The organism is Microbulbifer sp. YPW1 (genome assembly GCF_013367775.1).
GTDB lineage: Bacteria > Pseudomonadota > Gammaproteobacteria > Pseudomonadales > Cellvibrionaceae > Microbulbifer.
The window spans coordinates 1,749,359-1,807,029 of record NZ_CP055157.1; the positions used below are offsets into that span (position 1 = coordinate 1,749,359).

The 57,671-nt window shown below is 59.4% G+C and carries 55 protein-coding genes (2 of these 55 running past the window's edge); 19 read left to right on the forward strand and 36 right to left on the reverse strand.

The genetic code is table 11. The features are described 5' to 3' along the window. Nucleotides 1-304, reverse strand: the 5' portion of a protein-coding gene (gene thiI, locus HUW35_RS07445) for a tRNA uracil 4-sulfurtransferase ThiI (RefSeq protein WP_181254955.1). 1,163 nt of this gene lie to the left of the window's left edge; the window shows 304 of its 1,467 coding nt (coding positions 1-304); it begins with the start codon at nt 302-304; the stop codon falls past the left edge of the window. A 359-nt stretch (nt 305-663) separates the two neighbouring features. On the opposite strand from thiI, the gene glnA reads away from it, so the two are divergent. The 6 genes from glnA (at nt 664) to HUW35_RS07475 (ending at nt 7,323) form a co-directional block, all read left to right on the forward strand. Continuing rightward, nucleotides 664-2,070 (forward strand): glutamate--ammonia ligase, encoded by a 1,407-nt coding sequence (gene glnA, locus HUW35_RS07450; RefSeq protein ID WP_181254956.1) that lies wholly within the window; start codon nt 664-666, stop codon nt 2,068-2,070. A 183-nt stretch (nt 2,071-2,253) separates the two neighbouring features. Further along, nucleotides 2,254-2,946, forward strand: coding sequence for a DUF4124 domain-containing protein (locus HUW35_RS07455; protein ID WP_255463544.1), 693 nt, complete (start codon nt 2,254-2,256; stop codon nt 2,944-2,946). A 311-nt stretch (nt 2,947-3,257) separates the two neighbouring features. Beyond that, the gene (glnL, locus tag HUW35_RS07460; RefSeq protein WP_181254957.1) at nt 3,258-4,331 is read left to right on the forward strand and encodes a nitrogen regulation protein NR(II); all 1,074 of its coding nucleotides are present in this window, start codon (nt 3,258-3,260) and stop codon (nt 4,329-4,331) included. A gap of 57 nt (nt 4,332-4,388) precedes the next feature. After that, nucleotides 4,389-5,807 (forward strand): nitrogen regulation protein NR(I), encoded by a 1,419-nt coding sequence (gene glnG, locus HUW35_RS07465; protein ID WP_370464617.1) that lies wholly within the window; start codon nt 4,389-4,391, stop codon nt 5,805-5,807. A 259-nt stretch (nt 5,808-6,066) separates the two neighbouring features. Further along, entirely contained in the window at nt 6,067-6,408 is a 342-nt protein-coding gene (locus tag HUW35_RS07470) for a zinc ribbon domain-containing protein YjdM (RefSeq protein WP_181254959.1), read from the forward strand. Between the two features lie 96 nt (nt 6,409-6,504). Continuing rightward, entirely contained in the window at nt 6,505-7,323 is an 819-nt protein-coding gene (locus HUW35_RS07475) for a hypothetical protein (protein ID WP_181254960.1), read from the forward strand. Between the two features lie 52 nt (nt 7,324-7,375). On the opposite strand, the gene HUW35_RS07480 is transcribed toward HUW35_RS07475, so the two are convergent. The 11 genes from HUW35_RS07480 to HUW35_RS07530 form a co-directional block, all read right to left on the reverse strand. Continuing rightward, nucleotides 7,376-7,915, reverse strand: a complete 540-nt coding sequence (locus HUW35_RS07480) for a DUF3833 domain-containing protein (RefSeq protein WP_181254961.1) — start codon at nt 7,913-7,915, stop codon at nt 7,376-7,378. Nucleotides 7,916-8,038: 123 nt separating this feature from the next. Continuing rightward, nucleotides 8,039-9,172 carry an AI-2E family transporter gene (locus HUW35_RS07485; RefSeq protein WP_181254962.1) on the reverse strand — a complete coding sequence of 378 codons (1,134 nt, stop codon included), beginning with the start codon at nt 9,170-9,172 and terminating at the stop codon, nt 8,039-8,041. Between the two features lie 122 nt (nt 9,173-9,294). Beyond that, nucleotides 9,295-10,035, reverse strand: coding sequence for a D-Ala-D-Ala carboxypeptidase family metallohydrolase (locus HUW35_RS07490; RefSeq protein WP_181254963.1), 741 nt, complete (start codon nt 10,033-10,035; stop codon nt 9,295-9,297). Between the two features lie 42 nt (nt 10,036-10,077). Then, a complete protein-coding gene (locus HUW35_RS07495) occupies nt 10,078-10,758 on the reverse strand; it encodes a D-Ala-D-Ala carboxypeptidase family metallohydrolase (protein WP_181254964.1) in 681 nt (226 codons plus the stop codon). Nucleotides 10,759-10,948: 190 nt separating this feature from the next. Then, on the reverse strand, nt 10,949-12,496 hold the full coding sequence (locus HUW35_RS07500; protein WP_181254965.1) for a phosphoenolpyruvate carboxykinase: 1,548 nt from the start codon (nt 12,494-12,496) through the stop codon (nt 10,949-10,951). Nucleotides 12,497-12,893: 397 nt separating this feature from the next. Continuing rightward, nucleotides 12,894-13,772, reverse strand: a complete 879-nt coding sequence (gene hslO, locus HUW35_RS07505; RefSeq protein WP_181254966.1) for an Hsp33 family molecular chaperone HslO — start codon at nt 13,770-13,772, stop codon at nt 12,894-12,896. Between the two features lie 150 nt (nt 13,773-13,922). Beyond that, nucleotides 13,923-14,360 (reverse strand): DUF4124 domain-containing protein, encoded by a 438-nt coding sequence (locus tag HUW35_RS07510; RefSeq protein ID WP_181254967.1) that lies wholly within the window; start codon nt 14,358-14,360, stop codon nt 13,923-13,925. Between the two features lie 112 nt (nt 14,361-14,472). Then, a complete protein-coding gene (locus HUW35_RS07515; RefSeq protein WP_181254968.1) occupies nt 14,473-16,020 on the reverse strand; it encodes a serine protease in 1,548 nt (515 codons plus the stop codon). 252 nt (nt 16,021-16,272) lie between these two features. After that, complete coding sequence (locus HUW35_RS07520) at nt 16,273-16,653, reverse strand: RNA-binding S4 domain-containing protein (RefSeq protein ID WP_181254969.1); 381 nt, start codon at nt 16,651-16,653, stop codon at nt 16,273-16,275. Nucleotides 16,654-16,861: 208 nt separating this feature from the next. After that, on the reverse strand, nt 16,862-17,524 hold the full coding sequence (gene yrfG / locus HUW35_RS07525; RefSeq protein WP_181254970.1) for a GMP/IMP nucleotidase: 663 nt from the start codon (nt 17,522-17,524) through the stop codon (nt 16,862-16,864). A 60-nt stretch (nt 17,525-17,584) separates the two neighbouring features. Further along, nucleotides 17,585-18,274 (reverse strand): lysoplasmalogenase, encoded by a 690-nt coding sequence (locus HUW35_RS07530; protein ID WP_255463545.1) that lies wholly within the window; start codon nt 18,272-18,274, stop codon nt 17,585-17,587. Nucleotides 18,275-18,455: 181 nt separating this feature from the next. On the opposite strand from HUW35_RS07530, the gene cysK reads away from it, so the two are divergent. From cysK to HUW35_RS07555, 5 genes are all read left to right on the forward strand, one after another. Then, entirely contained in the window at nt 18,456-19,373 is a 918-nt protein-coding gene (gene cysK / locus HUW35_RS07535; RefSeq protein WP_181254971.1) for a cysteine synthase A, read from the forward strand. A gap of 186 nt (nt 19,374-19,559) precedes the next feature. Then, nucleotides 19,560-20,396: a 3'(2'),5'-bisphosphate nucleotidase CysQ gene (gene cysQ, locus HUW35_RS07540; protein ID WP_181254972.1), complete on the forward strand. Its 837-nt coding sequence runs from the start codon at nt 19,560-19,562 to the stop codon at nt 20,394-20,396. Between the two features lie 108 nt (nt 20,397-20,504). Further along, entirely contained in the window at nt 20,505-20,723 is a 219-nt protein-coding gene (locus HUW35_RS07545; RefSeq protein WP_181254973.1) for a hypothetical protein, read from the forward strand. A 257-nt stretch (nt 20,724-20,980) separates the two neighbouring features. Next, nucleotides 20,981-21,256, forward strand: a complete 276-nt coding sequence (locus HUW35_RS07550; protein WP_181254974.1) for a type II toxin-antitoxin system HicB family antitoxin — start codon at nt 20,981-20,983, stop codon at nt 21,254-21,256. A gap of 87 nt (nt 21,257-21,343) precedes the next feature. Then, entirely contained in the window at nt 21,344-21,928 is a 585-nt protein-coding gene (locus HUW35_RS07555) for an outer membrane protein (RefSeq protein ID WP_181254975.1), read from the forward strand. A 66-nt stretch (nt 21,929-21,994) separates the two neighbouring features. On the opposite strand, the gene HUW35_RS07560 is transcribed toward HUW35_RS07555, so the two are convergent. From HUW35_RS07560 to HUW35_RS07600, 9 genes are all read right to left on the reverse strand, one after another. Continuing rightward, the gene (locus HUW35_RS07560; RefSeq protein ID WP_181254976.1) at nt 21,995-23,059 is read right to left on the reverse strand and encodes a hypothetical protein; all 1,065 of its coding nucleotides are present in this window, start codon (nt 23,057-23,059) and stop codon (nt 21,995-21,997) included. A gap of 99 nt (nt 23,060-23,158) precedes the next feature. Beyond that, complete coding sequence (locus tag HUW35_RS07565; RefSeq protein WP_181254977.1) at nt 23,159-23,635, reverse strand: hypothetical protein; 477 nt, start codon at nt 23,633-23,635, stop codon at nt 23,159-23,161. A gap of 40 nt (nt 23,636-23,675) precedes the next feature. Next, nucleotides 23,676-25,004 (reverse strand): DUF58 domain-containing protein, encoded by a 1,329-nt coding sequence (locus HUW35_RS07570; protein ID WP_181254978.1) that lies wholly within the window; start codon nt 25,002-25,004, stop codon nt 23,676-23,678. Continuing rightward, nucleotides 25,001-26,032 carry a MoxR family ATPase gene (locus HUW35_RS07575; RefSeq protein ID WP_181254979.1) on the reverse strand — a complete coding sequence of 344 codons (1,032 nt, stop codon included), beginning with the start codon at nt 26,030-26,032 and terminating at the stop codon, nt 25,001-25,003. The genes HUW35_RS07570 and HUW35_RS07575 overlap by 4 nt, the downstream gene beginning before the upstream one ends. Then, entirely contained in the window at nt 26,029-27,366 is a 1,338-nt protein-coding gene (locus HUW35_RS07580; RefSeq protein ID WP_181254980.1) for a DUF4350 domain-containing protein, read from the reverse strand. Before HUW35_RS07580 ends, HUW35_RS07575 begins: the two co-directional genes overlap by 4 nt. Next, nucleotides 27,363-28,964: a hypothetical protein gene (locus HUW35_RS07585; protein WP_181254981.1), complete on the reverse strand. Its 1,602-nt coding sequence runs from the start codon at nt 28,962-28,964 to the stop codon at nt 27,363-27,365. The genes HUW35_RS07580 and HUW35_RS07585 overlap by 4 nt, the downstream gene beginning before the upstream one ends. Next, a complete protein-coding gene (locus HUW35_RS07590; protein WP_181254982.1) occupies nt 28,961-29,962 on the reverse strand; it encodes a stage II sporulation protein M in 1,002 nt (333 codons plus the stop codon). The genes HUW35_RS07585 and HUW35_RS07590 overlap by 4 nt, the downstream gene beginning before the upstream one ends. Next, nucleotides 29,959-30,750 carry an RDD family protein gene (locus HUW35_RS07595; protein ID WP_181254983.1) on the reverse strand — a complete coding sequence of 264 codons (792 nt, stop codon included), beginning with the start codon at nt 30,748-30,750 and terminating at the stop codon, nt 29,959-29,961. Before HUW35_RS07595 ends, HUW35_RS07590 begins: the two co-directional genes overlap by 4 nt. 71 nt (nt 30,751-30,821) lie before the next feature. Further along, nucleotides 30,822-31,565, reverse strand: a complete 744-nt coding sequence (locus tag HUW35_RS07600) for a hypothetical protein (protein ID WP_181254984.1) — start codon at nt 31,563-31,565, stop codon at nt 30,822-30,824. Between the two features lie 228 nt (nt 31,566-31,793). Here HUW35_RS07600 and HUW35_RS07605 point away from each other — a divergent pair, with 228 nt between their 5' ends. After that, a complete protein-coding gene (locus HUW35_RS07605; RefSeq protein ID WP_181254985.1) occupies nt 31,794-32,183 on the forward strand; it encodes a DUF2237 family protein in 390 nt (129 codons plus the stop codon). A 355-nt stretch (nt 32,184-32,538) separates the two neighbouring features. On the opposite strand, the gene HUW35_RS07610 is transcribed toward HUW35_RS07605, so the two are convergent. From HUW35_RS07610 to HUW35_RS07680, 15 genes are all read right to left on the reverse strand, one after another. Then, nucleotides 32,539-33,312 (reverse strand): LuxR C-terminal-related transcriptional regulator, encoded by a 774-nt coding sequence (locus HUW35_RS07610; protein ID WP_181254986.1) that lies wholly within the window; start codon nt 33,310-33,312, stop codon nt 32,539-32,541. A gap of 160 nt (nt 33,313-33,472) precedes the next feature. Then, the gene (locus HUW35_RS07615; RefSeq protein WP_181254987.1) at nt 33,473-34,270 is read right to left on the reverse strand and encodes a LuxR C-terminal-related transcriptional regulator; all 798 of its coding nucleotides are present in this window, start codon (nt 34,268-34,270) and stop codon (nt 33,473-33,475) included. Nucleotides 34,271-34,620: 350 nt separating this feature from the next. After that, nucleotides 34,621-35,655 (reverse strand): AgmX/PglI C-terminal domain-containing protein, encoded by a 1,035-nt coding sequence (locus HUW35_RS07620; RefSeq protein ID WP_181254988.1) that lies wholly within the window; start codon nt 35,653-35,655, stop codon nt 34,621-34,623. Nucleotides 35,656-35,672: 17 nt separating this feature from the next. Then, on the reverse strand, nt 35,673-36,194 hold the full coding sequence (locus HUW35_RS07625) for a biopolymer transporter ExbD (RefSeq protein ID WP_181254989.1): 522 nt from the start codon (nt 36,192-36,194) through the stop codon (nt 35,673-35,675). Nucleotide 36,195: 1 nt separating this feature from the next. After that, nucleotides 36,196-36,726: a biopolymer transporter ExbD gene (locus tag HUW35_RS07630; RefSeq protein WP_181254990.1), complete on the reverse strand. Its 531-nt coding sequence runs from the start codon at nt 36,724-36,726 to the stop codon at nt 36,196-36,198. A gap of 58 nt (nt 36,727-36,784) precedes the next feature. Beyond that, the gene (locus tag HUW35_RS07635; RefSeq protein ID WP_181254991.1) at nt 36,785-37,471 is read right to left on the reverse strand and encodes a MotA/TolQ/ExbB proton channel family protein; all 687 of its coding nucleotides are present in this window, start codon (nt 37,469-37,471) and stop codon (nt 36,785-36,787) included. 132 nt (nt 37,472-37,603) lie between these two features. Continuing rightward, nucleotides 37,604-37,873: a hypothetical protein gene (locus tag HUW35_RS07640; RefSeq protein WP_181254992.1), complete on the reverse strand. Its 270-nt coding sequence runs from the start codon at nt 37,871-37,873 to the stop codon at nt 37,604-37,606. A 3-nt stretch (nt 37,874-37,876) separates the two neighbouring features. Beyond that, on the reverse strand, nt 37,877-38,530 hold the full coding sequence (locus HUW35_RS07645) for a tetratricopeptide repeat protein (protein ID WP_181254993.1): 654 nt from the start codon (nt 38,528-38,530) through the stop codon (nt 37,877-37,879). Between the two features lies 1 nt (nt 38,531). After that, nucleotides 38,532-41,438: a tetratricopeptide repeat protein gene (locus HUW35_RS07650; RefSeq protein WP_181254994.1), complete on the reverse strand. Its 2,907-nt coding sequence runs from the start codon at nt 41,436-41,438 to the stop codon at nt 38,532-38,534. Beyond that, nucleotides 41,435-43,585 carry a hypothetical protein gene (locus tag HUW35_RS07655; RefSeq protein ID WP_181254995.1) on the reverse strand — a complete coding sequence of 717 codons (2,151 nt, stop codon included), beginning with the start codon at nt 43,583-43,585 and terminating at the stop codon, nt 41,435-41,437. Before HUW35_RS07655 ends, HUW35_RS07650 begins: the two co-directional genes overlap by 4 nt. 7 nt (nt 43,586-43,592) lie before the next feature. Beyond that, the gene (locus HUW35_RS07660; protein WP_181254996.1) at nt 43,593-44,123 is read right to left on the reverse strand and encodes an AraC family transcriptional regulator; all 531 of its coding nucleotides are present in this window, start codon (nt 44,121-44,123) and stop codon (nt 43,593-43,595) included. A gap of 79 nt (nt 44,124-44,202) precedes the next feature. Further along, entirely contained in the window at nt 44,203-45,222 is a 1,020-nt protein-coding gene (locus HUW35_RS07665; RefSeq protein ID WP_181254997.1) for an FAD:protein FMN transferase, read from the reverse strand. Nucleotides 45,223-45,247: 25 nt separating this feature from the next. Then, on the reverse strand, nt 45,248-46,819 hold the full coding sequence (locus HUW35_RS07670; protein ID WP_181254998.1) for a general secretion pathway protein GspF: 1,572 nt from the start codon (nt 46,817-46,819) through the stop codon (nt 45,248-45,250). A 175-nt stretch (nt 46,820-46,994) separates the two neighbouring features. Next, on the reverse strand, nt 46,995-49,568 hold the full coding sequence (locus HUW35_RS07675) for a LamG domain-containing protein (protein ID WP_181254999.1): 2,574 nt from the start codon (nt 49,566-49,568) through the stop codon (nt 46,995-46,997). A 4-nt stretch (nt 49,569-49,572) separates the two neighbouring features. Further along, nucleotides 49,573-50,793, reverse strand: coding sequence for a hypothetical protein (locus HUW35_RS07680; RefSeq protein WP_255463546.1), 1,221 nt, complete (start codon nt 50,791-50,793; stop codon nt 49,573-49,575). A 310-nt stretch (nt 50,794-51,103) separates the two neighbouring features. On the opposite strand from HUW35_RS07680, the gene HUW35_RS07685 reads away from it, so the two are divergent. The 7 genes from HUW35_RS07685 to HUW35_RS07715 all read left to right on the forward strand — a co-directional run. Further along, nucleotides 51,104-53,785, forward strand: coding sequence for a hypothetical protein (locus HUW35_RS07685; protein WP_255463547.1), 2,682 nt, complete (start codon nt 51,104-51,106; stop codon nt 53,783-53,785). Between the two features lie 36 nt (nt 53,786-53,821). Further along, the gene (locus tag HUW35_RS07690) at nt 53,822-54,640 is read left to right on the forward strand and encodes an SH3 domain-containing protein (protein ID WP_255463548.1); all 819 of its coding nucleotides are present in this window, start codon (nt 53,822-53,824) and stop codon (nt 54,638-54,640) included. Next, entirely contained in the window at nt 54,610-55,272 is a 663-nt protein-coding gene (locus HUW35_RS07695; protein ID WP_181255000.1) for an outer membrane beta-barrel domain-containing protein, read from the forward strand. The genes HUW35_RS07690 and HUW35_RS07695 overlap by 31 nt, the downstream gene beginning before the upstream one ends. Before the next feature lie 48 nt (nt 55,273-55,320). Continuing rightward, nucleotides 55,321-55,806 (forward strand): TlpA disulfide reductase family protein, encoded by a 486-nt coding sequence (locus HUW35_RS07700; protein ID WP_181255001.1) that lies wholly within the window; start codon nt 55,321-55,323, stop codon nt 55,804-55,806. A 3-nt stretch (nt 55,807-55,809) separates the two neighbouring features. After that, nucleotides 55,810-56,037: a DUF4266 domain-containing protein gene (locus HUW35_RS07705; protein WP_181255002.1), complete on the forward strand. Its 228-nt coding sequence runs from the start codon at nt 55,810-55,812 to the stop codon at nt 56,035-56,037. Next, nucleotides 56,024-57,181 carry a DUF3570 domain-containing protein gene (locus tag HUW35_RS07710; RefSeq protein ID WP_255463549.1) on the forward strand — a complete coding sequence of 386 codons (1,158 nt, stop codon included), beginning with the start codon at nt 56,024-56,026 and terminating at the stop codon, nt 57,179-57,181. The genes HUW35_RS07705 and HUW35_RS07710 overlap by 14 nt, the downstream gene beginning before the upstream one ends. Nucleotides 57,182-57,551: 370 nt before the next feature. Next, a protein-coding gene (locus HUW35_RS07715) for a VWA domain-containing protein (protein WP_181255004.1) crosses the window boundary here: on the forward strand, nt 57,552-57,671 show its 5' portion. Its footprint extends 2,868 nt past the window's final position; only the first 120 of its 2,988 coding nucleotides appear in the window; it begins with the start codon at nt 57,552-57,554; the stop codon falls past the right edge of the window.

Consider the following 57,671-nt stretch of genomic DNA (forward strand, 5'->3'; position numbering starts at 1 on the left):
GCCCCCAGATTGGCAGGGTCTTCTGGTAGATATCGTCCAGGTCACCCAGGGGGAACTGCTGTACCCGGGCAAAATTGGCAATGCCGGGAGTGTGCGCCAGTACCTCTTCAATGCGTTCGGAAAGGTGGGATACTGCATCGGGTGCGATCACGTCGATCTTTTCCCAGTCTTTCTGCACCTTGATCCGGTCGTCCAGCTGTCGCATCAGCTTGCGCAGGTTGTCTGCAAGCTGGCGCGACATACGCTTGCGCACCGGATTGCTCTTGATGGTGATCTCTGGGAAAAACTTGACGACGAAATGCATGTGAATGTGCCGGAACCGCAGTTGAATTTGAGGCCGGGTTGCGCTGAGTCGCTTCCCGGCAAAGGTGGCGAATTATAAACTCGCTATCGGGAATTTGCTTGTAGCACCGTTTTGGTGCTCGGCGTGACCGCGCAGCCCCAAAATGGTGCAAATTGTGGTTTTGGGGCACCAACTTTGGGACTACCTTGAGGGGGCGGCGATGGCTCGCGGCAGAAAACAGGCCGTTATCGCTGGATTCTGCCCTCCCGACACCGCTCGCAACCGGTTTGCCCCAATTTGGCACATTCCTTGCTTTGACTGTTGCCACAAGATAAAGCGAATTGGCGCGACACATAACTTATCATTCTTGGAGGACTGCAATGTCAGCGAAAACGCTCGGACTCATCAAAGAGAGCGAAGCCAAATGGGTAGACCTGCGCTTCACCGATACCAAAGGTAAAGAACAACACGTTTCCATTCCTTCTAAGGAAGTTGACGGCGAGTTCTTCGAAGAAGGCAAGATGTTCGACGGTTCCTCCATCGCTGGTTGGAAGGGCATCAACGAATCCGACATGATCCTGATGCCGGACGACGAAACTTCTTTCCTCGACCCCTTCACCGACGAAGCGACCGTTATCATTCGCTGCAACATCGTCGACCCGATCACCGGCCAGGGCTACGAGCGCGACCCGCGTTCCATCGCACTGCGCGCCGAGGAATACCTGAAGTCTACTGGCTACGGTGACACCGCGCTGTTCGGCCCGGAGCCCGAGTTCTTCGTATTCGACGACATCACCTGGGGTGCCGAAATGGGCGGCGCCTTCTACAAAATCAACTCTGAAGAAGCTGCCTGGTCCTCTGGCGCATCTTTCGCCGAAGGCAACATGGGCCACCGCCCGGGCGTGAAAGGCGGTTACTTCCCGGTTCCGCCAGTCGACTCCCTGCACGACGTGCGCGCCGCCATGTGTTCCGCCATGGAAGCCATGGGCCTGGAAATCGAAGTGCACCACCACGAAGTGGGTACTGCGGGCCAGTGCGAGATCGGTGTTGGCGCCAACACCCTGACCAAGAAAGCGGACGAAGTTCAGATCCTGAAGTACGCGGTACACAACGTAGCCCACGCTTACGGCAAAACCGCTACCTTCATGCCCAAGCCGCTGGTAGGTGACAACGGCTCCGGTATGCACGTGCACCAGTCCTTCAGCAAGGACGGCGTAAACCAGTTCGCGGGCGACGCCTACGCTGGCCTGTCTGAAACTGCCCTGTTCTACGTTGGCGGTATCATCAAGCACGCGCGCGCCCTGAACGCGATCTGTAACTCTTCCACCAACTCCTACAAGCGTCTGGTTCCGGGCTTCGAAGCGCCGGTTATCCTGGCCTACTCCGCGCGCAACCGCTCTGCGTCTATCCGCATTCCGTTTGTGCCGAGCCCGAAAGGCAAGCGCATCGAGACCCGCTTCCCGGATCCGACCGCCAACCCGTACCTGGCCTTCGCAGCCCTGCTGATGGCTGGCCTCGACGGCGTGAAGAACAAGATCCACCCCGGCGACGCGGCCGACAAAGACCTGTACGACCTGCCGGCGGAAGAACTGGCCGAGTACCCGACCGTTGCTTCCAGCCTGGAACAGGCCCTGGACGCACTGGACGAGGACCGCGCGTTCCTGACCGAAGGTGGTGTATTCACCGACGACGCCATCGACGCCTTCATCTCTCTGAAGCGCGAAGAAGTACAGCGTGTGAACATGACCACTCACCCGGTCGAGTTTGAACTGTACTACTCCTGCTAAGTAGCAGGTATCATCAGCGCGCCGCCGCCGGTTTCTCTCGCAAGGGAGATCTGGTGAGAACGGCGCAAAGATGACGAGAAAGCCCGCACTCTGGTGTGGGCTTTTTTATGCGCGTCTGATTTTCGCGATACACTAGCCTTAAAACAGGCTCCCTGAAATACATAGTGAGAGGCAGGAACGCCCATGAGCAGGTGGATTGCACTTACCGCAGCGCTGCTGGCCGCAGCGGCGATGGCACAACAGGACTCGGCAGACAAAGATCGCGCCGCAGACGGCAAGGGTGCAGACAGTGCGTCCGGTAGCAGCGTGTACCGTATCGTCGGGCCCGATGGGAGGGTGACATTCAGCGACTCCCCGCCCGCTGGGCAGAAAGCCGAGAAGATCAGGATCGGGCCCACCAATGTGCAGCCCATAGCGCCCCCCCTGCCGCTGCCCACACGCAAACTGTCGCCACGGGATCAAGACGACCGGGAGCGCCGCGGAAACGATCAGGGGCCGGTGAACTTCTCTATCGTTAGCCCTGCCAACGACGCCACCATTCCTCCGGGACAGCGATTTATCGTGTTACAGGTGGCGCTCAATCCCGTGCCGCGCGATGGCTACGCTTTCTATGCGGTGATCGATGGGCAGCGCTGGTCCGGTATGTCTTCCGGCACCAGCTTGGATATTTCCGCGCTGGAACGTGGTACACACACCGTGCAGGCGGTATTGCTTGGCGCCGGTGGGCAGCCACTGGCGCAGTCCCAAGCGATCCAGATCCATGTGAAGCGTCCAGGTGGGCAGGTACCCGATTACCCCGCCCAGCAGGCGCCGCAGATGCCGAAACTGCCGCAGGCGCCGGGTGTGGCCAAGCCGCCCAAGCCGAAGCCCCGTTGAGCTGATCTCCTTCTCACCGCCCTCGCCCCCGTTGCGCCAAACTTGCGCACCGGGGCGCCTTCTCTCTCCTGGCCCTGAAGCCCCCTGTCGCTTCTCGTGCACGCCTGGCCGCCGAATTCTTCCCGTGCTCCGTTGTGAGCAGCAAAGTTGATCGTTTTTTGCTCTATGCACACATTTGGTGCATTATGGTGTGCAGTCGCGCGCCGACACCCCTGAAACCTTCCCTCGTGCCCGGGTTTTTGCGCCATTTTGGTTTGCTTCTTGCACTGCCATTAAGCGAACCGGAGATATGAACAGAATCGGACCCCCGAATGCTCAAGGACCGTCAGTTACGCCTGCTTTTGGACAACCTCACCTCGGCCGTTTTGGTGCTCGATGAGAACCTGTCCCTGTGCTACCTCAACTCCGCCGCGGAAGATCTGGTGGCGGCGTCCAGTGCCCGCTCTATCGGGTTGCCCCTGGAAGAGGTAGTGCGCGAGTCCCGCGCTGCCCAGCAGGCCCTGCGCTCGGCGCTGGCGACCGGGGAAAAGTACACCGTGCGCCGCGCCCTGTGGCTGCTGCACAACCTGGAAGAATGCACCGTCGATTACTCGGTGACCCCGCTCACCGATCTCGGGCTGTTGTTGCTGGAAGTGCAGTCCATGGATCGCCTGTTGCGCATCGCCCGCGAGGACGCGCTGATCTCCGCCCAGGAGACTACCCGCAACCTGGTTCGGGGCATGGCACACGAAGTGAAAAATCCACTGGGCGGAATTCGCGGAGCGGCACAGTTGCTGCAAAGGGAACTGGTAGATCTGAACGACGAGGGTCTCGGTGAGTACACCCAGATCATCATTGAAGAAGCGGATCGCCTGCGCAATCTGGTGGACCGGATGCTGGGGCCGCGCCAGCCGGTGAAGCTGCTGCCGGTAAACGTGCACTCGATTACCGAGCGCGCCGCCCAGTTGATCGAAGCGGAGTGCGACGGAGCGCTGATCATCAAGCGGGATTACGACCCGTCGATACCGGATATTCCCGCAGACAGCGAGCAGTTGATCCAGGCGGTATTGAATATCGCGCGCAATGCGATGCAGGCCATCGCCGAAAGTATCGGGCTGGAAGCCGGCAGCCTGACGATCCGTACCCGGGTGCAGCGTCAGTTCACCATCGGCCGCAGGCACTGTCCGCTGGTTTGTCGAATCGACATCCTGGACAACGGCCCGGGGATTCCGGAGGACATTCGCGAGCGTATTTTCTACCCGATGATTTCCGGGCGCGCCGAGGGTTCCGGGCTGGGCTTGTCCATTTCCCAGCACATCATCAATCAGCACCGGGGGCTGATTAAATGCGAGAGCGAGCCGGGACAGACCGAATTCCAGATTTATTTGCCGCTGGCGAGTGAATAGCCGCAGCGGAATTGAAGACATTACAAATTATTCGAAAGTAAAAACGCAGGCCGGAAAATTATTATGAACAATCGCGTTTGGATCATTGATGACGACCGCTCCATCCGCTGGGTACTGGAGCGCGCCCTCTCCCGTGCCGGGATTGACACCACCTGTTACGAAAATGGCGATCGCGCCCTGGACGACTTTTACAGTGAGTCCCCGGATGTGGTGATCAGCGATATTCGCATGCCGGGCTCCGACGGTTTCAAATTGCTGCAGCGATTCCAGTCCGAGCGCCCGGAACTGCCGATTATCATCATGACCGCGCACTCGGATCTCGACAGCGCGGTAGCCGCTTACCAGGGCGGTGCCTTTGAATACCTGCCCAAGCCATTCGACGTGGATGAGGCCGTAGCGGTGACCCGTCGCGCCCTGGCACACGCCAACGAGCAGCAACCGGAAGAGCCGGTCATTATCGATAATGGCATCGGCAACAAGGAAATCATCGGCGAGGCGCCGGCGATGCAGGAGGTGTTCCGTGCAATCGGTCGCCTGTCCCATTCCAATATCACCGTACTGATCAACGGCGAATCCGGTACCGGTAAGGAACTGGTGGCGGCGGCGCTACACAATCACAGCCCGCGCAAGAACCAGCCGTTTATCGCCCTCAACATGGCGGCGATCCCCAAGGACCTGATGGAATCGGAGCTGTTCGGCCACGAGAAAGGCGCGTTTACCGGCGCAAGTGCCCAGCGTGCCGGTCGCTTTGAGCAGGCCAATGGCGGCACCCTGTTTCTCGACGAGATCGGGGATATGCCCGCGGAGACGCAGACCCGTCTGCTGCGGGTGCTGGCAGACGGGGAGTTTTATCGGGTGGGCGGCCACACCCCGGTAAAAGTCGATGTCCGCATTATCGCCGCAACCCACCAGGACCTGGAACGTCTGGTAGAGCAGCACAAGTTCCGAGAAGACCTCTTCCACCGCCTCAACGTCATCCGTATCCATATCCCGCGTCTCGCCGATCGTCGCGAAGATATCCCCCGCCTGGTGCGTCACTTCTTCAACAGCGCCGCCAAGGATCTCGGGGTAGAACCGAAAATCCTGCTCAAGGAAACCGAGGAGTACCTCTCCGGACTGGACTGGCCGGGTAACGTGCGCCAGCTGGAAAATACCTGTCGCTGGATCACCGTCATGGCATCCGGCCGCGAGGTGCTGGTGGATGACCTGCCGCCGGAACTCCACCAGCAGGGCGCTACCAGCGAGGCGCCGCAGGACTGGCAAAAAGCCCTGCGCCTGTGGGCCGACCAGGCTCTGGCTACCGGCCAGCGGGAAATTCTCAGCGAAGCGGTACCGGCGTTCGAGCGCGCCCTGATCGAGATCGCACTCAAGCACACCGCGGGCAGAAAACGCGATGCCGCGGAGCTGCTCGGCTGGGGCCGCAATACCCTCACCCGCAAACTGAAGGAACTGGGGATGAGCGGCGGCGACGACTGAACGCGCACCCTCTCCACCTTCCCTGGTTTTTACTACCCACAACACCCGGCAATGCCGGGTGTTGTCGTTTTAGATTTCCCATATCAGCAGGAACCGGTCGAAATAAGGCAAATATCTGCCGGAAGGGTACTGCCAGAAAAAGACCGGAAATTTGCGTCGGCGCGCGCCATGCTCTCTAATGCGCGCTTCTAAAATTACCTCAGTAATTCCTGAGTATTCCCGATGGCACTGCTGTCATCGTTTCCATAAGGGTTTTTCAATGAGCGATCTCCCCAATTGTCCCCAGTGCCAGTCCAGTTACACCTACGAGGACCGCGACCTGTTTGTCTGTCCGGAATGTGGCCACGAGTGGTCTGCGGGGGAAACCGAGGCGGCATCCGATGGCGCACTGAAAATCAGCGACGCCAACGGCAACCCGCTGGCGGATGGCGATACGGTAACCGTGATCAAGGACCTCAAGGTGAAAGGCTCGTCCTCGGTAGTGAAGGTCGGGACCAAGGTGAAGAATATTCGCCTGGTAGAGGGCGATCACGATATCGACTGCAAGATCGACGGTATCGGCCCGATGAAACTCAAGTCCGAGTTCGTGAAAAAGGCCTGATCGATCTGCAATTGACGCCGGAGGCATCCAGCCCCAGCTGCGTGGTCCAGTCGCGAAATCTGAGCCAAACTTGGGGGAAAGATTTCGAGGCTGGGCATGATTGCTGACGAGCTGTTTCACTCCATTCCACTGGCGGCGATTTACATTTTTACCGTGCTACTGGTACTGGCCACCATGGGGCTGGGGTTTCACCTGGGGCACCGCTATATCCGCACGCGGGGTACCGAAAAGGAACCCTCCATTGGCAGTGCGGTTACCGCCACCCTCGGCCTGTTGGCATTCCTGCTGGCGTTCACCTTCAATATGACCGCAAGTCGTTACAACGACCGCAAGGCGTTGCTACTCGACGAAGTGAATGCCATTCACACGGCCTACCTGCACGCGGATTTTCTCCAGCCAAAGTCGGCACGCAAGGCGCAGGTGCTGCTCGCCGACTATGCGGAGTTGCGTGATTTTAATCCGCGGGTGGATGAAGTCACTCCGGAGGGGCTGGCGCAGAGTGTCGCCATCCAGGATCAGTTGTGGGCGCTGATCGATGAGCATATCGCGCAGGACCACAATGCCGGTTACCTGCGCCACTTTGTCGAGCCGGTGACCAACCTCATCAATTCCCACAACTCGCGCATCGTGGTCGGTCTCGAATACCGTATACCCGGCCCGATATGGATTGCTCTGTATATCCTTACCGGGCTGGCGATGCTGGCCATTGGATTCCAGTTCGGGGTCAGCCGCGGCGGCTCGATACAACTTGCCGTGACCCTCGGGCTCACCTTTGCCACGGTGATTCTGTTGATTGCGGACCTGGACCGGGCCACGGAAGGGGTGATCATTGTCGATCAGCGGCCGATGGCGGAGATGAGCCTGATCCTGGAAGCGTCGGAAGCCCGCCGCGCTAACTCGCCGGATCCACCGTAAAGCCGCTGAGCAAGAGGGGCAAGGATGTTTATCGCCGAGGGCTCAGGCAGGATTATTTGACGATAGTGAGCTGAATTTCGCCCACATTGAAGCCCCATTTGCTGAGCTTGGACTCTGCAACAAGCACGTTGGGTGCAACCAGGAACATCTGGTCGTCTACATTCACATTGATGGTGCGCCCCTTGTAGGGCACTTGCAGGATATATCGCATAAATACGGCGTTGCCAGCGACCGACATGATTGATGTACCAACGACGTCGCCGGCGGTGGCCGCATATTTGCGTATTGACTGTGTGTCAGAGTCTGCCGGTACCAGCTGCCAGGTTCGGTACTGGACTTCTCCGTCGTCAAACTCGAATTTTTCGCGCAACTGGCCGCGACCACTTTCCCAGCTACCGTCGATCTCGGCGACAAACCGCCGAGTCACATTGCCGCCGCGGTCTTTTACCAGTCCGTAGGCCTTCATGGGCCCGGAGAAAAACTCCTCGGCGACGAAGCGCGGGGTGTTGTCGGCGTAATCCTCAACGCCTGGAGCGCTGCATGCGGAACAGAGAAACGCGACTACCAGTAACAGCAATAGGTTTTTTTTCATGTTTCTTCCTGGCTAACCGGGTAAAGCAGAGTGTGTATTCTGTATTACGAGGTTTCACCGGGATTGGATGAATTCTCGTTGACGCGTTCTTCAAATAAGGCGAATACAGGCGGACACTCGAATTTATCTCTGTGAGTCAGAAGCGCCTGCTGCGTCCGCGTCGTCGAGCGATTCGTTCAAGGGCGAATCCAACCGCGACGGCACCAGCGGTTCATCGCCGCTGATAAATTCGCGCATGAAAATTTCCCAGAAGGCCATGAACAGGGCGGCCAACAGGGGGCCGATGGCGAAGCCGCTGATGCCGAACATCAACAGGCCGCCGACGGTGGAAAACAGCACGATATAGTCCGGCAGTTTGGTGTCGCGACCCACCAGAATCGGCCGCAGGATATTGTCCACCAGGCTGATCACCAGAACCCCGTAGACCATCAGCACCGTGGCCTTCACCGCATCGCCAGTGGCATAGAGGTAGAGACCGGCGGGGAACCAGATAATCGCAGCGCCCACCGCGGGCAGCAGCGACAGTACCGTCATGACCACGCCCCACAGCAGCGGTGCAGGCAGATCCAGCACCCAGAAGATCAATCCACCGAGTGTGCCCTGGGTGACCGCCACCACCAGATTGCCTTTGATGGTTGCGCGGGTCACCTCAGCAAATTTTGCCAGCAGCAGTTTTTCCCGCTCGTCGCCCAGGGGCAGCGCGCGAATCAGCAGTGCGATCAGCGAGTTGCCATCGCGGATCAGGAAAAAGGTCAGGTATAGCATCAGGCCGAGGCTGACAAAAAAGTTCAGCGTATTCTGGCCGAGCGCCAGGGCATTCTTGGCGATCAGGCTACCGGCGGTCATCAGTCCGCCGAGGAGTCGCTCCTTGATGCCGTCGAAGTCCATCCCGATCCGTTCCAGCGCCGCGTTGATACCGGGGAAGGCCGCGCGTATCTGCTCTACCTTGGCGCCGAGATTGATCTCGCCGGACTGCACTTTCTGGTACAGGTTGGCCACTTCACTGATAAACGAGCTGGCCACCAGCAGCACCGGGATCACCACCACCACGATACACAGCAGCAGCGTGGTCAGCGCGGTGAGGTTGGGCCATTTCGGAAAACGTTTCAGCAGGTAGCGGTACAGGGGGTGGAAAATCAGGGCCACCGCACAGGCCCAGAAAATGGCGGTGAAAAATGGCTTGAGCAGGAAACCAAAGGCAATGGTTACCAGCAGCAGCGTAAATATAAACGAGCGTCTTTCCAGTCTTTCCTGCACCGGTCATCCCTGGCTGTAGTTATTCGATTTTAGTTATTCGGTTGTCTGCTGCACTTTAGTGCACAGACGAGGGCCGCGGGGCGGCCGGGGTCAGCAGGTATGAAAACAGATAGGCGGGGGCTTTACCAGCGGCGGTAACCGCAAGTGTCTACATGAAAGCGGATACCGCTGTAGATTCCCAGGCCCATGTTCCACTTGCGCCCGAATTTCCTGTGGATACGGCGCAACTTGGGCAGCAGCTGTTTGCGCGTATATTCGTCCTCGGGAATCATGTCGAGGCCGCAGAAGTGCATATGTTTACTGGTGCGCGCGCCGCCGGCCTTGGCGTTGTAGCTGGAGGTGCGCCAGCCGGATAGCACGTGTACCGGGCCGATGGCGGGAATGATGTAATCCCGGAGTACCTTGAGGGTATCCACCATGGTTTCCCAGTTTTCCTCCGGAGGGATGGCAAACGGCGGCTCGCCGATTTTCTGCCAGTCGGTACCCTGGCGCATGAGCTCGTACGGCGGCACCACCTCTGCCACTTCGTTGATCTCCAGGAAGTGTTCCAGTTTTTCGAAATGCGCGCGGTGGTCGCCCTCATCGAGGAACTTTTCGAAGGCGATGGCGGTGGCCGCGGTGTAGCCCTTGATCTTGTATATTAGGGGCACGTCCGGATCGAGTACGTCTGGAACCGGCTCCGGTACCGGCTCGATATACTCCACCGGGCTGACAATACGCTCCGCCAGCTCGCGTACCTTTTCCACCGTCAGCACAATCAGTACCAGGCTGAATACCAGTACCAGGGCAATAATCCAGATGACGCGACGGCGCTCGATATGGATGTCGATAAATTCGTGATCGGGGGTTTCCTTGATATCCATCGTGTACTGCTCAATCAACTCCGGATAAATAATCGGCGCGGGTTACCAGCGGCGAAACCCGCAGGTGTCCACATGGAAGCGCACACCGCTATATATTCCCAGGCCCATATGGCTGTCGGGGCCCAGGCGTGCGTGCAGGTTGCGCAACTCTTCGATCAGTTCCTTGCGACTGATGTTGGAGCGCGGTACCAGATCCAGGCCGCAAAAGGTCTTGTGCTTGCTCTTCTTGGAGCCGCCCGCCTTGCGGTTGTAGCCGTCGGTGCGGAAGGCAGAAACCACATCTACCGGGCCGATCGTCGGTACCAGCTCGTCGCGAATCAGTTTCAGGGTCGCGATCATGTTCGGCCAGTAATCCCGGGGCGGTATGGCAAACGGGGGCTCATTGATATCCAGCCAGTCGGAGCCCTGGCGCAGCAGGTTTTCCGGCGCGGTGGCATCGGCTACGCCGGCGTCCTGTAGAAAGCTGGTCAGTTGCCCAAATTCACGGCGGTTGCCGCGCTCACGCAGGAACTCGGTGAGGCTGGCATGGGTCGCCACCCGATAGCCCTTGAGCTCGATATAGGGCTTTTCCAGGGTTTTCACATACAGATACAACCACAGGATGAACAGCAGCAAGAGCAGCAGGAGCGCGACACCCGCCACCACCCACCAGTTTGTCTGCTGGTTCTGGGGCAGATGGTCGTAGCGGCGTTTGAAGATGGAAAAAGGATTTCCCGACGGCATGTCCGCAGCCTGTGTACCCTTGAGTCGTTGAGATGCTGTGCCGCGTGTGAAAACGCGGGCCCTCTAAAGACTATAGCTGTCTGGCGCTGTCTGGCTGTGGGCGCTCGTGGGGACGGACTTCAGATACAAAAAAGGCGGCCCGAAGGCCGCCTCTGTGCGGTGGGGGTGCCACCACTGGGGAGTCAATGCATCAGGCCTTGGGGCCCGCTGCCTTGATTTCGTCGCTGACTGCGAACTTCTCGATATTGTCGGCGAACAGTGCGGCCAGCTTGCTGGCAGCGGCGTCGTAGGCAGCGGAGTCGGCCCAGGCGTTGCGCGGGTTCAGGTAAGACTTGTCCACACCCGGTACTTCCAGCGGAATTTCCAGGTTCATGGTGTCCAGGTGCTCGGTACCGGCGTTCTCGAGGGCGCCGCTCTGGATCGCCGCGACCACCGCGCGGGTGACCGGGATCGGGAAACGCTTGCCTTTCTCACCGGAGCCGCCGGTCCAGCCGGTGTTGACCAGGTAGACCTTGGAGTCGAAGTCCTCGATACGCTTCATCAGCAGGTCCGCGTACTCGCGCGGAGCACGCGGCATGAACGGGGCACCGAAACAGGTGGAGAAGGTGGGGTGAATGCCCGCTTCTGCACCCAGCTCGGTGGAGCCCACGCGTGCGGTGTAACCGGACAGGAAGTGGTATGCGGCCGCTTCTTTGGACAGTACGGATACCGGGGGCAGTACGCCGGTCACATCACAGGTCAGGAAGATCACGTTCTTCGGCTCGCCGGCGCGGTTCTCCAGCTGGCGCATTTCCACGTGTTCCAGCGGGTAGGAACAGCGGCCGTTTTCGGTCAGGCTGGTGTCGTCGTAGTCGGGTACACCGGCTTCGTCGGTCACCACGTTCTCGACGATGGCGCCGAAGCGGATCGCGTCCCAGATCACCGGCTCGTTTTTCTGGCTCAGGTTGATGGTTTTGGCGTAGCAGCCGCCTTCCATATTGAACACGCCGCCCTTGGCCCAGCCGTGCTCATCATCGCCGATAAGGTAGCGCTCCGGGTCTGCGGACAGGGTGGTTTTACCGGTGCCGGACAGGCCGAAGAACAGGCATACATCGCCGTCTTTGCCCACGTTGGCGGCACAGTGCATCGGCATCACGTCTTTTTCCGGCAGCAGGAAGTTCTGCACGGAGAACATGGCCTTTTTCATCTCACCGGCGTAACGCATACCCGCCAGCAGCACTTTGCGCTGGGCGAAGTTGATGATCACACAGCCTTCTGAGTTGGTGCCGTCGCGGGACGGGTCGCACTCGAAGTTGGCCGCGTGCAGGATGCGCCACTCTTCCTTGCCTTTCGGGTTGTACTTTTCGGCGCGGATAAACATGTTGCGGCCGAACAGGTTGTGCCACGCAGTCTGCGTGGTGACTTTCACGGGAATATAGTGGTCTTCGTCCTGACCTACGTGCAGCTGCTGAACAAAGCTGTCGTGGCTCGCCACATAATCTTCAACACGATTCCACAGCGCATCGAACTTTTCCGCGGGGAAAGGACGGTTCACGCTGCCCCACTCGATGCTGTCGGCGGTAGAGGGCTCTTCCACCACAAAACGGTCAGCCGGGGAGCGGCCAGTGCGCGCGCCGGTCACGGCCAGCAGGGCTCCGGTGTGAGTGAGGTGGCCCTCACCGCGTTGCAGAGCTTGCTCTACCAGTTGAGCGGGCGCCAGGTTGGACAATACCTGCACTGTGTCGTCTTGCTGTGCCATTCGTTTATTACCCATGAAAGTTGTATCACTGAAATAAATAGTAGGGGGTGCCACCTGGGATTGCGATAAATGTTCGCGACTGATTACCGCGCCAGGCGGGCTGGCGGGCGCATTATGGCAAACTTCAAATTCTGATCACAGGAAAATCTGTATAAATAGTGATCAAAAACAGCGTTATCAGGGAAAAAAATCGCATTTTTTTATTTAAATTTATGATGTAGTTTTTTTACTTCATAATTTTGGGGAATATTGGGTGTTCTGTAGTTTTTACTACAGCCCCGCGCCCCGGGGAGACTGGGCCTGGGCGGCTTCCCCCCGCGGGGAGTGGCTGGGCAGGAAAGTTGGGGTGGCTGATACGAAAAACGCGCCAGATGGCGCGTTTTTATTTATTTCGGGGTCAGTGCAGGGTGTGCGGCGGAGCGTTGAACAGCTCCTCGATCTTGTCGCGGTCAAAACGGTAGGTCTTGTTGCAGAACTGGCAGTCCGCGGTGATCTCACCGCCCTGCTCTTCAAGCAGCTGGTACACGTCCTCCGGGCCCATGGCGATCAGCGCGCGGGCGCTGCGCTCCGCGGAGCAGCTGCATTTGAAGCGGATATTTGCCGTGCCCAGGCTGGCCGGTTCCAGCTGGTGGAACAGGCGCACCAGCAGCTCGTCGTGGGGCAGGTTGTGCAGCTCCTCAGCGGTGACCGTGGACGCCAGGTGTACCCCGGTCTCCCACGCATCCTCGTTCTCCGCGGGGCTCGCCGCGTTGTTGCCCGGCAGTACCTGCAGCATGATGCCACCCACGGTGTCTTTACTGGATTCGATCCAGAAGCGGGTCTGCAGCTGTTCCGACTGGGTGAAGTAATCTTCCAGGCACTCCGCCAGGGTGTCTTTCTCCAGGGGTACGATACCCTGGTAGCGCTCGCCCTCCTGCGGGTCCACGGTAATAACCAGCGCGCCGCGGTTGCCCACCAGCTCGCGCAGGGTCGCGTTTTCCGGAATCTCTGCGCCTTCCGCTATCCGCGCCAGGCCGCGCACATCACTGTGGTGGGTGCACTCGGCTACCAGCAGCGGCACATCACCTTCCCCGCGTGCCTGCAGCATCAGGATGCCCTCGAACTTGAGGGTGGTGGAGAGCAGGCAGGCGGCGGCGAGGAATTCGCCGAGCAACCTCTGTACCGGTAGCGGCAGCTGGTTGTGCTCCAGTACCTCGCGATACGCATCGGTAAGCGTGACCAGCTGGCCGCGAATATCGTGCTTGGAGAAGATGAAGCGTTCCAACTGGTCCGACATGATTGAGTGCCTCGCTGAAAATCTGGGGTGGCGATTTTAGAGGCTCGCGCGCCCAAATACGATGGCCCAGTGCATTAGTGGGCGCAATTGTGGGTAGGATAGTGGTGGCCCAGTGGTCATGGTTCTCGGTGGCGGCCGCGCGCGGCATGCCTAGCCGCTGCAGAGCTCGCGAATGCGTTGCTCGAGCGCGCGCGCCTGGGCTTCGCGCTGACGCTCACTGATGGTGGATTCGTTGCCTTCGCGGTCCACAAAGTACACCGGCCCCTTGAGAATTTTCAGCTGCTTGCGCGCGCGGGCACAGGCGGCCTGTTGCTGGCGCTGGGCGTTGGCCTTGCGCGGCTGTTTGCGCGCTGCGTATTCGCGTTCGATCTGTTCGGCGCGGCGGGTATCGGGGAAATCCTGCCGGCGGGTGGGGTCGGCACTGTTGACTGGCTTCAGCTGGCCGTCCAGGGATTCCGCTTCTGCTTCCGTTGGTGGCCGGTCACCAAAGTGCACCTTGCCGTCTGCATCCACCCACCGGTAAAGCTCCCCGGCGCCTGCGTTTAGTGCCAGCAGCGTAGAGCCGATAGCAATCAGCCTGCGAAACATCCTTGTTCCCCCATTTTTTAATGTGTTTTTACTGTTTTTTATGCGCCGCTTACGCGAGCGCGGCTCTCGTTGTGTGTGCAGTCGTTGGTTGCCCGGTGCACTTTACTGCGCGCTACTGGAGCGGTACGGATTCAGCTTGCTGCACCTGCCCCAGTTCCGGGTCTGCGCTCTCGCCTTCTGCCAGGGTGCTGAACAGTCCCAGGGAGTGACGCTCGGGAATCTGGTAGGTCTGCAGGATAAATGGCTGCTGTTCGCGGGCGGCAGCCGTATCCAGCACCATGCGATAGCCAGCGCCGTCTTTCAGTTCGACGAACTCCTCCTGGGAGGACTCCATCAGCTCTGAGAACTGCTGGAAATCGCGAATCTGCTCGCCGTTGACCGATTCGATGATCCAGTTTTTCCAGTCGTGATAGCCGAGGTTGACCGGAGCCGGCAGCACCTTGAGGGCCACCACCAGCTCCTGTTGCTCGGGGCTGGACCACTGGTTGCGCGCGTACAGGTATTCGATGGGAGCCTTGGAGTGCCAGTTGTTACCCCAGCGCTTGATCAGGTTCATATTCAGCGGCACAAACACCACACCGCCGTAGATGTAGTAGCGCGGGCGCTGGTCGAACTTCTCTCCCTGCACCAGTGAACGCGAAGGTGGGGTGGCAGCGAGGGTGATCTCGGCATCGAGGATCTCGCCGTTGCGGGAGATGCGCAGCGGCAGCTTGTCGCCCACGTGGTACTGGTCCACGGCGTAGTGGTAATTGGTGCGCTGGTTCTCGCGCCATTCGATGGTGCGATCCGCGGCGATGTCGAAGCCGTCCACCTGCAGCAGCACATCGCCGGGTTGCAGCGCCTGTGCTGCGGGTGCGTTTTCGAATACCCGCACCACCAGTGCGCCTTCCTGATCTTCTGTCAGGCCGGCAGCGGCTTTCATGGAGGGGCTCTCGAGGCTCTGGGTCACGGCGCCCAGTTCGGGGAAGCCCTGGTGGATGCCGTCTCTGGCATCTTCGAGCACATGGCTGATCACGCTCGGCGGCACAAAATAGCCGAGGTTTTCTGCGCCCTGACTGTGGTTGGTCTGCATGGCGACGCCGACAATACGGCCATCGGAGATGACCGGTCCTCCGCTGTTCCCCGGGTTGATGGCGGCGTCGATCTGGCCGGCCATGAGGTAGCTCTCGGCATGTGCGTAGTACTGGTGCTCGACCCGGGAGAGCACGCCGCGGGTGATGGAGAGGGATTTGCCGCCGATCGGGTAGCCGTAAACGGTCACCTCTTCCTGCAGGTCGGGCAGCTTGCCGAGGGACAGGGGGCGGGTGTCGTCGAAAAAGCTTTCGTCTTCGACGGTGAGCAGGGCGAGGTCGGCGTCGTGGGAGACAAATTTGACCCGCGCGCGGAATTTCTGCGCATCTCCGTGGCGCTGCACCTGGATGAAGCTGCCGTTGGCAATGACGTGGGCGTTGGTGAGTATTTGCTGACCTTTGATGACGGCGCCGGAGCCCGACAGCTGCTGGGCGTTGAGCAGTGCCCAGGGGTTGAAGAAGTCGGGGGCGGCGGCGGTGGTGTAGATCTTGATGATCGAGCGCTTGAGCTGTTCCCGCTCGCGGTTGTCGGCACTGGCAGACTGGGAGAAACAGAGGATCAGCAGGCACAGAGTCAGCAGGTGTTTCATTGCGGCTTCTTGGTTATTCGTTGGTTTCGGGCAGTTTAGCACTTTGGCGGGTTTGCGCTCTGTTCGTGGCATTCAGCCCTGAACAACTTTCTGGGCGCCCGGTCACTGGGTGGCGCTTTTCAGGACCACTGTGAACCCATCCCTGGGCGTTGCGGCGCAAACCTCCTGTTTGCGACGCTCCTGAAAAGCGCCACCCAGCGCCCGGCCTTCGCGTTCAAGTCATGCACTTCGTGGCCAGAGGTGCGAACAGAATTAATCCTGAGACTCGCGAAGAAACCGGTGAATCTGGCGGCGCTGCTTTTTGTTGGGGCGTTCATGGGAAATGTTGGCGTTGTTGGCTTTGCGCTCGGCCGCAAACTGCTCGCGCTTGGCGATGCTGTCCTCGGTTTCCCGGTACAGCGTCTGCGCAATGTCCGCACCGCGACGCTGGTCGGAGAGCGTGATCACTTCCACCACTTTTTCATCCCAGCCCTGGCGAATGGTCAGCAGGGTGCCGGTAGTGATTTCCTTGCTGGCTTTTACCCGCTGGCCTTCAGCGTGCACCTTGCCGCCTTCGATGGCCTGTTTGGCAAGGCTGCGGGTTTTGAAGAAGCGGGCGGCCCAGAGCCATTTGTCGATACGTACTTTTTCCATCAAAAACTAATTAACTCTAAATAATCCGGGCGATATGCCTCTGATTCGAAGTGCAAAACGCAATGTGCAGGTGGGGTGGTGGGTGCGGGTTTTCAGGAGCGTCGCAAACAGGGATGTTTGCGACGCAGCGTACATGGATGTACTCGCAGCGGTCCTGAAAACCCGCGCCCAGCACACCGCCGCCACGGAATTTCAATCGAAGCGCAGGCTACGAGCTGCGGACCCCCAAAATCTCGTCAAAATCAAAAATTGCTGGGAATTCGGTAATCTCACGTGCGGGGTTCTTGCTGTCGGGCTGGCGGATGCACAGCAGGTGTTCGATACCGTATTCCCGCGCGGCGCCCAGCACGTGAAGGTTGTCATCCACAAACAGGGTGCGCGACGGGTCGAACGGCTGGCGCTCCTGTAGGGAGTGCCAGAACAGGGTGCTTTCTTTCGCGTGCCCCAGGTCGTGGGAAGAGATGATCTCGTCCAGCCACTGGTCAATACCGGTTCTCTCCAGCTTATGGCTCAGACCGTCCGGGTGGGCATTGGTCACCAGCAGCGCGCGCTTGTTCATCTCCCGCAGGCTGCGCAGGAAATTGTCCGTGTGCGGGCGCAGCGCAATGCGGTCCTCGATTTCCCGATAGATCGCCAGCACATCCAGCTTCAGCACATCCGACCAGTACTGTAGGCAGTACCAGTCCAGGGTGCCGCGCAACTCATCGGTCATCTGGATCACCAGTGCCTGCGCCTCGGTTACCGGAATACCGTTGGCTTCCGCGTAACGCTGGGGCAGATGCTCCATCCAGAAATGGTTGTCGTAATGCAGATCCAACAGGGTGCCGTCCATATCCAGCAGCACCGTATCGATCCGGTTCCAATCCAGCATATTCAGTCCACTTACTGCCCCGCTCGGCAGCTGTACAAAAAAACGCCGGACATTATGCCCCTAAGCCCGGCGAGCCGGCAAATTTGCCCGGATCAGCCCCAGTACCAGCAGCGCCTGGGCCAGATAGTAGGTCAGCATGATCCAGGTGCCGGCCATGGCAACCGGCGCCACAAAACGATTGAGCGCGATCAGCGCATCGGAAACCATAAACGTCACCGCGCCGGCAAACAGCAGCGAGGATCCGCTGCGGTGGGCCGCCGCCGACAGCGCCATGGTCACAATTGCCACGATATAAAATACCACCGGCAGGGCCATCTCACCGGCAGCAGGCAATACCTGGCGCGCCAGCAGCAATGCTGCCAGCACCACTGCGGCCCCGCGCAGGGCAAAGTGGCGGCTGCTCGCCTGGGCGCCGCGCAGAAAATTGCCGGCGTAGGTCAGCTGGGCCAGCAGAAACGCCCCCAGGCCGAACAGGAAATGATTCGGGAACGTCACCGCCAGCAATACATCTCCCGTGGCGGAAAAGGCCAGTGCCGCCAGTGCCAGTGCGCGGTCTAGGCCGCGCAGGTGGCGCGCTGCCAGCCCCGCCAGCAAGGCAATCGGCACTATCTTCAGCCCGGCCATCCACAGCGCCTCTACCCCGGAAGCGTCCAGTGCCATATACACGGCGCCGCTCAGCACAAACAGGGCGACGGGAACAAAATTCTGCAAGGGTATTTCTGGCCGGGCGGTCATTGTGTTATCGGACATGATGGCTTCAGTTTCCTTTCTAATATTTTTGCTTTGTTACTTTTTTTATCTTTACAGTGCTAGCGAGTATTCTTGCCCGAGTATTCGTCAAAGTGCGTGGCGGTTCAATCGACCAGCTCGCGAACTACGACGGGACGCGCAACAATTCACAGAACCAGACCATCACCTCACGGAGTGACAGATGAAGGCCAATAATATTCTCGAAACCATCGGCAACACCCCGCACGTGCGACTCAACCACCTGTTTCGGGACGATATCGAAGTGTGGATGAAGGTGGAGCGCTTCAATCCCGGCAGCAGTATCAAGGACCGGATTGCCCTGGGAATGATCGAGGATGCCGAGGCCAGCGGCGCGCTGAAGCCCGGTGGCGTGATCGTCGAACCCACCTCCGGCAATACCGGCATTGGCCTCGCCATGGTGGCAGCGGTGAAGGGGTACCGCCTGATACTGACCATGCCGGAATCCATGTCGGTGGAGCGCCGCAAGATTATGAAGACGCTGGGCGCGGAGCTGGTACTTACCCCCAAGGAAAACGGCATGCCGGGGGCAATTGCCAAGGCCGAGGAGATACTCGCCGAGCACGACAACAGTTGGATGCCCCAGCAGTTCACCAACCCGGCCAATGTGACCGCGCACAAAAATACCACCGCCAGGGAAATCCTTGCCGACTTCCCGGAAGGCCTCGACTACCTGATTACCGGCGTTGGCACCGGCGGCCATATTACCGGCTGCGGTGAAGTAATGAAGGAATCCATGCCGGATCTGAAGGTGCTGGCCGTGGAGCCGGAAAAGTCCCAGGTGATCGCCGGCAAGGAAAAGGGAATGCACCGGCTGCAGGGGATCGGCGCGGGGTTTGTGCCGGAGGTACTGAACAAGGAGATACTCGATGGCACCATCCCGGTGAGCGAGGAAGACAGTTTCGAAATGGCCCGTCAGTGTGCACTGAAAGAGGGGATTTTTGTGGGCATCTCTTCGGGCGCCTCCCTCGCCGCGCTCAAGCAGCGGGAGCAGGACCTGGCCCCGGGCAGCCGCGTGCTGGTATTCAGCTACGATACCGGCGAACGCTACCTCTCCATCGAAGACCTGTTCAGCGCCTGAACTGCCCAGCGCAGGGAAAGACATTCAAATACGATTGCGGGCGGGCCCTGAGGTCCGCCAGCTCTGGATTATTCCCGCCGATTCCTTCCCCTTTTTGCGGCGAGACGGCCGCAAGCCCCCTAAGCCCCCGCGAGACGCGTATAATCCCCGGTTTCCGTATTTAAAGTATCAGTTTTTGGGGGAATCATGGGTAACGTAGTGAGCAGGGAACTGCTGGATCAGGTCATCGCCATCTCAGTCGCGGCCGGAGAGGCCATTCTCGAGGTGTACAACGCCACTGGCGAGATTGAAGTCGACACCAAGTCCGATGATTCTCCGGTTACCGCTGCTGACCTCGCCGCCCACAAGATTCTCGCCCCTGCCCTGGAAAAGCTGCTGAAAGATGTGCCGGTGCTGTCCGAAGAGGGCGAAATGCCGACTTTCGAACAGCGCAGCCAGTGGGACCGCTACTGGATCATCGATCCGCTGGACGGCACCAAGGAATTCATCCGCCGCAATGGCGAGTTCACCGTCAATGTCGCGCTGATCGAAAACGGCGAGCCGGTGCTGGGGGTGGTGCATGTACCGGTGCTGGATATCACCTACGCCGGCGCAAAATCCCTGGGTGCTTTCAAGCGCGACAGCGGCGGTGAAACCCCGATTTCCGTGCGCGCCATGGGGCCGCGCCTGGAAGCCAAACAGGCCATCGAGGTGGTCGCCAGCCGCAGTCACGGTGCCGGTGCAGTGGACGCCCTGCTGTCCCGTATCGAGGGCAGCCTGGGTGAGACCGCCCTCAAGAATATGGGCAGCTCCCTGAAGCTGTGCCTGGTGGCAGAAGGTGCCGCAGATCTTTACCCGCGTCTGGCGCCCACCTGTGAGTGGGACACTGCTGCCGCACAGGCGGTGGTCGAGGCCGCAGGCGGTATCGTGGTGGACGACAAGTTTGCGCTGCTGCGCTACAACCAGAAGGAAGAATTGCTGAACCCGTTCTTCTATGTGATCGGTGACCGCGACTTCGACTGGAAGTCCCTGTTGCTCGGTTGAGTCGCCGAAAACTTTTCCGTTGAACTGTTAAAACTGGTCTAGGCTTTAGCGTATACCCCGGCCGTTGGGTGGTTTTTGACGACGGCCGTCAACCGCGAGGTAATGCCTGTGACCAGTCACCGCACGGCTAGTGTGTGTTCGCATGTAAACATCAGTGAAGAGGAAACCCGCCACCTGCGTTATCGCCTGCAAAACGAGATTACCTGGCTTTCCCGTCAGGTACAGGACCTGCAGGGCGCGGCGGAATCCCTCGATATTTCACTGATGCAGACCTACCGGGAGATGCTCTATTCCCGCCGCGCCCTGCTCGGGCGTATTCCCCGCTGAAAGATCACAAACCGTTACTGTTCCCCACCGGATCGGACGGCTTTCAAATAACCCGTGGATAAAAATTTACGTCGCACTCGCCGCTACGGTGAGTGCGAAGTTGCACGTGGCGTTTTAATTTGGGAATTTTTTCATCTTTTACCTGGGCGGGGATGATAGCGTCGCGTAAATATTTCCCTGCTTGAGAATTTTGTTCAACTTCCGGTAATTGGGTCTACGCTTGGTGGGATAAAAGCTAACTTAAAAGAGAATTCCCCATGCGCTACCCGGTTGTGGTCCACAACATTGAATTTGCCGGCTACGGAGCCATCGCCCCCGACCTTCCCCACTGCCATTGCCATGGCGAAACTCTCGAAGATGCGCTGCAAAAAATGGCGGAAACGATAGTCGAGCGCCTGGACGAACTGCAGGCCGTGGGCGATCCACCACCGCAACCCGGCGAGCTCGATCTGTTGCGTAAAAACCCTGCTTTTGTCGGTGGAGTGTGGGCCATTATCGATATCGAACAGAATGCATTGACTCCGAGATCCTGAGCGGATTTAAGCGAACTGTGTCGCTCCGGTAGTGCGTCAATAAGTACAGCAATTTCAGAACCAGTTTATTTACCAAGGATGGTGACAATGAAAGGTCTGGTATTCCTTCTGGCCCTGTTCGCTTCCAGCGCGGCACTGGCGCAGTGGAACAACCCCATCGACGGCTATTGCAACGGCGAATATCACATCGTGGGCACCGTGGGACTCGGTGCGGGCGAACTGCAGATCAATGACGAACGGGATTTCGCCGGCTACGGCAGTATTGGCGTGACCCCGGATGCGGGAGTCTGGCAGGTAGAGTTGCGCTACACGGGTTTTGATGACGGCAGTGTTTCCGTTGACCAGTGGGGTATCGGTGCCAAGGTCGACTTCACCATGACCTGTGACGTGCAGTGTCTGTACTGGATGGTGGGCTGGAACTACGGGAAGTTTGATGTGGACGACATCGCAAGACGCGAAGGAATCTACACGGTGAATGATGAAACCGAAGACAATTACTGGAACGCCGGCGTCGGCTATCGCTATAAGTGGACGGAAAACTTCAACACCTCCATCGAGTACAACTACAACGATGTGGATGCGCGAGTGCGCTATGTGGACGACGTGACGGAAGAGCGTTTCAAGCTCGGTCACCTGCGCACCCTGACGGTGAATTTCAGTTTCGAGTTTTGAAGGTGTCCCTATTGTGGGCACCCCGGCCCGATGTAATGCCCGGGGTGCCCGAACGACCGCGCGGGTTTAGAGTGCGTAGGACAGACTCAGATTAAGCCCGTCATCCCTTCCCAGCTGGTAGCCCTTGAAGTGTGCGGAAACCGAGCTGCTCCACTCCAGCCCCAGGCGCACACCAGCCAGGCGACCGCGCTGCGCTACCAGGTTGGCGCCCAGCGCTACATCCACAAACTCGCCACCGTAATTGGCTTGTAAATCCGCAGGGCTGGCGTGATTGTGCGGGCCGTTATAGTGCCCGTTGATATCGTGCTGCTTGGTGTAACCCAGGCGCATGGAAAAGCTCACCCAGTCCTGCAGCCGGTAGGCGCCCCAGGCGGTGGCCGCGTAGCGCTCGCCAAACTGGAAGCCGGACGCGTTCTCCTCCTCCATCGGCAGCCGGGCACTGGCCTGGGCGCCCCAGCTGATACGCTCGCGGGCGCCGCTGTACGTTATGGCCGGCATCAGATCCCAGGTACCACTGCCCAGTTGCATGCCGTAGTGCACATAGGTGCCGTTGCTATTTTTTTTGTCCACATCCCCGGTGGGTGCGCTGATCCCGAAAGTGCCGTGTAACTTGTGGCTGGGCCCGTCGGACAGGCGAAACAGGCCGGCGACGATGGTGTCGCCAACCCCGCTGGTGCCGTGACTGTGGGTGCCGTGCATCGGCATCTGCGTGTCCATTTCCATACCCATCTGCATGTCGCCATGGCCGCCGCCAGACGTCGCCATGGTCATATCCATGGACATGGTCTGGGGCATCAGCATCAGGGTCAGGCTGTCATTGACCGCGTACATGATGTCCAGCATGTGCATATCCATGGTCATCGCCGTGGGCACCATGGAGTAACCATCTGCGGCCGCCGCGGCAGCGGTGGTTTTGCCGGAGCCGTAATACAGGCCCGAGAACTCCTGGCGCATATAGCGGTAACCCATCATCCACTCTCCCTGTTTGTGCAGGTGATCTGCCATGACCCCGGCGGGGGCGTGGCTTTCTGGCAGATAGGTTGGTGATACGTTGTCGTGGGACAGCGCCGGCAGGCTGGTGAGGGCTAGCGGGGCTGCAATGGTCAGCAGCTTGCGGGTGAATTTTTTCATGGCTATTTCCTGAATTTTTTCCACGGGCACGCGCGCTCGGCATACGTGCGCACATGCTTGCAAAGTTGAATCGCAAAGTTGAATCGGTAGTAAATGTGTTCAGGAATAGCGGGGCGGCGCCCGCCCCGGCGGGGTCAGGAATGCGGGTTCGGGTGTGGAATTCGGGTAGGCGTACCAGCGGGCCGGTAGGACGATTTTCTCCGCGCCAGTGTAAATTTCCAGGCCGCCAACAGCGGCGATGCCGGCGCTGGAAAATGCACAGTGATTGTCAGAAAAGTGCTTGGCGGTCGCGTCGTCGTGGTGATGGCCGGCGGACGGCAAAGCCGGCAGCGGGGATTGCCCGTGGTGGCCGTGGTGATGGTGCGCCGGCGGCGCTATACCGGCGAGTAACAGCGCACTGCGCGCGTCGCCGTGACACAACTGGTACAGGGAGCCCGAGGAAACCGCAGACGGCATAAAGCCGTTGGGTACCAGTCCGCGCACCGCCAGAAAAACGGCCAGCAGCGATACCGCGAGCCATGCAGGTAGCTGCGGACGGTAGCATGTCGCGGTTTTCGGGTTTCGATTCACGGTCAAGCGTTACGGTTTTTACCGTCGGCAGATTTGCTGGATTGGCTCAGAGTCTACCACTGCGTTTGAGTTGCCAGTAGGTTTCCACCAGCGACATGTGCATTGCCGACGGCAGCGCATCCGCAAGAATGGTATTGCGTGCGCGCAATTGCTGAAGCAGCCTGTTCCGGCGCTGCACAAAATCTCTCCCCGCCCCATGCATTAGCGCGTCGTCAAAATCCGCTACCGGTTTTTCCAGCAGTTCATCCAGTGCCCGTTCCCGCAGACAGGCGACCATCACCAGGTGGTGACGGGAAAGCTGCTGTACCGCGGCGGTCAGGTCTTCGCTGTCTTCGTCGCGTACGTTGGTCAACAGGATGACCAGCGCGCGTCGCTGCTGACGCGCCAGCAGCTGTTCCGCGGCGGCGGTGTAATCGCTGTGGGAAGTGCCCGAGTGCAGGTCGTACACGTGATTGAGCAACAGGTTGATCGCGCCTTCTCCCTTCACCGGCGGCAGGCGGCTGTGATCGCCGGCAAAGCACTGCAGGCCCACCGCATCGCCCTGGCGAATCGCCACATAGGCCGATAGCAGCAGTGCGTTCAGGGCGTGATCGAAATGGCTCAGGTCGCCGTCGCGGGTGCGCATCCGCCGGCCGCAATCCAGCAGGAAAATGATTTCCTGGTCCCGTTCATCCTGATACTCCCGGCTGATCAGCTTTTGCATGCGCGCGCTGGCCCGCCAGTCCACCTGTCGCTGGCTGTCACCGCGGCGGTATTCCCGCAGCTGACGGAAGTCCAGACCCTCACCGCGACGCTGTTGCTGGTGGACGCCCATATAGCGCAGGGACTGTTCCGTAGACAGTGCCTGCAGGGATGAGATACCGAGAAAGTTCGGGTACACCTTTACTTCCTGGGCCTCCCCAAACAGCACCCGGCGTTGCCACAGATGCCACGGTGAGCTCACCAGGGCTTCCAGGCGGCCAAAGGCGGCCAGGCCGCGACGTATTGGCGTGGCGCGGTAGGGGGCGCGGATTTCCTGTCCGGGGGTGAGGTGTATCTGCAGTGGCAGGTCGCGCCCGCGCAGCTCCGCGGGGATCTGGTCGGTAAGCAGCAGGGAAAGGGTGCGCGGTCCCCGGTTTTCCAGGTCGAGCTGGATTTCCTGCTCGACTCCCAGCGCCAGGTTACCAGGCAGGCGGCGCTGGCCACTGAGGCCTTGGCAGTGACGCCCGGTGGCGAAGTCGAGGGCGCTGGCCAGGGCCAGTGCGCCCATACCCAGCCACCACGCGCTGGTGAGCAGTCCGGCCGCTGACGGCCACCAGATACGCGCGGCGCTGACCGCCAGCGCACACAGCGCAGCGATCAGCAGTAACCGGATCAGAAGCGGCGATGGCTTCACAGCCGCGGCGCCTCCACGGATTCGATGATCTGTGCCAGCACCGAGTCGGCGGTCTCGCCGTCGATTTCCATATCCGGCGATACCGCCACGCGGTGGCGCATCACCGGAATGGCCATGGACTTGATATCGTCCGGCAGCACGAATTCGCGCCCCTCCAGCAGGGCGTGGGCGCGCGCTGCGAGAATCAGGCCGATGCTGGCGCGGGGGCCGGCACTGCGGCGCAGCTGGGAAGATTCGCGGGTGGCGCGCACCAGACGCACGGCGTAGCTCAGTACCTGCTGATCCACCTGAATCTGGGGAACCAGAGCCTGCAGCTGTTGCAGCTGCTGGGCGTCAAATACTGCCTCGATACCGCGGCGCAGTTTCTCTTCGATTTGTCCGCCGCTGGCCGCAGCCGCCAGCGCCTCTTCGGCCTGCTGGCTGGGGAAGTCGATCAGTACCTTGAGCAGGAATCGGTCGAGCTCCGCTTCCGGCAGCGGGTAGGTGCCTTCCTGTTCCACCGGGTTCTGTGTGGCCAGTACCATGAACGGGCGCGGTGTGGCGAGGGTCTCGCCGTCGATGGTCACCTGGTGTTCCTGCATCACCTCCAGCAGCGACGCCTGGGTTTTGGCCGGCGCGCGGTTGATTTCATCCGCCAGCAGCAGGTTGGTAAACACCGGGCCGCGACGCACCTCGAAGCGGCTTTCCGCCATATGGTAGATGGCGTGGCCGGTGACATCTGCGGGCATCAGGTCGGGGGTGAACTGGATACGGCGGAAGTCACCGCCAAAACCCTTTGCCAGGCTGCGCACCAGCAGGGTCTTGCCGAGCCCGGGTACACCTTCCAGTAACACGTGTCCGCCCGCCAGCAGGGCGATAAGCACCTGGTCCACCACCGCCGGCTGACCGATAACCACCTGGTTGATCTGCGTGCGCAGCTGGTTCACCTGCGCACTCGCCTGCTGGTAGGGCGTGTGCGGCTGGCCCTGGGGGGCGCTTTCGGTTTGTGCGGGATTGACCGGATTCTGGTCCAGGGTGGATTCGCTCATAGGGCGGCCTCGATGATCTGGATACTGCGCACACGCGCGGTGAAGTCGTCTTCGCTGCGGGGCGCCGGGCCCCACAGAGTGTCAAAAATTTCGCGGGCGGCGAGCCCGGTGGTCGCGGCCACCGATTCGGCGAGCTGCTGTTGCCGCTCGGCGGCGAGTGATCCGCGTACACCGAGTTTGTGCAGCAGCGGCGCGCGCGCCTGTTCAAACAGGTTTTCCGCACGCCGCTGGCGCCAGTAAAAGTTGCCACAGGCGCGGATATGCTCCAGTAGCGAGCGGCGCTCGCTGGCCGGTGCCGGTAGTACCGGGCCGAAGCGACGGCTGCGGTTGGCAATCCACGCCGCCAGTGCCAGCAAGCCGGCGACCAACAGTTCCAGGGCGTAGCGTTGAATCAATACACTGAGGGTATCGAAGCGCGGCCGGGTGATCATCACCAGGTTGCGCTCGCCCACCAGGTGGGCAAGAAAATAGGCGTGATCAAACTCGCCGATGCGGTCGTTGTGCCACAGGGCGCCGTCGGTCATCAGGGTGAGTCGACCGCGGCCGCGCTCGTGATACACCAGTGGCGACTGGGTGGGGAAATTCTGGAAGGTTACCCAGCGCAACAGGTAGCCGTCGAGATCGGTATCCGCACTCTGGCCCATCATTTCGTGACTGAGCACCCTGCGCGGATTGAAATACAGCGCGTAGCTGGCACCGCTATCACTGGTGAGGTTGACCAGTTTTTCCGGATCGACGTCCGGGTTGCGGGGTTGCCCGGATATATTCTCTTGCGCGCTGTGGTCCTCGGGTTCGGAGGTGTTTTTATTTTCCTGCTCTGCGAGCTTGCGGTTGTGTTCCCGCATCATTTTGCTGGCCGATGGATTTTCCTTCAGCTCGTCGGCGTCCTCGCCGAATATTTCCCTGATCTGTGCGTTGAAGTAAAAGTCCAGGTCACCGCTGGTGACTTCCAGCCCTAGCGCGTTCAGCAGCAGGTCCTGTTCGTGTTCACCGTCGCCACCGCGATGGGCGATGACGATGGCATGGCCACCGGCTTCCACCCAGTCGAGCAACTCGCGCAGTCTGTCGTCGTTGTAGATCTGGCTGGAGCTGGCCAGGAACAGGGCATCGTCTTTTTTCAGCGTGGATAGCACCGCGATATTGTCCGCGCGCCGGTGGGGGATATCGAGCCGATCGAGGAACCGCTCCGCAGCCAGGAACGGATTGCGCCGCGCCTCGGGACCGGGGCCCAGGTCCACCTCTTCGGTGTGTCGCTCGAAAAAGTACAGGAACAGCGCAGCCGCCGCAGCGAGCAGCAACAGGGTCAGGGCAATGGCAACACGGCTGAATCTCACGGCAGCTTCTCCCCTGTTCCGCGCTCGTGAAACACCTGTTGCCACTGGCGGCACAGGGTTTCCAGTTGCGCGTTTGCCGGCGGCCGGTGGGCGTAGGCCTGACGCTGCCAGGTGGAGGTAAGCAGGCCGAAGAACTGCACCAGAGCCGGTTGCAGGCGGGGATCCTGTGCGGCTTCTTCGCGTACCAGCTGGGCGCACTCCGCCTCGGTATGGTGATCCTCGAAAGCGCAGTCGAAGCGCGAAATCAGATTGGCCAGGCTGGCGCGGTACAGCAGGCCCATGGCATCTCGCTGGGCACCGCTGTGCCACAGGCGCAGCACTTCGGCAGTGACATCGTCGGGCAGGCTTTCACTGCGCACATCGAGGCCGAACAGGGTGTCCGGACGCTGGGCCGCGACGGTTTTGCGCTGCGGGCGGTAGCCGGCGAGGCTGCGCAGGTGATGGCGGAAATACCACAGCAGAAAAATGATCAGCGCCGCGGCCGTTATCCACAACAGCAGTTCGATGATGCCCGCCACCAGCGGCCATATTTCCCCCGGGTTTTCTTCTATCTCGTCGCCATCGTCCCTGCCGAGCTCTTCCAGCCACTCCATCAAGCTGATCAGCCATTGAGGAAATGCCCGCTCGCGGGATTTGAATTCTTTCAGGCGCCAGCGGCTTTGCAGCTCGCGCCGATGGAAATCGTCCTCGGCGAGTACCTCGTCGATCAGCTCTTCAGACTGGGCCGGCGTCGCTACATCCGCCTGTGCCACTGGCGGCGCGGCAAAGGTGGCGCACAGTATCAGGCCGACTGCGCACACCAGCGCACTGACGGTGTTGGTGCGCACGCCGGTGGTGGGACGGCGGGTTGGTTTTTGTTCGGCTTCGAAGCGCGCGCGCATTTTGCGAAAGTGAATTTCCAGATCCCAGGCTTCCAGCTCCACCCTGCGGCCGATGTAGAGCATAAACCCGGCGTACACGTAAAACGGGGCGACCGCCGCCATGACCAGCAGTGAGACACTGTTGGTGATCCAGGATATGAGTACGGTGTTGTTGTTTAGTAGCGGCAGCCAGTCGATCTCCAGCTGTTCCGGTAACAGCGTGTACACCAGCGCCATCACGCCCAGGCTGAGGATCATCTCCACGTGCACGCCGACGATGTGCAGCCAGCTCGCGGTACTGGCGGCCTTGCGATGCAGTAGCGACAGGCGTGTCGCGCGCGCCTTGCCGCTGGCGTTTTCCAGAACCGTGAGCGGCATATCGAACGCGCGGGTAAAGCTCAGGCGACGCCAGCTGATCCAGGCCAGCCAGTCGCGACCATTGGCGCGGCGGAAGTAGGACAGCGCTTCGCGATTGTCCATGTGTTCGCCGAACAGCTGTCGACTGGCCACCAGCAGCGGCAGCCGTTCGAACACCGGCTTGAGCCACCAGATGGCAAAAATCACCCAGCCGGGGCTGTCGGGAAAAATCAGTCCCAGCAGCAGAAACAGTAGTGCCGCCGGAAACAGCCACAGGGCGGTCATTTGCAGCCAGTGGCGGCGAGCGAGCAGAATGCCCAGGTCCACGGACTCCCAGCTGGAGCGCGGGCGGGCGCTAACGGCGAGGCGATCCAGGTTCACAGGCGGCTCCCGGCAGGTGCAGCCACTGGCAGGCGGCGGCCGGCAAATACGCAGTAACTTATGACGAGAAGCCAGAAGAATCCGCCTACGGCGTACTTGATCCCGATACTGACCTCGGTGCTGGATGACCAGAAGGCCTCGAGGAACGCGGCAATCACCAGCATCAGGAAAGTGCCGTACATGATTTTCATGGCTTCCCTGCCCGCCTCGCGCAGGGACTGGCGGCGGTTCAGGTTGCCGGGATTGATCAGGGAGTGCCCCAGGCGCAGGCCCGCGGCACCGGCAAAGACGATGGCGGTGAGTTCAAAGGCGCCGTGGCCGATGACAAACGGATAGAAGGTGCTGACAAAACCCACACGGGTGATATGGCCGAAAACCGCGCCGAGAAAAACGCCGTTCAATACGAGAAAAAAGATCGAGCCCAAACCGAACAGGATGCCGGTGGCAAACGTCCGGAAGGCGATCCCGATATTGTTCTTGATATAAAACCCGAACATCAGCAGATCCGAGTCGGACCCGCGCTCACGGCCCAGCACCCGGTTGGCGGGGTCGTACATGGATTCAATCTGCAGTACCTGCTCGGGCGACATCACCGCGTAGATCAGCGCATCGTTCCAGTAGCAGCCCAGCCCCATCACCAGTGCCGGGGCGAGAAACAGGCCGCAGGCCAACCACACAAAACGTGCCTGCTCGCGCAGCGCGCGGGGAAAGCCGGCAAAGATGAACTCCAGCCAGCGGTGGCTGGATACATGTTTCTGCCGATAGAGGCGCTGATGGCATTGCATCACCAGCTGGTTCAGTCGTGCGATCAGGTTACTTGTGTACTGGCGCTCCTTGGCCACGGCCAGGTGCTGGCACAGCCGGCGATAGTTTTGCGGGAGGTCGTCAGTGCCGTTTGACTCCGGACCCGCGCCGGTATTCTTGCGGTATGCGCTCAGCCAGTTTTCTATCAGTTGCCACTGGCCTTCATATCGGCGCTCAAAATCCCGCTGCTTCACTGCGCCGCCTCCGCATGTTCCGGTGTGTCTGTTGTCGCCGTGGCTTTACTTTGTTTTGGCTTACGTGCGCCAAGCAGCCAACGGCCGATCCCGTGCAGGCGGCGCAGACCGTCATCGCCGGATAAGCCGGTGACTGGCTGTAGCAGATCCGCAAGCTCCCGCTGGCGTGCGCGGCTCAGCACATTGCTGCGTTCGGCCAGACTGACGATGGCCTGCTGGTCTGCGAGTTGCAGGCCGCGCGGTGGCGGTGTGGGGGTGGCATCGGGCAGTTCACCGGTTTTTGCTACCGGCTCCCGGTACACCACCACGGTGCCCGCAGCGTAGTCTCCGAGCCGCTGAAAATTCCGGCTGCAGGACATACTCAGAATGCCGGCGAAATACCCGAAGGGCAGGAAGTCCGCGAAGCGCAGTAGATTGCGCATGATTGACGGTCCCCAGCCGATGGGGGTCAGGTTGTCGTTCACCACCGCGAGTGAAAAAGCCTGCTTGCCCGGAGTCTGGCCACGGCGCAGGACTTCAAACAGCACAGGGTAAAACCATTCCAGCAGAAAGGAGCACAGCAGCCACAGCCCGATTCCGGTATTGCCGGCCACCCTGAGTGCGATGCCAAGCGCCAGTAGAATCATGCTGCGGTAAAACAGATCCACGGAGTAGGCGAGTATGCGCGGTACCGGGCCCGCCACCTGGGCGGTCAGGTCGATCCCCTCAGGTGTTTCGATCTGGTACAGGGTATCCAGATCTGTCTCATCGGGGTTCCGTGGCGGTGTGCTGGCGGAGGTATTGTGCATCTGCGGTTGCTATTGTTGGGGCGGGGAGACTATCAGCGACGCCCGTGGCGGCGCCGCTGCAAGTGCGGAAATCAGATTTCCGGATTGGTCTCGTGGCCGCCGAACATGTTGCGGTAAAGAATGCCGTAGGCAATGCTGAGGGTCGGAATCGCCCAGATCAGGCCGATGAGCAGTGCCAGAAAGCCGGCAACGTACAGCAGCATCATCACGATCATAAAGCCGAATATCGGGAACCAGTGCTTGGTTACCGCCTTGCGGGAAACTTCCAATGCCTGCCAGGGCCCCAGGTTCTTGTCCACGATCAGCGGCAGCATCATGATGTAGCCGATTGCCAGATAGATACCGGGGAGGATCAGCAGGATAAAGCCCAGGGTGACGAGCAGATACATCAGGATCATGCCCGCGGCCAGTGGCAGGATCTTGTCGAAATGGGCAAAGACCTCGGTGCCGGATACCTCTTCATTGCGCGCGATCTTGATACCGATCATGATCATGCCCGCGCTGAGCGGCGCGCTAGCCAGCAGGATGAGCAGGTTGGCAAGGAGTGCGCCCACACCCTGGTTGGCTTCGGGATCAGTAAAGGAGCCCCCGGTAAGCAGTGTCGCCACCAGGGTGATTGCCATATAGGCAACCAGGTACAACAGTACACCCAGCCACACGGTACCTTTTTTCCCCTTGCTGAGGTTCCAGGCTTCGCTGAGGGTATCGCCAATGGCGACCTGATAGTCCCCCTCCAGTGCCTTGGGAATAGAGCCCGCACCGCTGCTGTGTTCACTGGCCAGATCGGCCTGGGGCGCGTTGTAAATATCACTCATGGTCGAAATTCCTTGATCGAACTCTTTTTGTTATTGCTGCCCGCCGATTGCCAATCACCGTTTTTCCAACAACGGTGCTGCAGCGGCAACAGGACCCGCAACGATAACACAGGTCTGCACCCGGTTGGCGCGTGATTCCCGCCGGTGTAAGCGCCTGTAATTGGTGTGCGGAGAGCGCTACTATGGCTGGCGATATACCTGACTGATGAAACATAGGGAAACTTGAAGATGGCCGTCACACAGGAAATGCACGATTCGAAAAATGTATTCGGTGAACCTCTTATTGCCTGTAGCACTCGACCGCTTACGGGGTTTTTCCGCGATGGCTGTTGCAATACCAATGATCAGGATTATGGTTCTCATACGGTCTGTGTCGAAGTGACCGATGCCTTTCTCAAGTTCTCCCGCGAGCGCGGCAATGATTTGAGTACCCCGGTGGAAGAGTTCGGTTTTCCCGGTCTTAATCCGGGTGATCGCTGGTGCCTGTGTGCGGCGCGCTGGCTGGAGGCCCATGAGGCGGATATGGCGCCGCGGGTTTACCTGCAGCGCACCCACGTGCGAGCGCTGGAAACGGTTTCCCTGGAAATTTTGCGGCAGTACGCGGTGGACCTGAACTGAAGAGTTCTCATTGCACCGCTAGATAAAGAAAGGCAAAGAAAAGGAAGGGTGATCACAAATAAAAATGCTCTGTGGCAAGCGTCCCGGCTTGCCCAGAGCGGACCTTACGGCCTAAACCAACTCACAGGATGAAAATTTGTTGGTGAGCTCGGTATCCATACCTGCCGGTTGGGCTCTACAGAAACGAGGCCGGCATGCTCAGGAGTTAGCTTGCGCTCACTTCCGCTTTTCAACAATAGCCATTTCGAGCTCAAATGCGTGAATGGTGTCACGCCATTCCACTCTTCCTTGCCGCTTGGCAATGACCGTTGATAAACACCGGTCATTCTCTTCGGCTGGGTCATCTGACGGACGATCAGATCAACCCCTCACTGATACATTTTGAAATCAGCTGACCGGTAGTCTTGCACTCGGCCTTCTTGAGAATATTTTTCCGGTGATTCTTAACAGTATTGGGGGATATTTTCAGGATGTCTGCAATTGCGATGCTGGTTTTTCCCTTGGCCAGTAAGCGCAGGATATCGTTTTCCCGGTCAGTAAACGGAGAGAGCGCTGCCATGGGATTATTGTTTTCATCGAATACATCGATATTCAGGTAACTCTCGCCACCGAATATATTCAACAGGGACAGCTTGTAATTGTTGATCGTGGTCAGGTGAGTGATATCCGTATGGATGCCGAGAGACTTGGCTACACCGTGGGCTTCGTCCGTGGCCAGGATCAGTGCCTGATGATTGAACAGCCGGTAGCTGCCATCCCTGGTTTTCAGGCGCGCACAGTACGATATCTTGTAATTCTTGACGTGTTCCATACCGATATCCCGGCTGAGAATGGTAATAGCCGCTTCTTCTGCACGGGAAACAAACGCCACATCATCCGGGTGTACCCGTTCGATGATGTTCTGAATGCTGGTATTGGTAGGGGTGAGTCCGAGAATCTTTACGATTGAATCGCTGACAAACATGGGCTGGTCAACGTTCAGAAAATCGAGCACATAGTAATAGGATGCACCGGTGCTGAAAGTGGCGGCAATGAACTGATCCAGTTGCCGCTGTGGTAAAACGATATCCCGTCGCGCGAAAAAATCCGGCACATTGCGCCATGCACGCTGAATAAGATTGTATTCCAATTGCGACTCGTCTACCCCCATGGGTACTGCCCTTTTCTTTTTGTTCTGTCTTTATTTTGATGCGAATTCCGTTTGCACCGAGTTTGCAAGTTAGCAAAAAAACAGCTGGGTATATTTGGTAAAAACACCCTGTGCCGAACAGGCGTGTGTGTCCGATCTATTAGATCAGCCCTTCTGTAATGCAGGTAGCCAGTAGTTGGCTCATATTCTGGCAGCCGGCGCGTTTAAGAATACGTTTTCGGTGATTCTTGATGGTGTATTCAGAGAGTGCCAGCTCCTTGCCAATTTCGGCACTGGTCAGCCCCTGGGCAACCAGGCGTATGACTGACATTTCCCGTTCGCTGAATACCGGGCGGCTGGGCTTTGCATTTTCCAGGCTGCCGTCGACCTCCAGATCCAGGTAGGAGGGTTCACCGTTCATGCCGATCAGAGACATGCGGTAATTATTTTCCGCGGCCAGGTGTGAAATATCTGTGTGTACGTTCAGCGCCTTGCCGATGGCACCCTGGGCGTCAGTGCTGAGAACAATCGCCTGGTGGTTGAATAGCCGATAACTGCCGTCTTTGACGCGAAAGCGGAAACAGTAGGAAACCTTATAGTCGGTGATTTTTTCGCTGCTGATTTTCTCCTGGAAAATCCGGATGGCAGTTGCCTCGGCACGGGCGACAAAATCCATATCGTCCGGATGTATCTGGTCGAGAATATCCTGAAAGGTGATGGTTTCCAGGTCCAGGTCATGAATCTGCTCGATCTGGGGGCTAACGTAAACAAGATCGAGGTCGTAAAGGTCGAACACATAGTGGTAAAAAGGCCCGTTACTGAACACTGAGCTGATCAGCTCATCGATCTTCAGTTGAGCCAGTTCCGTTTTGCGCTTTGCGAACAACTCACTGCGGCTCTCCCAGACATCGGTCAGAAGCTCGGTTTGCGGGCGCTGCCCAAGATCTTCATCGGCCACGGGTGAAGTCCTTTCCTGTTTTTATGTTTGGCTTCAGCGGCGTGCTGGCGACGTCTGATTCATGTCATACGGCTGCCGATCGCCTTTATGTGACGATCGTCACAAAATAGTTGGGACTTTTGTATCAGATTTGGCGCGTGTTTATCAAGATTAATTGGTGACAGTAGGTAGACTGCACAGCCGAATGGCTGTTATGTCAGGAAAGAATGGTTTGCGGGTGCGCAGGAAGGTGGGGCGGGGCGCTCGGTATCTATGGCGAGGATGGCCCGGCCAATATTTCGGGGCTGGCCGGGCATCGAAATCGGGGGGGATCTTGAGGAGCTGCCTCTAAACCATGGGGCTGCCGCCCGTCAGGACGGCAGGAAGTCGATGGAATAATTCAAAGTGGATTTCTCCACATTGGCTGCGCCGAAATTGATCAGGCGGATACGCGCCAGTAGCTTGCGCTCCAGATCCGGGCTGTTCAGCTCGCTACTGACCAGGCTCACCGCAGAAATGGTGCCGTTGGCCTCGATGACCAGCTTCACCGTTACCTTGCCGGCGAGCGTCGGGTCACGGCGCAGGGCTCGGTTGTAAATCGCAAAGATGGCCCCTTTATTGGCTTCCATGACCTGACGGATGGATTCCTCACCGCGGGTACCGCGCTCGCGACGCGCCTGCTTGGTGCTGGCCTTGGCAGCTTCTGTCGCTTGCGCCACTTCCACCTGGGTAGTTTCGCGACCTGACAATGCAGAGCCACCCGTATTGCGGCTCAGCTGTCCGGTATTGATGCCGCCGCTGGATGCCTTGGATTGATCACTGATCAGCGAGCGGTCGATCTTCTGTGCCTTGCTGGCGCCACTGGCGAGGCTGTTGGCACTGGCGACTTCGGAGACGTCGAGGCTATCGCGCATATCCATCAGGTCATCCTGCAGCTGCATCAGTCCGCTACTCGCTGCTTTTTCGCGAGCCTTGGCCACCTCTGCGGCCGGCGCCTTCTCGCTAAGCGGTTTCGGTTTTACCGTCTTGATCGGTTCCGGCTTGGGTTTCGGTTTTTCGACCGGCTTCGGTTTTTCCTTTATTGCCTCTTTGGGTTTTGGCTGCTTCTTTTCCACCGGCTTGGGCTTGGGTTTTTCCACCGGCTTGGGAAGCTCTTTCTTTTCCAGAATTACCCGCGCCAGTTGTGGGGGTAGCTTTTCCGCCTGTTCCCGGGTCAGTTCCGGCGCCGGAATAAAAGTGAGCAGTGCACCGATTACCACAAATGCGGCCAATCCGCTTTTCAGGTATTTTTTAAAGCGCTGGTCTTCTTCCTCGGTCGAGGCCCAGGGTAAAACCGAGTTGTAGTAGTGCCACGGCATCAGCGCGGAGCGGCCAGCGGCAGAAGAGTGAGAAGCGAAAGTCGTCATACAGTTGCGCCCCTCCCCTATTGACCGGCGGCCGGTGTGGCCGGGTCCTGTGGCGCCGTCTGGGTGACAGCGAGATCGATATCCCGGTAGTCCGCAGCGGCGCAGGTGTTCATGATCTGTTTAAGCAGCGCGTAGGGTACTTCCTCGTCGCCGAGAATGGTCACCGGGCGCCCCACCGCCTGCTTGTCTTCCGGCAGGGGTTCGGCGCGGCTGGCCAGGTATTTGAGTTCATCCAGCAGGGGTTTGATCTGCTCCTGATCCGCCGCGATGTCGGTTACTTTTGCGATCATTCGGTTGCCCACCAGCAGTTGATCGCCATTTACCCGCACTACGGTGGTGGTCTCCGGTTTTTCGGTGGAGGTTGATTCCGGGAGTGTGATGGTTTTGTCCGCCTGCAGCACTTCCACATCCGACGAGTTCACCAGCAGGAAGAACACCAGGATGGTAAAAATATCCATCAGGGAAACCAGGTTCAGTTTTGTCTGTTTATGCCGGCGCTGCTTGCGCCCTTTCAGCTTGCCGCCGATCGTCGCTTTCATATCACTTGCCTGCCAGCTGGTCTTGGGCCTGTTCACCCGGTGCGGGTGCATCGCCGAGAGAAATCTGAGGAAACAGTTCTGCGTCCACCACCGAAGCCGCTACCACCGCGCGGAACGAGCGCGCGGTATCCATGGCGCTCACCAGGGTGCGATAGGGCGTGCCGGGCTCAGAGAGAATGACCAGGTCTTTCTTGTCGATATCTTTTTCCCGCAGGCTGCGCTTCACTTCCTGCAATACATCGGACACCAGCTTGAAATCCGGTTTGCCGTCCCGGTTGGAAATACGCTTTACACGGATTCCCGCCGGATAGTTGATGTCGATGTAATCGGCGCGCAGCACCAGCTCCAGTTGCCGGTTTTCTTTCTGTTCTTCCACACTGGCGTCGCTCAATCCGGGAAGATTGAGGTTGAGCACAGAAATATGGGAGAACACCATATTCAGCAGCAATACGGGTACCAGCACGGTCATCAGGCTCATAAACGAGGTGATGTCCAGATCCGGATCGGTTTCCAGCCTGCGTCGGATAGCCATGGCTCTCTCTTGTTATCTGACTTTTTATCGGATTACGCGTTCGTGTGAGGATGTCCGTTTACGCGGGAGTCGCCGCCTTTGCCGCGGGGCGCGCTGCTGCGTCTGCCTTCTGGCCACGGGTCAGGGTAATCAGGTTGAGGAACTTCACCCCGGCCATTTCCAGACTGTCGATAATCTCGTTGGTTTTGTTCTGCAGCATGGAGTAGGCCAGCAGCAGAGGGATCGCAGAGATAAGGCCAAAAGCCGTGGTGTTCATGGCCACGGAAATACTGGAGGAGAGCATGGAGGCTTTCTCGGAGGGGTCGGCATTGGCCACCGCGGTAAATGCTGCAATCAGGCCGATGATGGTGCCGAGCAGGCCGAGCAGTGTTGCGATATTGGCGAGGGTAGCCAGGTAGTTGGTGCGCTTTTCCAGGCGCGGTACCGCTTCGAGAATACTTTCTTCGATGGCCATCGCGATATTCTCATCCTTGCGCGCATGCTGCGCGGTGGAAATGCCGGCGGCTACGAGCTGGCCCATGGGTGCCTTTTCGTTCTGGGAGAATTTGAGCGCGGCGGCGAAGTTGCGCTGTTGCATCATGGGCAAGATCTGACCGTAGGCGCGGCGGTTGGCGAGCTTGGCGCGGGACAGGAATACCCAGCGCTCCACTACCAGCACAATACCGATGACCAGTACCAGGGCGATGGGGTACATGAATGGGCCGCCGGTCTGAAAGAAACGCAGCAGTGTGTTGAAAAATTCCATGGTCAAATCTCCGGGACGTAAAGATTTTTTGTTGTTAAAAAAGAATAAAACCGGCTGCCAGGCACCCGGCCTTGAAATCGTAATTTGGTTATTTCGCTGGATGGCAGTCGTTGCTGTCGAGCGCTTTGCTTTCTACTCTTCGGATTCTTCTGGCTGCAGCAATTCCATTTCTCGTTTCAGCTCGGAATACTCCTGATGTCGGAATGTATGACTGATTGCATCGGGAATAGTACTTTCAATTTTTTCCAGGCTGTTGGCCTGCTTCCAGGGAATGATGTACAACACTTTCGGTTGTTCCTGGCTACCGATAATGGTGGATTCCAGGGTGATGATTTCACCCTCACCATCCTGCGCAGTAGCTGCAGCGGCGCATAGTAACAGCAGAATTGGCAATCTTTTCACGGGTTACAGCCTCCGTTCCAGGTCCATGATCCAGCCTGCCAGTACTCTGTCTTCCTCTTGTTCCAGTGCCTTGGCTTCGCGGTAGTGATGCAAGGCCTGTTCCGGTTGGTGCAGGTACAGATCGTAAAGAATTCCCAGATTGCGGTGGGCCAGTGCAAAATCCGGCCAGCGCGCGAGCGCGTTGCTGTACGCTTCGCGCGCTTCCTCGAAGCGGCCGCGGTCGCGCAACAGTGCTCCCAGGGAGTTCCACGCAAACACATTGTTTTCGTTGGCGGCCACGGCCTGCTGCAGGCTGCGCTCTGCGGATTCTGGCTGTTCCAGTTTCAACTGAACCTTGGCCAGGTTCAGCCACGCACCGGAAAGTTGCGGCCACTGTGCAACCACCTGCTGCATGGTGGACTCGGCGGCGACGTACTGTTGCTGGCCAAACTGGGCGCGCGCCTGGGAAATTGCCTGTTGCGCTGCGGCGGGGACATCTGCGGGCTCCGCCAGGTAGGGGTTGGGTCGCAACACGCGCTCGCCGTTTTCATCCACCAGCGCTGCGGTGGGCTCGGTGGTTTCCAATTCCGGCGTCGGCGGGTTGCCCGCACAGGCGGCCAGCAACAGCGCGCAGCTGACAGCGGCGGCAATGTGGGCAAAACGTGAGAGTCGTTTCATGTCAGTAGGCCGCATCGCTCCACTCCACAGTCGATTCCGGTTTGCGATAGCGCGCCGGCAGCAGGTTTTCCAGGGACGAGAAGCTGTTCTTCACCCACTCGTCGTAGACACCGTCGGCAGTGCGCTGGACGTTGGCCTCGTGCAGTTCGATGGCCTTCTCCTCGAACGGGTAGGCCTGCTCTTCCAGCAGGATTTCGTACTGTTCGAGCTCAAGGGCCCCCAATCCGTTGGGGCGCTGGGAATCCATCAGGTCGCGGCTCAGCTGGCGATAGACCTCGGCGAGGCGGAAGTTGGCCGCGGTGGTGAATTCGGCAATGCCGAATTCCAGCACCTTGCGGTAGTCCGCCACGGTGGCTTCCATGGCCTGTTTCTTGTTTTTCAGGCTCTGCTTGAGCGGCAGGGTAAGGGCCAGCCGGGCAAAGCGCGCATAACTCTGCTCCGCCAGTTCATTGCGCGCGTAAGCGGCGAGATAGCGGCCGCGCGGTTCTGAAACCTTGTTGCCGGCCAGGCTCTGAATCCACAGGTTGCGTTCGCGCTGGTTGCCGGATTGTCCGTACAGCGTCACCAGCTGGTACTGGGCCTCTAGATTCTGCAGTGCGGGCTCGCGCCACTGCCGGGTGTACTGACGGTAGGCATCGATTGCCTGCGAGGTCTTGCCGGACTGCTGGTACAGCTCCGCGGCCATATACAGGGAGTCGCGACGTACCGCAGGGCTGGGGTCCTTGGCTGCCATGGTCATCAGCTCGCCGGCAGCGGCGTCGGGCATATCCAGTCCCTGATAAATCGCCACCGCTTTCGCCGCCAGCGAAGGTGTCAGCTTGTGCTCCGGGTAGTGCTGGCGGAAGTCGGCCAGTTCGCTGCGCGCCTGGGGCCAGCGTTGCAGGCGTACCAGCTGGGTAATGGCATCGTACTGGGCGGTGGCGGCAATGGACGAGCGGCCGCTGTCGCGCACCCGTAACAACAAGGCAATGGCTTCTTCCGTGGGCGCCACGAATTCCATGCTGTCGGTGGTCAGGTGCACCTGCTTGAGAATGATCTCGGCCTGCTTGTAAATAGAGGACTGCAAGCGGTCGCGGGTGTTCAGGTATTCCGGATCCGTAGAGGCCATACCGCCGAGCAATTGGGTATAGGCAGTCTCCGCGGCGGCGAAGTTGTCGATCTCGAAATAGCTGTGCCCCAGCAGCATCAGGATACTGCGGCGCTGCTTGGCGTCGGGGGGCGGTTGCCAGCCCGCGGCTTTTTCCGCCGCGGCAATGGTTTCGGCGTGACGAAACTGCTCAAACAGGTTGTGTGCGGCATCAAGCTGCACCGCAAGTGCGCGCTGATCCTGCGGCCAGGTATCGGCAAAGCGCAGGCTGGTTTCGGTTTTCCTGTCCAGCCACAGGTTGGCCTGTTCCGGGTGCTTTTCCCGCTTGTGCATTGCCCCGGCCATCAGGATGGCCGCGTAACCTGCTTCGGTGGCTTCCGCGGGCACCTTGCCGGTTTCCTCGGCAAAGTCCCAGGCCACCCGTCGGTAAGCGCCAAAGGCTTGCGCATACTGGCCCGCTTCGTTCAGGCTTTCCGCCATCAGGAAGGTAAGCTGCGGGGTTTTTTCGTCGTCCGGGAATGTCTGGGTGAACTCTCCGTACAGTGCTGCAGCGCTCAGGAAGGCCGCGCGGGAATCCCGCGATGCCTTGGCTGCTGCCTTGGAATTGCCCCTGCTCTTGGAGCTTTCGAGGGCGAGTGCCTGGGCGCGGGCGTGATCGAATCGGGCCAGTTCCTCCAGCCAGGGTTTCAACTGGGATTTCAGCTGTTCGCGCTGGCCATCGTCCGCCGCAGCCCAGTACTGGCTGCGGATACCGTAGCGGGTAACAAACGCGCGCTTGGCCGGGATGACCTCGCTGGGAAAATTCCCCTGCTGCAGAATTTCTACCGCGCGCACATGCATGTGCGGCGCCTCGTGGCTCTGCGGGTAGCGCTCCACGAATGCGAGAAAGGTCTGTGCACCGTCGCGATAGCGCTCGCTTTCCGCGTACCAGTCACCGAGACCGCGATACAGCTGGTGGTGGTAGGAGCGGGGTCCGGACTCGGGGGTAAAGGACTCGATCACCTCGGCACCGCCCAGGTAATTGAAGCCGAGTGCGAGTACACGCAAGGTGTCATCTGCCAGCCGGCGATCGCCTTTTTCCAGCTGATCCAGCGGGCGTGACAGCGGCTGGTTTTCTGCCAGCAGATCATCCATCAGAACCAGGAAGGTCTCGCTGGAATCCCGGTAGCGGGCATCCTTGAACTGGCTCCAGCCGAGCATATAGCGTGCGTTGCGTGCAAACGGGGTATCGCCCTGGGCAAGCACCGCTGCGAAGTCCTGTTCTGCAGCGCGATAATTCTTGCGTCCGAACGCGGCTTCGCCGCGGCGGAATAGCGCCTCGGCAATAAACGGCGACTCTGGTGCGGTGGCGACAATGTTTTCTAGCGCCGCCAGCGAACCCTGGGTATTGCCATCCAGGGAGCGTGCGCGGGCCAGTCGATAGGCGAGGTAGTCGTCGTCTGCGGAGGTCTGCAGTAGTGCTTCGTAATGCCGCACCGCCTCGCCATAGGCCACTGCCATTTCAGGGTTATCTTCCTGCAGCTGTTCCAGTCGTTCCATATTGAGGTCTGCCAGGCGCAGCTGGATCTGGCGACGGGTCTTTGGATCGGTATTGGAAGCGAGCGCGTTTTCATAGCTCTCGATCAGTTCCGGCAACTCCACCTTGGGTACGACCACATAGGGCTCGGGTGCGAGGTTGGTTGTCGGCAGGTCCGCCAGGGTGGTGCCGGCCTCAAACTGGCTCGCACAGCCGCCCAGCAGTGCGCTGGCACAAACGGCCAGCGCGAGTATTTTTTTATGGGGAAAATTGCGGACGTAATTGCGCGACGAAAGGGACTTCACGACTCTTCCTCCGTCTGCACAGGGCTTTGCGTGGCCTGCTCAGGGGGTTCACTCACAGGCTCAAGGCGGTCAGTTTCCTGCGTCGGGGATGCGTTTGCCTCACCTGGATTTTCGGGCTCTGCCGCAGGGCTCTCCATTGCCGCCGAAAAGGACTCGATTACCGATTGCTCCTCTGCCTGGGGGAGCTGCGGGGGCAGGTCATACATTCCCTGTACCGCCGCATCCTGGATGCGCGCAATGGACAGGCGCGCGTGCGCCATATATTTCTCAACCCGCATCTTGGCTTCGTCCAGCGCGGTGCGCATGTCCTTGCGGATACTTGCTTCTATCGCTGCACTGGCACGCTCGATGGCGTTGCTTTGCTGCGCTATGCGCTGGCCGGCACTGTCTATACCGTTGGCCAGCAGGTTCAGTTGCGGCGCCTCCGCGGCGATGCGGGCGACGCTGCGCTGGCGGCGTGCAGCGTCGATCAGCTGTTCTTCCAGCGTTGCGATGGACTTGCGTTTCTGCCACAGGTTTTCGTGATATTGCTCGGCCGCCTGCCACTGCAGAATGCCGCGTGCGCGGGCCAGGGTCTGGCGCTGGTAGTTACTGGTTTTTCCGGCATTACTGAGGTTTTGATAGCGGGCTTCCGCAGCGCGCAGCATATCCAGAAACTCTGCGTTCTCGCCCCCTGCCGCTGCCAGCATCGCGAGGCCATCCTGCTGTTGCTCGATCCGCGCGAGGCTCGCTTTCAGGGTCACCAGCTCCTGCTCGGCAATCTGCACCTGTTGATCGTACTGCGCGCTGTCGTGTTGCTGGACAATGGCGATACGGCGCTGTTCGCGCTCGTCGATCAAATTATCGAACTCCGGCAGTCGCTGCTGCCACTGCTCCAGCACCTGCTTGAGGTGACGCAGGTCGCGCAACTCGGACAACTGCAACTGCAGGCGGTCGCTCTGCATCATCTGCTGCAGGTATTTGCGGTTGATGCGCATGAACGCTGGGGTTCTCGCGTCTTCCAGCCAGCCGTAACGGCGCAGATCGATATTCTCTTCCACATCGATTTCGGCAAACTGCAGGCGATCGGATGCCTGGTACAGGTTGTCCAGGTCGCCAAGGGCCTGCAGATACTTTTGCTCCGCCGTCTCATAGGCCTTCAGGGCCAGTTTCGGGCGACGCAGCATTTCGTAACTGAATGGCAGTGCCAGCAGCGCTTCCTGTACTTCGGGCGACAGCGGATTCTGTTGGATCAGGTAACTCAGTGCATCTACCGCACGCTGGTATTCCTCCCCGTTGACCGAAGCCCAGCCCAGGCCGAGCAGCGCCTGGGGAGACCAGGGCGTGTCCAGGCGCACGCTCTGGAATTCCTGTGCCGCGCCGGCGTAGTCATTGTTCAGGGCCAGAGCATAGCCGGCGCCAATGCGCGCCTTGTCGCGCAGGATGCGCAGCTCGTCATCCGCATCAGGATACTGCTCTACCAGTTCGGCAGCGCAACGGTATTCATCGGCTGCCGCGGAAAGCTGTTGCTGGCGCGCCAGAGCGGCGGCGAGATTGCTGTGGCCCAGCACCTGTTGCGCAACCGGCAGCGTGGCCATGTCCAGCAGGGTTCGCGCCTGTTCCAGGTCGCCGCTGCGGATGGCGAGATTGAGCGGCAGGTCGGACTGGTGCATTGCACCGGACTTTTCCAGCTGCAGCGCCGCGGTATCCCAGTTTTGCTGGCGGTAATTGAGTTCCGCCAGTTTCAGCCAGGCAATCTCGCGAAAGCGCGCGATCCGCTGGCGATTACTGTCATCCGCAGTTTTCTGCAACTGCTGTTCAAACAGTGCCGCGGCCTGGCGCTCCAGTCCGAAGGCCAGGCTGATACCGCCGCGAATTAAATCGGCGTTGTCTTTGTGATGGACAAGATCATCGCGCAGATCGGAGACCATCAGGGTACTCAGGGCATCAAAGGTGTTGCCCTGGAAGTAGTGGTAGAGCGCGGCTCCGTAGCGCATATCCTGCGCCTGCTGGAATTTCTGTGTGCTGGCGGCGGGCTCTGCGATTTCCTCGGCGCGGCCGTTGTCTTCGCTCGTGTCCTCGGCACTGGCGCACAGCGGTGCGCTGGCGACGATGGCGGCCAGGGTCAGTGCCAGCGGAGATTTTCTGATAACAGCGGAGAACGACATGGCGGCCTCAGGGGGCGGGCCACTGAACGACGGTAAATTCCGGCTGTTGCTTGCCGCCGGAATCGGAAATCCGCAATTCGATCACGGCGGGTTCATCGGTCTTGGCCAGTTCCAGCGTGGCGGCGCGTTTGTAAGGCCGTTGTTCTGGGCCGATACCGGTAAAGAAGGCGGTGATGGTGTGTTCGCCGGATTTGAGGTTGCCCTTGAACAGGGGCTGTATGCCTCCGCGGAACAGAGCCTTTTTCTGGTGATCGGTATACAGGTGGGTTTCCACCAGTTTGTTGTCGATATGCAGTTTGACCGAGTCCAGATCAAAGAAGTGACCCACGTCCATGGACAGGTATACCGCCACCTGGCTCTGTGCCGGGAATATCAGGTCTTCTTCCAGCACCAGCAGGTCCCGGTTCAGTTTCAGCACCTCGCGCTTGAGACTCTCCAGGTCGCCCTCGGGGAAGTCCTCGCTCTGGGCCGCAGTGCCACCTGCAAAAATCAGGGAAATTAGGGCCAGAATCGGGCCGAGATGACGCGGGGAAAACATGTTGAAACCTTAAACTCCTTGGTCGCTGGGTGGACGATTATGTCACGATGCCTCGTTCCGGTTGTGACAAAGTTGGCAATTACTGTTGCAGCCCACTGGTAAAGAACATCCGGTGATTGGCGTCGATAACAATTGCCTCAAATTGGGGCAGGCCTTCGACCAATGCCATGCCTTTTTGCTTGCCGAGCACGAATACGCTGGTGGAAAGCGGGTCCGTATCAAATCCTTGCGGGCCGATCACGCTGACACTGATCAGCTTGTTGCTATCGCTGGCGTTGCCACTGGAATCCGTTTCTGCGGGTTTGCCCGTAGCCGGATTGAAAATGTGGTGCACCCGGTGATCATCGCTGTCGATAAAAAAGCGCTCGTAGTCCCCCGATGTGGAAATGGCGGTGTTTTCCAGGGGAATCACCGCAGCATTCTTTGACCGGTCGCGGGGGTGCCGAATACCGATCAGCCAGGGCTTGCCGCGCTTGTCACCCAGAAGTCGTGCATCGCCGCCGGCGCTGACACTGGCATTTTGCACACCGTACTGTTGCAGAATTGCCACGGCGCGATCCACCGCATAACCCTTGGCGATTCCACCGAGATCGATTTTGGTACGTTTGTCTAAAAATGCGAGCTTGTGGTTGTCATGGTCGAGACTGATATGCCGGTAGTTGACCGAGGGTAACAGCTCTTGCGTGGTTTCCTGATCCGCTTTTTCACCTTTGCGAAAATCGTACAGGCTGCCCAGGGTGGCATAGGTAATATCAAAAGCGCCCTGGGTCTTTTTGCTGTACCACAGGGACTTATCCAAAATCGATGCCAGTTCCTGCGAGATATCCACAGGCCCTTGTCCGGCCTGTCGGTTTACCCGGGACAGCTCGCTGTTTTCCTTGTACGGCGAGAGCGCGGCATCGATGCGACGAAATTCTTCCATTACCGCATTGGTGATGGTCTCGGCGGTTGTCCCGTTTTCATGCCAGAACTGCAGGTGCACCTCGGTGCCCATAATCGCCTGCTTGTCATAGTGCCAGCCATCTTGCTGCGCTTCAGCGTGGGAGAGGCCGGTGCACAACAGGCTGGCAAGCAGGGCAAAAATACGGGCGAGGGACATCGTTAATTCTTTTCAGGTAATCGCGTTATTGGATCGGCGCAAATGCCGTCAGGCTGTCCATCAGGCTGGCATTACCCAGGCCGTGGTTGGGGAACAGGCTGGCAAAGCTGCCCTGTTCACCGTGCAGGGCCATGTAGTTCAGTACCACCGTCTGCACCAGCTGGTTGACGTTGTTGGCGGCCGGGCTGCCAGCGGTCTCCACATCCCCCGAGGGGCGCATATAGCCCAGCTGCTGATGGCGCGCCTGTTCGTCGGCAGTGCCGCCCAGCAGGGTGGGGCGGCCGGCGGGATTGTAAACCAGGAAGTAGGAAGCGGCAGTCTGCTGATTGTCCCCGGTCCAGACACCCTTGCCGCGACCCTCAACGGAATCGTCGATCATGCCGTTGCTGAAAACCGAGCCGTCGCTGAACACATACACCATCAGCGGCTGGCCGACGCGCGCGGCGTACTCCAGGCAGGCGCCGATACAGCGACCCGCGCGCAGGTCGCGCAGCTCGCCGGTTGCGCGGTCGCCGGTGTGATAGTCGTAGCCGCCCATGGTGATGGTGCCGGCACCGGCATAACCGTTGACCACCAGCTTCATGGTGGAAGCGGCTTTCTGGAATTCGCGATCGCCGAAGAATTCATCGGAACTGAAAATCCCCGCGGGCCCGACGATATCCGGGTCAAGGGCCGGGTCCAGTGCGCTGGGGTTACCGAAGCGATCGGCGAGGTCGGCACTTTTCATATAGCCGCATTTCACCAGATCCTTGATCACTGCATCGTTGCTCACCCGGGTGTTGACCTTGCCCAGCTTGGCATTGGAAATCCGGTACATGGATTCCATCACCGCAACCGTATCTTCCTGGCTCAACAGGCCCACCAGGTCTCCCACATCGACCAGTCCGGTTACATCAGAAGGGCGGTCGATCTTGGTGGGACGCACTTCCGCGTTGATCAGATCCGCCGGCGCCATGGAGTTGCCACCGGATTCGCTGGTCTGGGAGCCGATAAGAGCGAGCAGTGATCCATTGGCGCCCGCGCGGTTGATGCCGTACATGGGGTTGTGGGGGTTGTTGCCGGTGTCGTTTTCCGAGCGTGCCGGAATCACCGCGCCGTTGATGGCGTTGGCAGTGCCCGCAGCCACTTTTTCCAGGATGCCGCGCAGCATCTGGCTGTCGCTGTGGAAAGCGAGCCCCAGATCCCGGTTGACGAAGGAATTGCCCGCAGCATCTGTCAGCGACGGCAGCATGTCCCCGGGCAGGCCCTGTTTGTTGTAGCCGGACGTGCTGAGGAAATCCAGCTGCCCGCCCTGCTTGCCCACCAGCACATTGGAGCCCGCAATATTTGCGCCCCCCGCCAGATCAAAACAGATAAACGGAATCTTGCCTGCGCCGTTGGCACTCACCCCGCAGGTAGCGCGCATCGCCTCCAGATCTGAAGACAGGGCCGCCTGCGCCGAGCGCGGATTGGCAAACAGGCTGAAGACTGAGCCGCCCAGCACCGTCGCCATACCCGCGCGAAAACCCTGGCCGAGAAAATCCCGTCGGCTCACCGGACGATGGTGGTCCGGGTGGCGCAGTGGTTGGTCCAATCCAAAATGTTTTTTCTTGCTCATGGCTGTTCCGGGATCCCGATAATTCGGATTAGTCCGTTTATAAAAATGTGTTGCGGTGCGGCTGCCTGGGATAGCTCACAACTTTTCTGCGTATCGCAAGCAGCATTTCCCCGCAGACTCCGCACCAGGGACAAGCGTTACCCACCCCTTACGGAGCACAAAATCTACGAAGTGCTCAGTGAATCAAAATCATCGCACTACCCATCGCCGCCGCGCAGGTGGCTTTCACGGTGGTGGGTGTGCGATCCGCGTCGCAGCCGCTGCCGCACGCCGTCATGGTGTCGATCAGACTCTCCAGCTCCGCACGCACCGCACTCTCATCGGGTGCCGTGGCCAGCTGTGCAGTGTGGCCGCCCACCGCAGCGGGCCAGGCAATCGGCCGGCCGAGCAGGTTTTCCAGCAGCGGATCGATCACCTGCGCGCGCTCAGCGGCAGTATCGAATGCTTCGCCGGCACCGGCCGAGAAGTTAAAGCCCGGGAAATAGCTGGCGCGGGCACTGGTATCGTCCACCAGCGTGCTGCAGTACTTCACCGCCAGCTGGGTAATACCCATCTGCTGAGCCGCGAGGAATCCGCGAATATCTGCTTCCACCGGCAGCTGCTGTTTTACCTTCTGCCAGGTTTCCACCACAGCCGGGTGCGTGCTGGAAACCCCGGTCGCTGCGGACAGCGCCGCATGAATCTGCTCGAAGCGGCGGATACCGATGCGCGGTTGCGGCGTCAGGTCAGCCGGTGCCGCGGGCGCTGCCGGCGTAGCCTCGACACGCACGAATTCCTCGTTGCCGAGACGCTCGAAGGTCAGGAAAAACTCATCCGCGGTGGGGCCTTTTTCCAGGGTAATGATGGTGCCCAGCGGAGACAGCTGCTGGCCGGTTTCCGCATCGTACTCCGCCGCGGTCACCGTAGTATCCAGATTCGCCCAGGATTGACCGACAACCGCCTCGCGACCGTTGATACCGATACGCATGCCCCGAATGATCACGCCGTCGGGAGAGACACCATCTTCCAGGGAGATGAACTTGGGTTCGCTGAACAGGTATCCGTGATTGTCGTACTGCTGAACCTCAAACATTACGTAGCCCTGGGGGACACCGGTCTGCTCCTCCACCTTGAACAGCAGCAGATATTTTTCACCCACGCCCGCTTCGTAGTTGGTCAGGATGTCGTCCTGGGTCAGTGCCCGCGAATGGATGGCCAGCAGGCGGATGGAGCCCTGCCATACATTGTCCCCGGACACCTCGCTGCCCAGTGCCAGGGCAAAAGTGTCATCCCAGGTGGACAGCAGCCCCGCCGCAACCGGATCTGCATCACCAGTGAACTCGCCGTTTACATACAGGCGGCGGCCGTTGATCGGGTCGAAGGTGGCCACCACATGCTGCAGAGTTGCCTGGGCGCGCTCGGCCATATCGTCGGTAATCAGCGCGGGCATGCCATCGGCATCGGTACTGGCGTCGTTGCGATTCTGGAAGGTGTAGTTGTACATCGCCTGGCCGAGGGTGAAGTTGCGGATATCGTTGCCACCGGAATAGGTGACGATCCGCGCCGGACCTTCCTGTACCACATTGGCCGGGGCAACCCATGCCTCGATGGAATACTCTCCGGTGCCGGTGAGGGTATCGAACAGGCGTTTGCTGCTGGTAGTGGACGCCTGAGCCTTGCCGCCATTCAGCTGGATACCCCAGGAGCCGAGCCACTCCACATCGCCAGACAAGCTGAGGTCGATGGCCGGATTGACCCCGGAAGTGTCGTAGGCGGTGGTGCCGCTACCGGACTTGAACTCGTACAGGGCGATGGCATTGTTCTCGATACGGCCGCCGCCGCTGGAGACGATACCGTCGGTCAGGTAAAGCGCCTTACTGGTGACCCAGTTTGGATCCACTTCCGTTACCGCGATACCGTCGACAAAGTTCCTGATGGCTGCGGCCATGGTGTCCGCGTTTTCGGCGCAGTCGCTCCAGCAGTTGTGGAAGTCATTGCCGAGGCGAACCACAAAGCGGGAATTTTCCGGGTTATCCAGATCCATCCGCGCCTTGGATGCCTCGTAGGCCTGGTCAATATCGCTGCTGGCGAAATAGGGCTGTTGCGCGGTTTCCGCATCTTCGCTGTGGCAGCTTGCGCAGTACTCCTGCAGCAGCGGATAGACGGTGGTGGCGAAATTGCCGCTGAATGCGGGGAAGCTCTTGCTGGCGCCTACTTCGCGCTCGGTGGGTGGCGTCAGGGTAATGGTGCTTGCTACGGAGCCCGCCGCTGCGGCCCATTCCTCGATGTAGTTGGTGATGATCTCACCGCAGGTATCTGCATTTGCCAGCCAGCAGTTGTGGCCGCTGACCACCTTGGTGACGAGTCGCGAATCTTCCGGGCTGCCGAGATTTACCAGGTCGCGACCTTCGCCGTGGGCGAGGTTGATATCGTCGCTGCGCACAAAGCGCGGGCTCTGGTTGCCTTCGACGTGACAGCTACCGCAGCGATTTTCCGCGGCGAGATTGTCCCAGATATAGCGTTTGTAATTCTGGACGTCTTCATTTTCCGGAGCGGGGCCGGAGTAACTGGTATCGCCGGAATCCGGATTGGTGTTGGGCAGGGTCTCGGTGGACTGGCCGCTGCCGCCGGAACAGGCGACGAGCAGTGCGGAGCCGAGCACGGTGGATAACAGTACGGTTTTCTTCAGCTGCGGCCGTGTAATCAAAGCATGCAGGTTTGCAGCGGTCAGAAGCAGCGACTTGAGTGTGCCAGCGGATTCATAGTTCATTGCATTATTCCCCCGCACAGTAAACCGCAGCGTCTGCATAGACCTGCTTCAGCTTGTAGCCGTTGCCGGTAAAGCTGTCGGTCATGCTCGCGATGCGATTGCGGTCTGCGCTGTCTTCTGGTGCGCGCAGGCAGACCTGCTCGAATACTTTGGTGACCTGGCACTGGGCGAAGGCCTCGCTGTTGGCCAGTTCCCGTCCCATGGACTTGGCGCCATTGCCCGAGCCGGGCAGCGCGCTGCTCCAGCCCAGATGCATGTTTGGTCCCTCGCGCCAGTAGTTGTCCCATTTGTCATCGGGGATCACGAAACCGTAGGGAAAGGTGGCACTGTTGATGTGGTTTTTGGCCTTTACCCGGGTGCCGGTCGCGGGGTCGGTATCGCCGCTGCGGTTGTAGTCCAGCTGGCCGTCTTCCCCGGCAGGGTCGTTGTCCACGTCGTACACGTAGTCGTAGTAGGCAAATGCCTGGGCCATCGGGTCCATACCGCTGTGGCAGCCCACACAGTTGTTCTGGAACACGCGGCTGTCACCACCGGGACTGCGGCTGACATCCTGGCGGATGCGATCCGGTGGGCGCGATGTATCGTGTACCTGTTCCAGGTCGCGGCACAGGTGATTCATCAGGGTGAAGCGGAACATGGCGCGGTTGGTGCCCGCGTAGAAGAAAGCTTTGGCTCCGCCTCGTGTGGTCATCACACCGGCAGTCGCATCCCCGGGCAGGCCGGTTACCGATGACTGGGTGTGGCGTTCGAGGGCGGTCTGCAGCGGGTAGCCGCTCTGCTCCAGAGCGGCATAGTGCGCGTTATCGCTATTGCTGTAGCTGGGCAGCCCGAGGCCGGAAGCACCGGTATAGATGATGTCACCGGAAAGGATTTCCCGGAAATCCACCTCGTCGCGCACCATGCCGATCACCGTCGCCGTGTAATCGTTTAGCGGGGCGAAGTTGTCCCCATCGCGATTGGTCCAGGGGGTGACCAGGTTTTTCAGGGTCACATCGTAGAAGGCATCGTTTTCCATCGCCCGGTAGGCTGCCGAACCGGCATTGCCATTGGCGATATCCTCTGCCATCGCCTTGAGGACATCGACGCTCGGTTTGACTCCGGTGATACGGCTGTGGATCTGCGCGGCCTGCTCTTGCGGATCGGCAACAGCAATTGCACTGAGCGAGGCGCTGAAACAGGCGGTCGCCGCGAGCAGCATGCGCGCAGCGGGCGATTTTATTTTCATGGGCTGGTTCGCGTAAGGTTCTTTACCACGCGGGTAATGCCAGCGCAGTATTTTTTATGTCTTGAGACCGGTCACTGATACTAAAGAAAGTGGAGTGATTGGCTAGCGGTAAAAATTTAAACCGTGTTCTGGTTGGCAAAAACCGTGTGCACCGCTTGAGACAACACGGGTCAACCGAGAGAATCGCACCCATTACGCTTGCCCTGTTATGTGGGACGTTAGTCCAGTTATGGTGCCGCGACGACGGTGAGTAACCACTGCGAAACGAATAAAAATGCGGTAAGGGCCAAGCCAAATTGAGGGTATTTTCTTGAATAAATTCTATACGCTGGCCGGTGGGCTTGCGGCTTTGCTATTGCTCGCCGGTTGTTCCGGTGGCAGCGGTGGAAGCTCCGGCCTCGGTGGCGGTGATCAGGCTGAGGATCCGGTGGTCGTGGACTACCCGGTAGTCTATGTTCGTCGCACGCTGAACCGCGACGAAGACGATATGCTGGTGACCAGCGACCTCTATGCGCCCTCTGCCTTCAATCCCGGTGCTGAACTGGTGATGCGCGATCGCGCCACCGCCTCGGCCCCCGAGCGTGTGCTTACTGAAAACCTTTTTGTCAGTGATGAAGAGGCCGGTGTCGTGTTCGAGGGCGGCTATGACGTAAAAGATCTGGCCGTATCCGCCGATGGCACGCAACTCGCTTTCGCCATGCGTGCGCCGGATATCGAAGGGCTCGACGATGACGAGCAGCCGAGCTGGAATATCTGGCTATACGATTTTGAAACCGCGCAGCTGACCCGCGCCATCCAGTCCGACCTGATTGCCGAGGAGGGAGACGATATCGCCCCGGCTTTCCTCCCGGATGGCCGCCTTGTTTTCACTTCCACCCGCCAGCGTCGCTCACGGGCACTGTTGCTCGATGACAACAAGCCGCAGTTCTCCGCGCTGGCAGAAGATCTCGACGAGCCCGCCTTCGTGCTGCATGTGATGGAAGCGGACGGCACCGATATCCAGCAGATTTCCTACAACCAGAGTCACGATCTGTCCCCCACCGTGCTGTTCAATGGCCGCATCCTGTTCAGTCGCTGGGACAATATGGGTGGAGTGGATCGGCTGAGCCTCTACACGGTCAAGCCGGATGGCACCGACCTGCAGTTCCACTACGGCTACCACAGCCAGGCCACTGGCACCGGCAGTGGGCCGGACCCGATTCCCGCCGCCTTCAGCAAACCCCAGCAGATGCCGGACGGACGCATACTCGTCACCCTGCGCGCGCCGGAGGGGATTACCTACGGCGGCGATATGGTGGTGATCGATGCGGAAAACTTTACCGAGGCCTACAGCGAGCCCGAACAGCAGGGCGTGTTGCAGGGGCAGGAATCCCTGTCCGTCGAGCAGGTGATTACCGACGGCGGCCTGTCACCCCACGGCCTGTTTGCCAATGCCTGGGCATTCCACGACGGTACCAGCCGCCTGCTGGTGAGCTGGAGTGAGTGCCGGGTGATCGATCCGGAAACCGAGCTGCCGCAACCCTGCACCGACGAGTGGCTGGCGACACCGGACATCGTGCCTGCGGATCCCCTCTACGGCCTGTGGATTTACGACTATCGCGAGGGCACCCAGCGTCCGATCATCCAGCCGGTTGAAGGGCAGATGATCAGCGAGGCGGTCACCGCGGATACCCGCCCGATTGCGGAATTTATCCCCCAGCCGATTCCCGGGATCGATATCGACCGCGACCTGTTCGATGAGGGCATGGCGATTCTGGATATTCGCAGTGTGTACGATTTCGACGGTGTTGCCGCGGTGGATATAGCGGCGCTGGCGGATCCGCTGCAGACCACTGCCGCAGAACGCCCGGCGCGATTCCTGCGGGTTGTCAAAGCGGTGGGTGTTCCCGATCGCGATACCCTCGATTTCGATCGCTCCGCTTTCGGTCGCAGCCGCGCCCAGCTGATGCGTGAAATCATCGGCTATACCCCGATCCAGCCCGACGGCTCGGTGCGGGTTAAGGTCCCGGCGGACATGCCACTGGCTATTTCCGTGGTGGATGCCAACGGCCGTCGCATCGTCGGTCGCCACAATAACTGGCTGCAATTCCGCGCCGGTGAGATCCGCAAATGCCAGGGCTGTCACAGCGGCGACAGCGAGGTACCCCACGGCCGTACCGACAAAGAACCGGAATCCGCGTGGGCAGGTGCGCCCACCAGCGCCGCTCCGTTCGCCAACACCGAGCCGGCACTTACTGCGGATATGGGAGAGACCATGGCGCAGCTGATGGCGCGGGTGGCCGGCCATCCGGTTCTGGATGGCGACCTGAAATTTGCCGACCTGTGGACCGACCCGGCGCTGCGGGAAAAAGACCCGAGCAGTGAACTGTTGACCAGCGATCTGCCGACCCCGGCGCCCACCAGTCTCGCCTGCCAGAGTGAGTGGACTGCGGATTGCCGCACCGTCATACACTACCCCGAGCATATCCAGCCGATCTGGGATCTGCCGCGGGAGATCACCGATGCCATGGGCAACGTGATCGATGATCAGACCTGTACCAGTTGCCACAGCAACCGCGATGCCGCCGGCATGGCACAGGTGCCGCCGGGACAGCTGGACCTGAGCGCCTCCCAGTCCGGGGTGAACACCAATTTCAGCACCTCCTATGTGGAGCTGATCTTCGATAACCCCACCCAGGAGCTGCGCGACGGAGCGGTACAGAATGTGCTTGTACAGGATACCGATGACGACGGTAACCTGGTGTTCGAGACCGATGAGGACGGTGAGCTGATTTTGGATGCCGATGGCAACCCGATTCCTGTTATGGTTACCGTCGACATTGAGCGGATCATGGATACGGCCGGCGCCAACGCCAGTCGCTTCTTCCGCGTCTTTGAAGCGGGCGGCGTCCACGCAGGTGCGCTGTCCGCAGCGGAATTGCGATTGATTTCAGAGTGGCTGGATATCGGTGCGCAGTATTACAACAACCCCTTTGATGCACCGGTCAACTGAACAATGAACAGGCAGCCCGGAAACAGGATTTCCAATTTGGCGCTATTGCTGGCAGGACTCTTGAGTGTTTCCCTGGCCCAGGCGCAGACAGACACGGAAGAACAGGCAAGCGGAGAAACCCCGGTAACCGAGAGTTTCTCCGCACAGCAGTTTGGTGATCGCGCACCGCAGCAGCTCCCCTTCGACACCGAAAAAGTATTTGTGGGTGCTGAATTCCTGAACCTGTATACCGGCCCCGGGCGCGGATATGTCATCGACCAGGTGGTGGAATACGGCGAGCCGTTATGGCTGTTGAAGCGCCGCACCGACTGGGTCAAGGTCATGACCCGCACCGGCAAGATGGGCTGGGCAAAAATTGCCGACCTGGATGCGGTGTACGGTGCGGAAGGTGAACGGGTGGTGGTACCCGCCCCCGGCGTAGATGACGCCCGCGACCGCGGCGTGCGCTTCGGCTTTACCTACGGTGACTTCGAAGGTGCGAATTCGCTGGGGATTTCACTGGGTTACCGCTTTACCGGCAATCTCTCCGCGGAGCTGCGCGCTGCGCAAACCATCGGTGCCTATTCCGATAGCCAGACCTACCAGGTCGCTCTGTTACACAAGCCGTTTCCGGAATGGCGGCTCTCGCCGTATTTCATGCTGGGTACCGGGATCAATATCACCTCGCCCAACGCCACCATCGTCGCCACGGAAGACCGCCAGGACACCACCATGCTCAGCGGCATCGGCGTCACCACCCACTTGTCCCGCCGCTTTGCCCTGCGCGCGGAAGTTGCCAATCACTACCTGCTCACCTCGCGGGAAAATAATCAGGAGATAGTCGAGTGGAAACTGGGCTTCGACGTATTCATGTAACACTCGCTGGCCTGTTGCTGGCCGCGAGTGCTTCTTTCGCCAATATTGCCTGTGCTCAGGGTGATACGACGATTGACGAGATCATCTCGCCGGATCTGGAGCGTCGTGAAATCCGCGAGGCGGAAATCGACAGCGAGGACTTTGAAGTTACCGTCTACTGGGGCGGTATCATGAGCGTGGAGGATTTCGGCAGTAACCGCATGATCGGCGGCAGCCTGGCCTACCACATCAATGAAGATTTCTTTATGGAGGCCGCCTACGCGCAGACCGAACTGGGCGAGTCCAGCTATGAGCGCCTGAGTGGATCTGCCCCGCTGCTGACCGAAGACGAGCGCGACCTCAGCCTGTACAACCTGTCTCTGGCCTGGAATTTCCTGCCCGGCGAAATCTTTATCCTCGATCGGTGGGCGCTGAACAGCAACCTTTACCTGATCGGTGGAATCGGCAATACCAGCTTCGCCGACGAAGAGTATTTCACTTACAACGTCGGGGTGGGGGTGCGCATGTTGACCAAGGACTGGCTGACGCTGCGTTTTGATGTGCGCGACCACATTTTCGAGCACGAGATTTTTGGTGAGCCGATTACCACCAACAACCTTTCCGCCCAGCTGGGTGTTTCCATTTATTTCTGACCGCAGTGAATTTCACAGAAAAACAACTGAGAAAACCGGAGAATTCCAATGCGTAAACTGATTGCCGCTCTCTGCACCAGTGCCGCCCTGCTCGCGGGCGCCCCCGCTTCCGCCAATGTCCCGGCAGCGGATTTCACCCTCGCGTCCCTGAAAGACGGCAACCTCAAACTGAGCGAACAGCGCGGTGAAGTGATCATGCTGAACTTCTGGGCTTCCTGGTGTGGTCCCTGCCGCGAAGAGATGCCGCTGCTCAATGACCTGCACGCGCGCTACGAGCCCGTGGGTTTCCAGGTATGGGGTGTCAATGTCGATGCCAACCGCGAAGATGCGCAGGCGATGCTGAACAAGATTCCGGTGGAGTTTCCGGTACTGTTCGACTCCCAGAGTGATGTGAGCAAGCTGTTCGGCGTGGAAGCCATGCCGAGCTCCGTATTCATCGATCGCGACGGCAAGGTGCGCTACGTGCACAAGGGCTACCGCAGCGGCGACGAGGCGGAATACAAGAAAATCATCAAGGAACTGATCCGGGAATAAGCCATGTACAAGCGCGCGCTTCTGCTGTTGCCACTTTTGTTGCTGGCAGGCTGTGAAACCATGATGCCGGATCCCTGGGTAAAGCCCTATGAGCGGCATTACCTGGCGGACCCGATCATGAGCTTTGAACGGGATCCGGTGGCAGCGGGTTATATGAACCATGTGTACGAAGCGCGTGAGGCTGCGCGGGGCGCGGAAGGCGGTTCCGGGGGCGGTTGTGGCTGTAACTGATCTTAAGAAACTGCTCGGCCTGCTGGCTGTTGCACTGTTCGCGACAACTACAAACAGCGCGGTTTTGCCAGAAGAGCGCGCCGACACCATGTATCACGCCTACAGTGGTGGCGGTGTCACCATTGATGGCCCATCAGTGCTGGTGCGCAAGAACATTGGCAACAAGGTTTCCCTTTCGGCCAATTACTATGTGGACATGATTTCCGGTGCCTCCATCGATGTGCAGGCCACTGCCAGTCCCTACAGTGAGCAGCGCGACGAGTTTTCCCTGGGCGCCGACTACCTGGTGGAAAAAACCACCATGAGTCTCAGCTACACCAATTCCAGCGAAAACGACTACCAGGCGGAGACCGTCGGATTTGGCATCAGCCAGGATTTCTTTGGTGATCTCAGCAACCTGTCCATGCGCGTCAGTCTCGGCAGCGATGATGTGATGCGCAACGGCGACGAGAACTTTCTCGAGCAGGCCGAGCACCGTCGCTACTCTCTCGGCTGGAGCCAGATTCTCACCACCAAACTGATTGCCGAGGTCAGTGTGGAAACGGTGGCCGATGAAGGCTTCCTGAATAATCCCTATCGCAGTGTGCGCTACCTGGACCCAAACTCCGGCACCGGTTTCAGTTACCAGGCCGAGCTGTATCCCACTACACGCAACAGCGATGCAGTGGCGTTGCGCGCGAAATACCGCTTGCCCTACCGCGCCGCGATCAAGAGTGAATATCGCCGCTACGCGGACAGCTGGGGGATCAGTTCCGACAACCTCGAATTCCGCTATACCCATCCGCTGGAATCCGAAAACCTGATTCTCGAAGGCAAACTGCGTTACTACAAGCAGGACGGGGCGGACTTTTACAGTGACCTTTTCCCCTACCTGAACGCCACCAATTTCCGCGCCCGCGACAAAGAACTGAGTGATTTTTCCAGTACCGCCATCGGCATCGGCGCCTCTTACCAGCTCCCCGATCGCTGGGCACTGTTTAATCGTCGGAATACCGTCAATCTCTACTGGGATTATGTGCTGTTCGACTACGACAATTTCCACGATGTGCGCGTGCACAACAGCGGCGATTACCTCCCCGGCGAAGAGCCCACCTACAGCTTTAACGCCCATGTCGTGCGACTGTTCTGGTCAATGTGGTTCTAACCCCGTCCGCTGATTAATTTGGCACTCCCGTTTGATAAGCGTGAGTGCCTGACCCTATTCGTATCCCCTCCTGATGCCTTCTTTTCTTCGGTCTGTGACGCTTATCACGCCATCAATGTGATCAAACCCTGATCAGAAAGGCGCAAAATAGCCCCCAAAATGCCTAAAAGGAGGCATTGTTCGCATTTCGTGGCATCTATAGCCTCCATCCCCGCGCGAATTGTTCTCCCCTCTCGCCGTGTCTGCAGCAGCACAACGCAGTCCGTTCCCGAGTTGTGCGAGAGGTATTGATCCGCAAAAAAAAGCTACGCCACTTCCGCCTTGAAACGCTCTTCGGTGGAACGGAAATCAATTTTACCTGGGGGATTTTATGTACAGTCGATTGCTACTCGTCTGCTCGTTTTCACTAGTTCTCGCCGCATGCGGCGGGGGAGGTGGGGGATCCGATGGTGGTGGAAGTGGAAGCAGTGGTGGGGGGAGCTCCAGCAGT

Bases quoted from the DNA above. Each gene is read 5' to 3' on its own strand.
- glnA (WP_181254956.1), top strand. From the start codon at position 664: ATGTCAGCGAAAACGCTCGGACTCATCAAAGAGAGCGAAGCCAAATGG.
- HUW35_RS07455 (WP_255463544.1), top strand. From the start codon at position 2,254: ATGAGCAGGTGGATTGCACTTACCGCAGCGCTGCTGGCCGCAGCGGCG.
- glnL (WP_181254957.1), top strand. From the start codon at position 3,258: ATGCTCAAGGACCGTCAGTTACGCCTGCTTTTGGACAACCTCACCTCG.
- HUW35_RS07470 (WP_181254959.1), top strand. From the start codon at position 6,067: ATGAGCGATCTCCCCAATTGTCCCCAGTGCCAGTCCAGTTACACCTAC.
- HUW35_RS07475 (WP_181254960.1), top strand. From the start codon at position 6,505: ATGATTGCTGACGAGCTGTTTCACTCCATTCCACTGGCGGCGATTTAC.
- HUW35_RS07480 (WP_181254961.1), bottom strand. From the start codon at position 7,915: ATGAAAAAAAACCTATTGCTGTTACTGGTAGTCGCGTTTCTCTGTTCC.
- HUW35_RS07490 (WP_181254963.1), bottom strand. From the start codon at position 10,035: ATGGATATCAAGGAAACCCCCGATCACGAATTTATCGACATCCATATC.
- HUW35_RS07495 (WP_181254964.1), bottom strand. From the start codon at position 10,758: ATGCCGTCGGGAAATCCTTTTTCCATCTTCAAACGCCGCTACGACCAT.
- HUW35_RS07500 (WP_181254965.1), bottom strand. From the start codon at position 12,496: ATGGCACAGCAAGACGACACAGTGCAGGTATTGTCCAACCTGGCGCCC.
- hslO (WP_181254966.1), bottom strand. From the start codon at position 13,772: ATGTCGGACCAGTTGGAACGCTTCATCTTCTCCAAGCACGATATTCGC.
- HUW35_RS07510 (WP_181254967.1), bottom strand. From the start codon at position 14,360: ATGTTTCGCAGGCTGATTGCTATCGGCTCTACGCTGCTGGCACTAAAC.
- HUW35_RS07515 (WP_181254968.1), bottom strand. From the start codon at position 16,020: ATGAAACACCTGCTGACTCTGTGCCTGCTGATCCTCTGTTTCTCCCAG.
- HUW35_RS07520 (WP_181254969.1), bottom strand. From the start codon at position 16,653: ATGGAAAAAGTACGTATCGACAAATGGCTCTGGGCCGCCCGCTTCTTC.
- yrfG (WP_181254970.1), bottom strand. From the start codon at position 17,524: ATGCTGGATTGGAACCGGATCGATACGGTGCTGCTGGATATGGACGGC.
- HUW35_RS07530 (WP_255463545.1), bottom strand. From the start codon at position 18,274: ATGTCCGATAACACAATGACCGCCCGGCCAGAAATACCCTTGCAGAAT.
- cysK (WP_181254971.1), top strand. From the start codon at position 18,456: ATGAAGGCCAATAATATTCTCGAAACCATCGGCAACACCCCGCACGTG.
- cysQ (WP_181254972.1), top strand. From the start codon at position 19,560: ATGGGTAACGTAGTGAGCAGGGAACTGCTGGATCAGGTCATCGCCATC.
- HUW35_RS07550 (WP_181254974.1), top strand. From the start codon at position 20,981: ATGCGCTACCCGGTTGTGGTCCACAACATTGAATTTGCCGGCTACGGA.
- HUW35_RS07555 (WP_181254975.1), top strand. From the start codon at position 21,344: ATGAAAGGTCTGGTATTCCTTCTGGCCCTGTTCGCTTCCAGCGCGGCA.
- HUW35_RS07560 (WP_181254976.1), bottom strand. From the start codon at position 23,059: ATGAAAAAATTCACCCGCAAGCTGCTGACCATTGCAGCCCCGCTAGCC.
- HUW35_RS07575 (WP_181254979.1), bottom strand. From the start codon at position 26,032: ATGAGCGAATCCACCCTGGACCAGAATCCGGTCAATCCCGCACAAACC.
- HUW35_RS07595 (WP_181254983.1), bottom strand. From the start codon at position 30,750: ATGCACAATACCTCCGCCAGCACACCGCCACGGAACCCCGATGAGACA.
- HUW35_RS07600 (WP_181254984.1), bottom strand. From the start codon at position 31,565: ATGAGTGATATTTACAACGCGCCCCAGGCCGATCTGGCCAGTGAACAC.
- HUW35_RS07605 (WP_181254985.1), top strand. From the start codon at position 31,794: ATGGCCGTCACACAGGAAATGCACGATTCGAAAAATGTATTCGGTGAA.
- HUW35_RS07620 (WP_181254988.1), bottom strand. From the start codon at position 35,655: ATGACGACTTTCGCTTCTCACTCTTCTGCCGCTGGCCGCTCCGCGCTG.
- HUW35_RS07625 (WP_181254989.1), bottom strand. From the start codon at position 36,194: ATGAAAGCGACGATCGGCGGCAAGCTGAAAGGGCGCAAGCAGCGCCGG.
- HUW35_RS07630 (WP_181254990.1), bottom strand. From the start codon at position 36,726: ATGGCTATCCGACGCAGGCTGGAAACCGATCCGGATCTGGACATCACC.
- HUW35_RS07635 (WP_181254991.1), bottom strand. From the start codon at position 37,471: ATGGAATTTTTCAACACACTGCTGCGTTTCTTTCAGACCGGCGGCCCA.
- HUW35_RS07645 (WP_181254993.1), bottom strand. From the start codon at position 38,530: ATGAAACGACTCTCACGTTTTGCCCACATTGCCGCCGCTGTCAGCTGC.
- HUW35_RS07655 (WP_181254995.1), bottom strand. From the start codon at position 43,585: ATGTCGTTCTCCGCTGTTATCAGAAAATCTCCGCTGGCACTGACCCTG.
- HUW35_RS07660 (WP_181254996.1), bottom strand. From the start codon at position 44,123: ATGTTTTCCCCGCGTCATCTCGGCCCGATTCTGGCCCTAATTTCCCTG.
- HUW35_RS07665 (WP_181254997.1), bottom strand. From the start codon at position 45,222: ATGTCCCTCGCCCGTATTTTTGCCCTGCTTGCCAGCCTGTTGTGCACC.
- HUW35_RS07670 (WP_181254998.1), bottom strand. From the start codon at position 46,819: ATGAGCAAGAAAAAACATTTTGGATTGGACCAACCACTGCGCCACCCG.
- HUW35_RS07675 (WP_181254999.1), bottom strand. From the start codon at position 49,568: ATGAACTATGAATCCGCTGGCACACTCAAGTCGCTGCTTCTGACCGCT.
- HUW35_RS07680 (WP_255463546.1), bottom strand. From the start codon at position 50,793: ATGAAAATAAAATCGCCCGCTGCGCGCATGCTGCTCGCGGCGACCGCC.
- HUW35_RS07700 (WP_181255001.1), top strand. From the start codon at position 55,321: ATGCGTAAACTGATTGCCGCTCTCTGCACCAGTGCCGCCCTGCTCGCG.
- HUW35_RS07705 (WP_181255002.1), top strand. From the start codon at position 55,810: ATGTACAAGCGCGCGCTTCTGCTGTTGCCACTTTTGTTGCTGGCAGGC.